Below are 56,418 nucleotides of genomic sequence, written 5' to 3'. Positions count from 1 at the left end.
TGGACGGCTGGGCGAGCGACCTCACCACCGGCAAGCCCGCCGACCAGCAGCCGTGGCAGGACGGCGAGCCGTACACCTCCGTCAACCGCAAGTACCTCCAGCTGAAGGAGCGGCTGCTGCCGTACATGTACACCCTGTCCGCCGAGGCGGCGAAGACGGGCGTGGGCGCGGTGCGGCCGCTGTGGCTGGAGTACCCGGACGACCCGGCCACCCTGGGTCCCGCGGCGAAGTACGAGTTCCTGTCCGGCCGGGACTTCCTCGTCGCGCCGGTGTACGAGGACTCCGACACCCGGGACGGCATCTATCTGCCGAAGGGCACCTGGACCGACTACTGGACCGGGCGCACCTATCGGGGCCCGGTCACGCTCGACGGCTACCACGCCCCGCTGGACACCCTGCCGCTGTTCGTGCGCGAGGGCGCGATCGTCCCCATGTGGCCGAAGGGCACGACCAGTTGGCAGACCCGCGACCGGCACGAACTGGACTGGGACCTGTACCCGGCCGCGCACGGCACCAGCCGCTACACGCTCTACGAGGACGACGGCGTGACCCGGGACTTCGCCCGGGGCGCGGCGGCCACGCAGCGGGTGTCGGTGCGCGCCGGCGCCCGGGGCACGACCGTGACCGTCGGCGCGAGCCGAGGTGACTACGCGGGCAAGGCGGACGCCCGGGCGTACCGGTTCACGGTGCACGGCGGCACGGCGCCCGCGCGGGTCCTGCTCGACGGCCGCCGGCTCCCGGACGGCGCCTGGTCGTACGACCCCGCCACCCGGGTCACGACCGTGGCCACGGCCCGGCTGCCGCTCGACCGCGGCTTCGCGCTGCGCCTGGTGGGCGAGAGGTAGGGAATCCGCGCCGGCCCCCGGAGGGCGGGGCTCCCCACTCGGGGTCCCCGCCCTCCGGGGGCGCCCGTGCGAGGGAGCTCGGGAGGGCGGGGATGCTGCCGGGCCCTTCGTTCGCCGACGCTTCCGGGGCCGGCCGCCGGCCGCTCGGCGGGTGCCGCGGCACGCGGCCCGACCTGCGCGACTGGTGCGAACGGCCGGACGGTCGTAGCGTCGGGGTCACGCGTTCGGACCAAGCACGACCGGCGGGAGCGGCGATGCGCGCATCAGTGGTGGGAACGACGGTCACCCTGGCGGCGGGAGCCCTGCTGACAGCGGCGATGACGACGGCCTCGGCCAGTGGGCCGGACCCCGCGTCGCCGCCGCCGCGCCACTCCGGCACGGCGCGGCCCGTCCTGGTCGACTGCCTGTGGCAGCGCACCGTACGCCCCATCGACTTCATCCTGGCCTGCGGCGACGGCAACAGCCGGCTCACCGGGCTGCGCTGGTCCGACTGGAGCCCGGACGGGGCGACCGCGGTGGGGGTGAACGTGGTCAACGACTGCGAGCCCTATTGCGCGGCCGGCACCTTCCACGCCTACCCGGTGACCGTGCGGCTCGACCGCTCCGAGCCGTGGAAGGAGCACCCGGGCGTCGCGCACTACACCCGGATGAGCCTCACCTACCCCGGTGACCGCCCGGAGGGCTTCCAGCGGGTCATGACCTACCCGCTCTGGGACTGACGGCCCGCCTCCCGGGCGCCCCTCGGGGCGGTCACGGCCGGATGCCGCCCGGTGTGCCTCGTACGGTGCGCCCCGGTGGTCCGCGCGGGCGATCCCGCGGCCCCGGCTCCCGCCACCGGCGGTCCGTCCACCCCCATGTTGGTGTGGCCCCGTACGCCGGCGCCCCGCGCCGCCCGAAAAGAGGTCACATGCCCCGACGCCCCCGTCTGACAGGTGCCGCCACGGCCGCGCTCGCGCTCGGCCTGGTCGCCGCCGCGCCCGCCACCGGGACCGAGCCGCCCGTCGGCGACGCGCGTGTCGTCGCCCGCTTCGACCCGGCCGCCGGACGGACGCCCGAGAACATCGCGCTGGAACCCGACGGCTCCGCCGACCTCGCCTTCGCCCACGCCCGCACGGTCGCCCACGTGGCCCTCGACGGGACCGCCACCACCCGTGCCACGCTGCCGGCCGTGACCGCCCCGGCCACCCCGCTGGTGCGCGGGGCCGTCGTCACCGGCCTCGCCCGCGCCCACGACGGCACGCTGTACGTCAACTACGCCACCGGCACCCGCGCGACCGGCGTCTGGCGCCTCTCCCCCGGCAGCGCCCCGGCGCAGATCGCCGCGCTGCCGCCCGACGGGTTCCCCAACGGCCTGGCCCTCGACGAGCGCCGGGGCGTGCTCTACGCCGCCGACTCGGTGCGCGGCACCGTCTGGCGCGTCCCCGCGTCGGGCGGCCGGGCCACCGCCTGGGCCCGCCGCAGCGAGCTGCGGCCGTCCCGCGCCGGCGGCTACGGCGCCAACGGTCTCAAGATCCACCGCGGCGCCGTGTGGGTGTCGAACACCGACCGGGGGACGCTCCTGCGCGTCCCCGTGCGCGAGAACGGGTCCGCCGGGGCGCCGGAGACCCTGGCGCGCGGGCTCGCCGGCATCGACGACTTCACCTTCCCCGGCGCCGGCCGCACCGCCCTGGCCGCGCTGAACGGCGGCAACCAGGTGGTGCTGGTGCGGCGCGACGGCAGCCACACCGTCGTCCTCACCGAGGCGGACGGGCTGGCCGGCCCGACCTCCGTCGCCGTCCGCGGCCGTACGGTGTACGTGCCCAGCGCCGCCTACCGGACCGGGCGCGGGGCGAACCTGCTGGTGGCCCGGCTGCGGTACCACTTCGGCCGGCTGTAGCCGGGCCGCGCGCCGGTCGGGGCCGGTGCGAGTGCCGGCCCCGACGGGCGCGGCACGTCAGGCGATCTCCACCAGCAGGTCGCCGCCCTCCACCTGCTGGACCCGGGTGATGGCCAGGCGGGAGACGCGGCCCGCCTTCGGGGCGGTGATCGTGGCCTCCATCTTCATCGCCTCGATGGTGGCGACCGTGGCGCCGGCCTCGATCTCGTCGCCCTCGGCGACGGCCAGGGTCACCACGCCGGCGAAAGGCGCCGCCACGTGCCCCGGATCGCCGCGGTCGGCCTTCCGCGTCGCCGGGACGTCGGAGGCGGCGGCCCGGTCGCGGACCTGGATGGGCCGCAGCTGGCCGTTGAGCGTCGACATCACGGTGCGCATACCGCGCTCGTCGGCCTCGCCGATCGCCTGCAGCTCGATCAGCAGCCGGACGCCGGGCTCCAGGTCGACCGCGTACTCCTTGGCCGGGCGCAGGCCGTAGAAGAACGCCTTGCTGTCCAGCACGCTGGTGTCGCCGAAGCTCTGCCGGTGGGTGTCGAACTCCCGGGCCGGGCCGGGGAACAGCAGCCGGTTCAGGGTGGCCCGCCGGTCCTTGGCCAGCCCCTCGCGGTCCTCGGCGGACAGTTCGGGCGCGGGCCTGGGCGCCGCCCGGCCCTGGAGCGCCTTGGTCGCCGACGACCTTGGAGGACGGGGTGACCTTGACCAGGCGGCCGAGGATGCGGTCGGCGGCGGCGTACATCGCCTCGATGTCCTCGAAGCGGTCGCCGAGGCCCAGCGCGACGGCCTGGGTGCGCAGGTTGGACAGCTGGCCGCCGGGAATCTCGTGGTGGTAGACACGGCCGGTCGGCGAGGCGAGGCCCGCCTCGAACGGGGCGTAGATCCTGCGGACGCCCTCCCAGTACGGTTCCAGGTCGCCGACCGCCTGGAGGTCGAGCCCGGTGGGCCGCTCGGAGTGGTCGGTCGCGGCGACGATCGCGGACAGCGACGGCTGCGAGGTGGTCCCGGCCATGGAGGCCACCGCTCCGTCGACCGCGTCCGCGCCCGCCTGGATCGCGGCCAGGTAGGTGGCGAGCTGGCCGCCCGCGGTGTCGTGCGTGTGCAGATGCACCGGCAGGTCGAACTCGCGGCGCAGCGCCGAGACCAGCTTCGCGGCGGCCGGGGCGCGCAGCAGGCCCGCCATGTCCTTGATCGCGAGGATGTGGGCGCCCGCCTCGACGATCTGCTCGGCCAGGCGCAGATAGTAGTCCAGGGTGTACAGCCGCTCCGCAGGATCGCTGAGGTCGGCGGTGTAGCAGAGGGCGACCTCGGCGATCGCGGTGCCCGTCTCCCGTACGGCGTCGATGGCGGGACGCATCTGGCCGACGTCGTTGAGGGCGTCGAAGACGCGGAAGATGTCGATGCCGGTGGCGGCGGCCTCCTGCACGAAGGCGTCGGTGACCTCCGTCGGGTACGGGGTGTAGCCGACGGTGTTGCGGCCGCGCAGCAGCATCTGGAGGCAGATGTTGGGCACCGCCTCGCGCAGCGCGGCCAGCCGTTCCCAGGGGTCCTCGGCGAGGAAGCGCAGCGCCACGTCGTAGGTGGCGCCGCCCCAGCACTCCAGGGAGAGCAGCCGCGGCAGGGTGCGGGCGACGACCGGGGCGACGGCGAGGAGGTCCTTGGTGCGCACCCGGGTGGCGAGCAGGGACTGGTGGGCGTCGCGGAAGGTGGTGTCGGTGACGCCGATGGTCGGCGACGCGCGCAGGTGCCGGGCGAAGCCCTCCGGGCCGAGGTCCACGAGGAGCTGCCGGGACCCGGCGGGCGGCTCCCCGGCGGGCAGCGGCGGCAGCTTGGTCGCCGGGTCGGGCAGCTCGGGCCGCTCGCCGTGCGGCTTGTTGACGGTGACATCGGCGAGGTAGGTGAGCAGCTTGGTGCCGCGGTCGGCGGAGTGCCGGGAGGTCAGCAGGTGCGGGCGCTGCTCGATGAAGGCGGTGGTGACCCGGCCCGCCCGGAAGTCGGGGTCGTCCAGGACCGCCTGGAGGAAGGGGATGTTGGTGGCCACACCGCGGATGCGGAACTCGGCGACCGCGCGCCGGGCCCGGCCGACGGCGGCCTGGAAGTCGCGGCCCCGGCAGGTGAGCTTGACCAGCATCGAGTCGAAGTGCGCGCTGATCTCCGTACCGGCGTGGGTGGTGCCGCCGTCGAGCCGGATGCCGGAGCCGCCCGGGGAGCGGTAGGCGCTGATCCGGCCGGTGTCGGGGCGGAAGCCGTTGGCGGGGTCCTCGGTGGTGATCCGGCACTGGAGGGCGGCGCCGCGCAGGGTGACCGTGTCCTGGGAGAGGCCGAGGTCGGCGAGGGTCTCGCCGGCGGCGATGCGCAGCTGGGCCTGGACCAGGTCGACGTCGGTGACCTCCTCGGTGACGGTGTGCTCGACCTGGATGCGCGGGTTCATCTCGATGAACACGTGGTTGCCGGCGCGGTCGAGCAGGAACTCCACCGTGCCGGCGTTGCGGTAGCCGATCTCGCGGGCGAAGCGGACGGCGTCGGCGCAGATCCGGTCGCGCAGGTCCGGGTCGAGGCCCGGCGCGGGGGCCAGCTCGATGACCTTCTGGTGGCGGCGCTGCAGCGAGCAGTCGCGTTCGAAGAGGTGGATGACGTCGCCCTCGCCGTCGGCGAGGATCTGCACCTCGATGTGGCGGGGCTCGACGACGGCCTTCTCCAGGAAGACGGTCGGGTCGCCGAAGGCGGAGGCGGCCTCGCGGGAGGCCGCCTCGATGGACTCGCGCAGCTGGGCCGGGTCCTCGACGCGGCGCATGCCGCGCCCGCCGCCGCCGGCGACCGCCTTGACGAAGACGGGGAAGCCGATGTCCTCGGCGGCGCGCACGAGTTCGTCCACGTCGGTGGAGGGCGGGCAGGAGCCGAGGACCGGCACGCCGGCCGCGCGGGCGGCGGCGACCGCGCGGGCCTTGTTGCCGGCCAGCTCCAGGGTGGCCGCGTCGGGGCCGACGAAGGTGATGCCCGCCCGTTCGCAGGCGCGGGCCAGTTCGGGGTTCTCGGACAGGAAGCCGTAGCCCGGGTAGACGGCGTCGGCGCCCGCCCGGCGGGCCGCGGCCACGATCTCCTCGACGGAGAGGTAGGCCCGTACCGGGTGCCCGGGCTCCCCGATCTCGTAGGCCTCGTCGGCCTTCAGCCGGTGCAGCGAGTTGCGGTCCTCGTGCGGGAACACGGCGACGGTGCGCGCGCCGAGTTCGTAGCCCGCCCGGAACGCGCGGATCGCGATCTCTCCACGGTTGGCGACCAGCACCTTGCGGAACATCATGGATTCCCTTCAGCTGCCTGTCGGCGACGAACACCCTGGCCTCGGCCCGGCCCGCCGTACTCGCGGGCCACCCTAGGGGCTGCCCGCACGGGCCGATGTGCGAAAACCATCACACCGACGGGGTGGCCGGCGCCACAGGGCCACGCCGCGCGGCCGTCACCGGCAGAGGTGGTCCCGCCGGGCCTGACGGCCCTGTTCTCGTATTGCTATGGCGACCGGACATGTAGCGCTGCGTGACGCTCGGAGCCGGATTCGGTGCGAGGGCCGGCGGTGCAGGCGATTGGCGGTAGGAGCGGCTCCGAGGTCCGCCATCGGACTTTCTGTGCCCGATGGCTCGTCAGGTCAGTGCCGCAGTAAATGCCGTTTTTACTGCGGCGGAGCCCCTACCGTGATCACCGCGACCTGCGGCGGACCATTCCAGCCGCCGGGGCGAGGTGTACGCATTTACTGCGGCTGATCCGGGAGTGGCGGAGCGGCGTAACGATCGAACCAGTGACCGAATTCGGGAGCGGGGGCGCACTTCGGTTGCCGCGCGCTTGGGTCGTACCTCTGTCCGCCCCGCCCGCGTCGTACACCGCGGCGGTCGAGCGATACCTCACTGGCGCGGGCATCGCGACCTGCTGGAAGATGCTCTACGAGGCCGCCGCCCGCGCGGACGAGACGCTGTGCCTGAACGTCGAGGACCTCTACCCGCAGGACAAGCGCGGGAAGATCACCGCCAAGGGCGGGGCGACGGAGTGGATCCACTGGCAGTCCGGCGCCGCCCAGCTCCTGCCCCGCCTCATCGCCCGCCGCACCCGCGGCCCGCTGTTCCTCACCGACCGCAAGGCCCCGGCCCGCACACCGGCGGCGGACGTCTGCCCCGAGACAGGCCGGGCCCGCCTGTCCTACCGCCGGGCCGAGGAGATCTTCGAGGAAGCCACCCGGCTGCTGGCCAACCCCCTCGCCGCGCCCGAGGACGTCGAGGACCTGGATGGCTGGACCCTGCACCGGCTCCGCCACAGCGCCCTGACCCACGACGCCGAGGACGGTACCTCCACCCCGATGCTGCCGGCCCGCTCCCGCCACGCCTCTGTACGGTCCCTGGAGCGGTACGCCCGCCCCGGCGTCGACGCGGTCGCCCGACACGTCGCCGAACGCGACCCCGCAGCCCGCCGCAAGAGTTGAGCCCCCGGAACCTACCGGTGAGTGACTTGCTTTTGGGTGTCCGGGCTGGGACTACTGGTTCGGGTGAGCTGCTTGGCCGCATTCAGAGAGCGTCTTGACCTCTACGTCTTTTTCGGTCGCCCACATGGTGGTTTTGTCTTTGGTGGTGACGCTCACGCTGTTCGGCCATTCCGGTCCTCGCAGTCCTCCCCCTTCGGCGCGGGTCCAAGCTCTTCCGTTGGCGTCCACAAATGCGATCCTCAGCCCGGAGCGCACAATGTTTTCTGGATCCGCGTAGAGCTTCGCAACGGGAACGTCTAGGCGACTGCAAGGCGGGAGGACCCCGGCCGGCTGGGAGAGGCCCGTGGGCAAGGTCGGGTCATCGAAGTATATGGAGGCCCATGCGGGGTCCAGGGAGCGGTTGGCAAGCACGATACGCGTCGGCTGGTTGCCTTCGGTCCACATCGAGATGCGGGAGGCTTGTGCGCGCTCGTCGTTTTCGTTGTTCTCACGTGACTGGGCAAGCTGATCGTCTGCGACCTGAGCAGCCTTGTACGTTCCCCACGCTGTGATCGCAAGGCTTGCCGCAGCTACGACCGCGGCGAGAACCGCGGTGTGCTTGGCCACATCAGACCTGCGATACCCCCTGACAAGCCGCTGGAGCCTGGCGGGTTCTCGGGCGGTCTCTGGACCAGAAGTCGGGGATGAGTCTCCGTGGGTGGGATCTGCACCAGAGAGCTGGGGCAGAGGCGGGCGCGGCCCCACCTGGCGAACCCTTAAACGAGCACGACGCTCAGACACTTGACCTCACAATCTCGTCCTGGCTGCACAGCCTGGTCCACCACTGCATTGAAGACCAGGGCCTGTGCGATGGTGCCTCCATCCACGACGTCGGCTGAGGTAGCCCGTTCACGCCGGAGTAACGGCCGTCTCGCCGCCGGGCGTGCGTGGCCCAGGGACCACTGCGTTCCGGGTGAGGTCCAGGTCGAGGCGGCTGTTCATGTCCAACTCGAACCGGCCGTACGGATTGACATGGGTCCAGAACAGCGGGGACAGGGCCCGCCGGTCGGCGTCGGTGAGGGTGTCGGCCCACTTCTCGTCGGCGAGGATCTGCTGCATCAGCAGCGTGTTGACATGCACGAGGGCGGACTGGAGGAGGTGGAGGGCGAGCATGGACACCTCCTGGGATTCTTTGTCCTGTCCGGCCAGGTCGCCGTCCTTGCCGTAGAAGAGGTCCTTGTTCGCGCTGTTCCAGTTCTCCACCACCTGGAGCCCTTCGTAAATCTCCTGGCGCAGCTCGACATCGGCGAGGTAGTCGCACACGAACGCCGTCCGTACGGCCCGCCCGAGTTCCTCGATCGCCTGGTAGGTGGGGTGCTTGGGGCCGCCGCGGGTGAAGCGGCGCAGGACCTGCTCGGCCTCGGTGGTGCCCAGGCGCAGGGCGGTGGTGTACTTCACGATCTGGTCGTACTGCTGGCGGATCAGATCCCAGTTGATCGTCTTGGTGGACAGCACCGGCGCCGGGTGCGGCCAGGCGTCGTCCTCCCCGGCCGCCGGCCGGTACAGCCGCGCGGAGCCGATGTTCTTCAGCCGGGGCATCAGCTTGAAGTCCAGCATGTGCGCGAAGGCGAACCCGACGATGGAGGCACCGTGGGTGTCGGTGTACTGCCGGTCGACATCCATGTCGGTGCAGTGCCGCAGCACGCCCTCGATCATCGAGGCGACCTCGGAGGCCGAACAGCTCTTGAGCTGGGAGTAGATGCACACCGACTTCCGCTCCACGTGCCAGTAGATCATCACGCCTGGGCCGCGGTAGCGCTGGTGCCACTCGGTCATCAGGTTCGAGGACCAGGCCCCGAACTTGCGGCTGTCGGACGCGCACGCGGTACCGGTGCCCCACCACATCTCGTCCCGGGCGGCGAAGGTGGCGTTGACCAGCTTCACCAGCGCGGCGCGCATGTTGGCCCGGTTGACGAACAGGTGCCGCACCCGCCGCAGCGTCGCCTCGGACTCACCGTGCTTGCCGGTCACCGCGACCCGCTTGATGCCCATGTTCGTACCCAGCCCGAACAGCACGAGCAACAGGCGGCGGCGCAGCACGTCCCTGGACAGGTTCTCGCGGGTGGCGACCGAGGTGAACTCGGCGATGAAGTCGGTGTCGAACTCGGCGTACTTCAGGATGTCCAGCAGGTCGATGGTGCCCCACCGGCGCTCGATCTCCGCTTTGATGGCGACCAGGGACTCCGGCTCGTCCTGCTCGCCGCGCGGGGAGACCCGAATCCACGGCTCTCCGTGCTTCTTGACGATCGCCACCCCGCCCGTCGTGCCCTCCGCCAGGGTCGCCTCGAAGCGGTCCAGCGACGTGCGCAGCCTGCCCTGGAGCGCGGCGATGAACTTCCCGGCGCCCTGCGGCTGGCCGAGCGCGGCGTAGTGCACGTCCCGGTTGTCCTCGAAGTCGGGCGGCATGTCGTCCTCCGGGTTCTTCCAGCGATTCGCGCCCACCACATAGATCTCCCGCCGCCGCAGCGCGTCGCGCAGCGCCACCAGCACGCACAGCTCGTACGGGATCCGCTCGACGCGGCCCTTGTCGTCGACGACCGCCGCCCGCCACTGCTCGGGCACCACGCCGTCCAGCGGCACCGTCTCCGCCGCGTCGAAGAACGCGCCCTCCTTCAGCGGCTGCTCCAGATACCGCTGCAGCAGATCGATCGCGTCCATCACCGGCCGGTAGGCGGTGTTGTTGCACTTCAGCTCCAGCGCACCCAGCAGCGGCGAGAGCATCCGCCGCCAGTGCGCCGAGTACGACGACCGCAGCACAGTGCGCACCCGCGCCTTGTAGCGGGCTTCGTTTGCCGCAGCCTCCGCCGCCAGCGCCTTGAGCGTCTTCTCCCCTCCGACCACCGGGAAGATCACCCGCCGCACGATGCCCGACGGCTCCGACAACGCCGCCTCCGCCACCCGCAGCAGCATCGCCTCCTTGCCGCGGACCTTCTTCAGCTCCGCCCCCAGCTCCTTGTCGACCCGCCGCTCCGCCCGCGTGTTGATCTTCAGCACGAGCTGGATGAACAGGTCCACCAGCGAGTCGGTGATCTCCGTCTGCCGCACATGGCACAGCGTGGCCAGCAGCGTCAGGCGCCGCGGCGGCTTCATCCGCTCCAGGTTCGCCGGGTACTCCTTCGACGCCCGCGCCCGCCAGGCATCGACCAGCTTCTCCGATACGTCCGCGAACAGGTCCGCGGGCAGCTCCAGGCGCCGTACCCGCTCCAGCTTGTTCACCTCGGCCAGCAAGCTTTCCAGACCCGGGCCGCCCGGGTCTGTCTTCAGCTCGGCGAAGTGCGAGTGCCCACCGCCCGCCACCGCGCCGCCGGCACCCACGTCCTGGCCGTCGTCATCGCCTGCGACCAGGTCCTCCAGACGCGAGCGGGTCGCGTGGCTGAGCCGGTCCATTGTGCTGCGGCAAAACCGCTCCTCGAAGTCCTTGACCGCCTTGCCGGCCAACCGCCGCACCTGCCCCGGCGCCGGCGGTTCGATGTGGTCGTTGCGGCACCGCGCCACCACCGCGGCGGCGAGCCGGTCGCGCGACAGCTCCACCGGGCACAGCTCGGTCGCCAGCCACGCCGCCAACCGGTCCTGGTCCTCCTCGGTGTTCGCCCGGAACCCGTACGCCGCCCGGTTCTCCCCCGGTGCCGTTGGATCGCCTTGCCCTGCCAGCCGTAGTCCGCCCACGCGGTCGCGGGGACCTTCACCTGCTGGGCCACGTACTCCACCGCGGTGGCCGGGACCTCCCTGGCCGACTCCGGAAACCGAGCCTCCACCTCGAAGAACTTCAGCAGCAGCGCGAAGCCGAGCCGAGTCGCCCCGGACTTGTTCCGCACCCTCTTCATGTCGTCTTCGAGCAGCGTCCAGATCTCGATCAGGTCCTCCGGCTCCCAGTCCTGCCGCACCCGCCCCGCCCTCCCGTCGACGTCACTCGTTCAGCTCAACGAGCCGCTCCGGCACGGGAAACGACATCCACGATGGTCACGCAGCGCTACATGTCCGGTCGTCGTAGCAATACGAGAACAGGGCCCTGACGTGCGTTCGGGTGCGGGCGCGGCGGGGGCGGACCGTGCGGGTCCGGGGCGGATACGGGGGCGGGGACGGGCGCCGTCGGGGTGGCGGGCCGGGGCCGCCGCGGGCGGCGCGCGGTACGCGCGGCGGCGGGTCCCGGGAACCGCGGGACCGCGGGGCGGCGCGGCCGGGCCCGTACGGCCGTGCGCAGCCGCTCGCCCCGGCCGTGCGGCAGGGCGAGGACGATCGCCGCGGCCACGGCGATCAGGTGCTCGCGGCCCGCCAGGTTGGGCACGGCGACGGACTCCCACACCATCGAGCCGCCGGTCAGTACGAACACCACGGGGGCCCGCCGGACCACCGCGAGATAGGTGAACAGGCCGACCACGGCCGCCGAGGGGCCGGTGTCGAGCACCCGCCCGGCCTCGGGCGGCAGTCCGAGCCCCCACCAGCCGGGGCCCAGGGCGACCATCAGGCGGGCGGTGAGGGTGCCGGCCAGGGTGGTGGTGTAGGCGATCAGCAGGGTCCGGGCCCGGCCCAGGGTCAGTTCGGCGAGGGCGAAGGCCAGGAACAGCTGGGTGATGCCCGCCCACACCGGCAGGTCGAGCGCCGGGACGTACAGCGACACGGGGGTGCGCAGCAGGGACAGCCACAGCGGCAGGTCGGCCTGGACGCCGCCGAGCCGCCGCACCCACACCGCCCCGGCGGGGTGCTGGGCGATGTCGTGGCAGAGGACGACACCGAAGGCGGCGACGAACGCCAGGAGCAGCCCGGACAGTCCGCGCCGCGCGAGCCGCCGTACCGGGTCGACGACGATGCCGTGCCACTCGGCCGCCAGCGCCCGCCCGGCGCGCCGGACCAGGCGTGCGAGCGTGGGCGCGGAGGGGCTCCACCGGATGTGTCCTTCTTCGATCACCGGGGACAGTCCAGCGACCCGCCACACGGGTCGTCAAGTCGCATAAGAGTGGCAAGTCCCACCGTGGGATTCAGGAGCCGGACGCAACCTTCGCCCCCTTTGTTCCGTCCCCGATCCAGGCATCTCGGTGCGAATGACCGCCCGGATCAGGGAACGTAACGGGACCTGTTCTTTTTTGATCACGAACTCTCGTATAGTGACCGCGAGTTCACGACCTGTGCCATGTCTCCCAGCCGCACGAGGACCAGACCGGACCGATGACCGCGCCCACGCACCCCGGCGACCGACCCTCCCTCCGTACGTTCGTCTCCGCTCTCGCCGTGACCGGTGTGCTGTCGGCGCTCGCGGTCTGCGCGGCCGTGGCGGTGGCCCCGGGCTCGGTGCGCACCCCGCTCGCCGGGGGCGGGGCCGTGGCGGCGGTCGTCCTCAGCGCGGCGGTGGCCACGGCCGCGCACGCGCGGCGCTCCGCGCGGGACGCCCGGCAGCGGCTGGAGGGCGTCACCCAGGACATCGGACGGCTGCTCCAGCAGCAGGCCCGCACGACCGAGGAGGCCCGCCAGGAGCAGCAGCGCCTCATCGACGAACTCGCCCGGCAGCGCGCCGAGCTGACGGAGTCCTTCGGCGCCGAGCGGGACCGCCTGGTCGCGGAGGGCACCCGGGAGCTGGACCGCGTCCGGCAGGAGAACGCCCGGTTGGCGGGCGAGCTGGAGCAGGCCCGGCGGGAGCGGTCGGCCGCGATCTCCGCGACCTCCAACGCCGCCGGCCGGATGCAGGCCCTGGCCACGGCCACGCTCGCCGACCTGCGCGCGATGGAGGAGCGGCACACCGACGAGGACGTGCTGACCGATCTGCTCCACCTCGACCACCGCACCGCCCAGGCCGGCCGGCTCGCGGACTCCATCGCCGTGCTCACCGGGGCGCGTTCGGGGCGCCGGTGGGCGCGGCCGATCGGGATGGAGTCCATCCTGCGCGGTGCGATGGGCCGGATCGCCGGGTACCGGCGGGTGCGGGTGCACTCGACGAGCGAGGTCGCCGTCGCGGGGCACGCCGCCGAGGGCGTGATGCACGCGCTCGCCGAACTCCTCGACAACGCCGCGAACTTCTCGCCGCCCACGGCCGAGGTCCACGTGTACGTGGAGGAGGTGCCGGCCGGGGTCATCGTCTCGGTGGAGGACAGCGGGCTGGTGATGGGCGACGTGCAGCTGCGCCGCGCCGAGCGCGCGGTCGCCGGGGACGTCTCCGAGCTGGGCGGTCTGACCGGTACCCGGCTCGGGCTCGCCGTGGTCGGGCGGCTCGCCCGCAAGCACGGGCTCAAGGTGTCGTTCCGGCCCTCCGCGCGCGGCGGCACGGGCGTGCTGCTGCTCGTCCCGCAGTCCATCCTGACCGGTCCGGCCCCGGCCGGGCCGGCCGCCGCGGCCCCGCCCGCGCGGGGCGCGACGCCCGTGCGCGGCACAACGTCCGCGCCGGCCGCCGTGGAGGCCGCCCCGGCCCACGAGTCCGCCGCGTCGCCGGAACCGGGCCCGGCCGGGCTGCCCAAGCGGCGCCGGGGCCGTACGCTCGCCGAGGCCGAGCGTGCCCGGTCCGCGTACGGCACCGAGCCGCGTACCGCGCCGACCGCCGACGAGGGCAAGGCCCGCGCGGCCCGCTTCAGCAGCTTCCGCCAGGCCGTCCGCCCGTCGGTGCCCACGGGCTCGCGGCCCGGCGCCACGGCCGGCCCACCGGAGAGCGAGGCCCCGGCCGGCTCCTTCGACCCGCCCGGTTCCGTCGACGCGGCGGGCACGTCCGGCCCGGTCGGCACCTCCGGCGCGTCCCACGCGCCGGTGCCGGACGACCGCGCCGCCGTGCCCCCGGTATCCGCCGCGCCCGGCGACCGCGCCGCCGGGTCTCCGCCGGCCGACGCGCCGGCCGGCCGCTCCCCGTACGGCGCCGGCGAGCACGGCTCCCCCGAGTCATCCCACCCGCACCCGCACGCGCACCCGGAAGGCGACACCACTTCATGACCGGCCCGACCACCGCCGACGACAAGCTCACCTGGCTCCTGGAGGGCCTGCTGGAGAGGACCCCGGGCGCCCGGCACGCCCTCGTGCTGTCCCGGGACGGGCTGAAGCTGTGCCGGACACCGGAGCTGAGCGTCGACCAGGCCGACCAGCTCGCCGCGATCGCCGCCGGCATCCAGTCGCTGTCGCACGGCGCGTCCGTGGAGTTCGGCGACGGCAGCGGCGGGGTGCGCTCGGCGATGACCGAGTTCTACGGCGGTGTGCTGTTCATCGTGGAGGCGGGCGCCGGCGCCCATCTGGCCGTGATCACCACCGAGGACGCGGACGCCGGGGTCGTCGGGCACAACATGAGCGAGCTGGTGGAGCAGCTCGGCGCGTACCTGACCGCTCTGCCCCGTACGTCATGAGCGGACCCGGCAGGAACCGCCCGGGCCGCGACGACGCTCCCGACCGGCTGTACACCATCACCCAGGGCCGCAGCCGGTCCGACGCCGACAACCCCTTCGACCTGGTCACCCTCGTGGTCGCCGAGTCGGAGCCGACGGCCGGCATGCAGTCGGAGCACGTGGCGATCCTGAAGCTGGCCCAGTCCCCCACCTCGGTGGTGGAGATCGCCGCCGAGCTGCGGCTGCCCGTGGGCATCACCAAGGTCCTGCTGGCCGATCTGCTGGCGGCGGGCCGGGTCAGCGCCCGGCATCCGCGCCGCCCGGCCATCACCGATCCCGACATCCTGGAGCAGGTGCTCGTTGGACTTCGCAACCTCTGACATGGGGGTCCCCCCGCTCGAGCGGAGCCGAGAGCGGGGGAGCACCCCGTTGGGTGCCTCCGCCGACCAAGGCTTCAAGATCGTGGTCGTGGGCGGCTTCGGCGTCGGCAAGACCACGCTGGTCCGTTCGGTCAGCGAGATCCGTCCCCTCAACACCGAGGAGACGATGACCCAGGCCGGCGCGGCGATCGACGACATCGCCCAGGTCCGCGGCAAGTCCGCGACCACCGTGGCCTTCGACTTCGGCCGGATCACCCTGGACGCGCGCAATGTGCTGTACCTGTTCGGCGCGCCGGGCCAGGAGCGGTTCTGGTTCCTGTGGGACCGGTTGTTCACCGGCACGCTCGGCGCGGTCGTGCTGGTCGACACCCGGCGGATCGACGACTCCTGGTACGCCATCGACCGGCTGGAGCACCACGGCACGCCGTTCATCGTGGCCTGCAACGACTTCGGCGGCCCGGTGCGTGCCGGGGCGGACGTCCGCGAGGCCCTCGACCTCGATCCGCAGGTGCCGCTGGTCGACTGCGACGCCCGCTCCCGGGAGTCGGGCAAACAGGTGCTGATCACGCTGGTGCAGCACGTGAAGAACCGGTACGCCGACCCGTCCGCGCGGGCGGGCCTGCCCCGACAGGAGTTCGTGTGACCACCCCCGACGCCGTCCCGCTCAGCGGTCCCCGGTTCCAGACCGAACCCGCCCGCCTGTACCGGGAGATGCGGCGCGACCACGGCGCCGTGGTGCCGGTGCTGCTCGACGGTGACATCCCCGCCTGGCTGGTGCTCGGCTACCGCGAGCTGCATCAGGTCACCGGCGATCCCGTGCTGTTCAGCCGGGACTCGGACCTGTGGAACCAGTGGGAGAACATCCCCGCGGACTGGCCGCTGCTGCCGATGATCGGACGCAAGCAGCCGTCGATCCTCTACACCGTCGGCGAACGGCACCGGCAGCGCGCGGCGATGGTGAGCAACGCGCTGGAGGCGGTCGACGCGTTCGAACTGCGCGGGCACGCCGAGCGGTTCGCGGACGAGCTGATCGACGCGCTGTGCTCCGCGGGCGAGGCCGATCTGATCGCGCAGTACGCGATGCTGCTGCCGGTGCGGGTCCTGGCCCGGCTGTACGGCTTCCCGGACGAGGACGGCCCCGGGCTCGTCACCGCCCTGAACGACATGATCGACGGCCGGGAGCGGGCGCTGGCCGGGCAGGCGCATCTCGCCGGTTCCATGGCCCGGCTGGTCGCGGACCGGAGGAAGGAGCCCGCGGACGACGTGGTCTCCCGGATGCTCGCCGACGACAGCGGGTTCAGTGACGAGGAGATCGTGCAGGACCTGATGGTCATGCTGGCGGCCGGGCACCAGCCCACCGCCGACTGGATCGGCAACTCGCTGCGGCTGATGCTGACCGACGACCGGTTCGCCGCCTCCCTGTTCGGCGGGCGCAACAGCGTCGCCGAGGCGATGAACGAGGTGCTGTGGGAGGACACGCCCACGCAGAACGTGGCGGGCCGCTGGGCCGCCCGCGACACCCGCCTCGGCGGCCGGGCCGTCCGGGCCGGCGACCTGCTGCTGCTGGGTCTGCAGGGCGCCAACTCCGATCCTCAGGTGCGCACCGACGCCTCGGTGCTGACCGGCGGCAACAACGCCCACTTCTCCTTCGGCCACGGCGAGCACCGCTGCCCCTTCCCCGCGCAGGAGGTCGCCGAGGTGATCGCGCGGACCGGCATCGAGGTGGTGCTGGACCGGCTGCCGGACATCGACCTGGCGGTGCCCGCCGACTCCCTCGCCCGCCGGCCCTCGCCCTGGCTGAGAGGACTGACCAGACTCCCCGTCCGGTTCACCCCCCTGCCGGCCCGCTGATCCCGCGTCGCCCCGGCCGGAGCGTCGTACGGCCGGAGGTCCGGGTTCCTCCCCGGACCGGCGCCGTACCCGCGCACTTCCGACCCCTGACCTGGGAGGCACGTCACGATGACGACCGGCACCGCAGCATCCCGCATCGCCCTGGACCCCTTCGTCACCGACCTGGACGCCGAGAGCGCGGCGCTGCGCGCGGCCGGCCCGCTCGCCGCGGTCGAGCTGCCGGGCGGCGTCCCGGTGTGGGCCGTCACCCACCACGCCGAGGCCAGGGCGCTGCTGACCGATCCGCGCCTGGTGAAGGACATCCATGTGTGGGGGGCCTGGCAGCGCGGCGAGATACCCTCCGACTGGCCCCTGATCGGCCTGGCCAACCCGGGCCGTTCCATGCTCACGGCGGACGGCGCCGACCACCGCCGGCTGCGCACCCTGGTCGCGCAGGCGCTCACCCCGCGCCGGGTGGAGCGGATGCGGGAGCGGATCGAGAAGCTCACCCAGGATCTGCTGGACGCGCTGCCCGCGGACGGCGGGACCGTCGACCTGAAGTCGGCCTTCGCCTATCCGCTGCCCATGTACGTCATCGCCGACCTGATGGGCATCGAGGAGGCGCGGCTGCCCCGGCTGAAGGTGCTGTTCGAGAAGTTCTTCTCCACGCAGACCCCGCCACAGGAGGTCGTGGCGACCCTCACCGAGCTGGCGGGAATCATGGCCGAGACGGTGGCGGCGAAGCGGGCCGAGCCCGGCGACGATCTGACCAGCGCGCTGATCCTCGCGGCGGAGGACGGCGACCGGCTCACGGACGAGGAGATCGTCTCCACGCTCCAGCTGATGGTGGCGGCGGGCCACGAGACGACGATCTCGCTGATCGTCAACGCCGTCGTCAACCTCTCCACCCACCCCGAGCAGCGCGCCCTGGTGCTGTCCGGGCAGGCCGACTGGCCGGCGGTGATCGAGGAGACGCTGCGCTACTCCACGCCCACCTCGCACGTCCTGATCCGGTTCGCCACCGAGGACGTGCCGGTCGGCGACAAGGTGATCCCGGCCGGGGACGCGCTGATCGTGTCGTACGGCGCGATCGGCCGCGACGAGCACGCGCACGGCCCGACCGCCGGCCGGTTCGACATCACCCGCGAGACGCGCAACCGGCACATCTCCTTCGGTCACGGCCCGCACGTGTGTCCCGGCGCCGCACTGTCCCGGCTGGAGGCGGGGGTCGCCCTGCCGGCGCTGTACGCCCGTTTCCCCGGACTGGACCTGGCGGTACCGGCGAGCGAACTGCGCAACAAGCCGGTGGTCACCCAGAACGACCTCTTCGAACTGCCTGTACGACTCAACCCCTAACGCACCGGCGCAGCGCCCTCGGCGCACGGCAGTGGTGCCGTGCACCGAGGGCGTCAACTTCGCGCTCGTCGATTCAGCCTGGGAAAGGGTGAGCGGCACGGGAGCGGGCGGGAGTTTTCGGCCGCGGCTGAGCTGGCGATCGGTGCCGGGCATACGTGGGGGGCTGGAGTGACTCGGTTCCGTCGGCGACGGAAGACCGGGTGAAAGGGGCATCGGCGCAACGGAGTTGAAACCCGCCTTAGCAGGTTGGCGAGAGCCGTGCGGCCGTCTCTTCCCGAGGTCACGCGAATGCGCTGCCCTGACTGGCGTACGGGCGTCGCCACCGGCGCATTCGGGGCCGGTCGGGGGCGCACTCCGGCAACGCCGACGCAAGGGGAAGACCCATGACCACACCTCCCGCCCCTCCGCTCCGGGTCGCGCTCGTCAACGGCGGCTTCGAACAGCCTCCGGTCGCCGACATGGCGATCCTGCCGGACGCCTCGCAGACGCAGGCGCCCACACGGGTCCCGGGCTGGCGCACCACCGCGTCCGACCACATGATCGAGCTGTGGCGGTCGGGCTTCAACGGCGTGCCCTCGGCCGAGGGCTCCCAGTTCGCCGAGCTGAACGCCAACGAGGTCTCCACGCTCTACCAGGACCTGCCGACCACGCCCGGGTCCACGCTGTACTGGCGGCTCTACCACCGCGGCCGGCTGGGGCAGGACACCATGGCCCTGGACATCGGCGCGCCGGGCTCGCCGGTGGAACAGCGGCGCTTCACCGACGGCACCACCGCCTGGGGTTTCTACACCGGCACCTACACCGTCCCGGCGGGACAGACGACGACGCGCTTCTCCTTCCGGTCCGTCTCCGCGGCCGGCGGCAACCGCAGCGTCGGCAACTTCCTCGACGGCATCTTCTTCGGCACCGCTCCCTTCGTGGAGCTGACCAAGTCCGCCATCCCCGTCGGGCCGCTGGAGGTGGGCGATGTGATCACCTACCGCCTGACCGCGAAGAACGAGGGCGGGGGCGCGGCGGAGAACCTCGTGCTGACCGACGACATCCCCGAGGGCACGACGTACGTTCCCGGATCCCTGCGCATCGTCGACGGCCCCAACGCGGGGGCGAAGACCGACGCGCAGGGCGACGACGAGGCGTACTTCGACGAGGACACCAACACGGTCGTCTTCCACCTGGGCAACGGCGCGTCCGCCGGGCAGGGCGGCAGCCTGCCCAGCACCGAGACCGTACCGGCGGGCACCACGGTGGAGTACCGGGTGGTCATCGACCGGTCCGCCGGCGGCACGCGGCTGAGCAACACCGCCACCGCCACCTACGAGAACCGGCTCGGCGGCACCCCGCAGCCGCTGACCGCCACGTCGAACGAGCAGGTCACCGAGGTCCTTCCCGCCGCCGACCTGGCCGTCACGAAGTCGGCCGACGCGACGACGGTGACCGTCGGCCAGACGGTGACGTACCGCATCACCGTCCGCAACACCGGCCCGAACGAGGCCACCGGCGTCGTCGTCACCGACGACCTGCCGTACGGCCTCGCCTTCCTGTCCGCCGACAGCGCCTCCGGCACGTACGACCCGGCCACCGGCGAATGGGCGGTCGGCGACGTGCCCGACGGCGGCACGGCGGCCCTCGTCCTGCGGGCCAAGGCCACGGTGGCCGGTCCGCTCACCAACGCCGCCTCGGTGACCGGCAACGAGACGGAACCGGACACCTCCGACAACACCGACTCCGTCACCCTCTGCGTCGAGCCTGCCCCGTCCTGCTGCGACCCGTGCGCGGCGCGCGCCTAGCGACCGCCGCCGTCCGAACCACCCCGCGAAGGCCCCGGGACCGTGTCCGCACGGCACCGGGGCCTTCGCGGTCACTCCCCTCCGCAGGCCCTGGCGTCGGTGCCGTGCGGCTCGCTCCGCGGCGGGGTGCGCGGGGCGATCACCGCGTGCCGCGGAACGGCATGGAACGAGAGGGCACTCACTCAATGTGCCCACGGGAGGCGTTCGTTCAGGAAGACGTGCGCGGCCGAGGATCCCGGATGCCCTTCAGGTGACGCGCCGCCGCACGGATGGCCTCGGTGTACGGCGTGTCCGCGGCACGCGTCCGCGGGTCGAGGTCCTCGAAGGGCACCAAGGCGTCGTGCGCGCTGTCGATCGTCTGCATCCAGGCGGACCACGCGTCGTGGACGTCCTCGTCGCGGACCTGCTCCCCCTTGGCTCTCAGCAGCACGGCGTAGAGCCGGAACAGGTCGTCGCAGTCCTCGGGAGGTGTGGCGTCCGGGGGCAGGCAGGACCGGATCAGTCCGGCGAGCGGATCAAGGTAGGTCACAGGGACAGTGTGCCTGCCAGCAGGGCCAGATGCGCCAGTGCGAACACCAGCGGGACGATGCGCTCGGAGGTGCCCAGCTCGGCGTACCGCTTCAGCCGCCCGGCGGCCGGATCGCCCTTCAGGACGTCCCACTCGTCGGTGAAGATCCTGACCGGCAGGCGCCCTTCGAGGTGGTTGATGACCGTGAACTTGGCCGCGTTGAGGTGCCGGTAGCTGCGGAGCTGCATCCACCAGGCCGAGGACAGGGTGACGCCGCCCATGGCCATGACCAGGGACACCCACCACGGTGACTCCGCGAGCTCGGGCATCCCGAACCCGACCAGGCTGACCAGTGCGGTCTGCACGGAGAGGAAGAAGGCGTTGGCCGTCCCCCGGCGCGCGGACACCCGGTCGGCCATCTCCACCGCGAGCTTGTACAGCTCGAGCACGTCCCGCTCTTCACCCCGCTCTTCACCCCGCTCGGCGGACACCGCCGCCGGTTCCGCCCCGCGGACCCCTCGCGGACGAGGGTCCAGGCCGGCGAGCCCGCCGAGTCCGCTCTCTCCGGCACGATCGGCTTCCATCAGGCTCCCGCGAACTGGCGACGGTCCACTGCGCGCATCGTAGGCCCGGGGCGGGTACGCCGTCAGCCGTTCCCCGCACACCCACGGTCTCCCCGCCGATGGCCGACCCCCGACGCTCCGCCGGCCACGGGGGCCGGCCCGTCGGCGACGGCGCCCCCTGCACATACACAAGCCTTCCGGTCCTCGGGCACACGGCGGGGCGGGTGGTACAGCAGCAGCTTGCTACCTGCGAGTTTCACGCTTGGCGGCGCGGGCCATCAGAGCGTGTACGGCACGCTGTGGGTCCTGGCCGCCGTGGATGATGTCGGCCACGGTCTGCGTGATGGGCATCTCGACGCCGTGCCGTTCGGCCAGGGCTTGGACGGCCTTGCACGAGGCGACGCCCTCTGCGGTCTGGATGGTGACGGCACGTGCCTGTTCGACGGTCAGCCCCCGGCCCAGGTGGGCGCCGAAAGAGTGGTTCCGGGACAGCGCGGATGAACAGGTGGCGATGAGGTCGCCCATACCGGCCAGTCCGGCGAGGGTGAGCGGGTCCGCGCCCATGGCGGTACCGAGTCGCGTGGCTTCGGCGAGTCCGCGGGTGATCAGGGCGGCCTTGGTGTTGTCGCCGAGCCCCATGCCGACGGTGACGCCGACGGCCAGGGCGATGACGTTTTTGATGGCGCCGCCGAGTTCACAGCCGATGACGTCGGTGTTGGTGTACGGCCGGAAGTACGCCGTGTGGCAGGCCGTCTGGACACACGCTGCGGTGTCCTCGTCGGCGCAGGCAACGACGCTCGCGGCCGGTTTGCGGGCAACGATCTCGGCGGCGAGGTTGGGCCCGGACACCACAGCGATCCGGTCGGGGCCCGCGCCGGCCGTCTCCGCGATGACCTCGCTCATCAGCCTTCCGGTGCCCAGTTCCACGCCCTTCATCAACGACACGAACACGGTGTGGGGATGCCACTGCCCCGCCCAGCGGCGGAGGAGGGCTCGGGCGCTCTGGGCGGATACGGCGAGGATGGCGAGGTCGGCGCCGCGAGCCGCCTCTGCCGGGTCGGTCGTCGCCCGGACGTTCTCCGGCAGCTCGGCCTGGGGCAGGTAATCGGGGTTGGTGCGGGTGGCGTTGATGGCGTCCACCAGCTCCGCCCGGCGCGCCCACAGCCTGACCTCGCACCCGGCATCGGCGAGGACAAGGGAGAACGCGGTCCCCCAGGACCCGGCTCCGTAGACGGCGACACGACGAGCCATGCGATGCATCTCCTGTTCAGTTCTGAGGTCGCCTCAATGTAACGACCAGCGCCTGGCGCTGATGGAGCTTTGGCCCTCGCGTGTGGGCCTCGGTCAGCATGCTCTCGGCCTGAGCGTCGCCGAGCCGCGCACGCAGCTCCGCCTCGTGCTGCCCCCACAGCGCGTAGAGACGCTGCCACTGCAGGCCCTCAAGCTCCGTCGGCAGCAGCGGGGCGGGGCAGGCGACACACTCGGGCTTCTTGTCGATGGCCTTTGCGGTCCGCTCGTGCAGAAGACGGCGGCCGTGGCCGACATAGCAGGTCTGACGCTGCCGGCACGCCGTGCAGACGGTGAAGTGCGTGTGCCAGTCCGCCCAGGTGATGTACCAAGAGAGCCGGGCCGAGTAGCACTGCCGGCAGGCCACGCGGGGAAGAGCAGCGGAAGGGGCCAGTTCCACGGCGGTGGCGTCCGCCGGGCTGTTGCACCAGACACACGCCTCGCCGGCCACGGCCGTCGTGGGCAGGCGCCGGGGGACCTCGTACCAGGAGACGCACTCGTGCATGTCGTAGAGCACCTCTGGAATCTGCACGGTCATCGTGGCAGCTCCAGGACCAGCGTTCGGAGAGCGTCCATGACCGGGCAGGGCTTCAGGTCGTAGACGCACTCTCGGCACGGACCGGGGTGGTCGAAGTACGCACAAACCGCGGCCCGCAGGATGCACTGGTGGCAGCCGCGGAGGAACAGCGTGAAGCCGCCCTGGGCCGGGCGCTCCCCGAGGTCCACAGAGGTGGCGATGGACAGTTGCTCGTCGCACCAAGTGCATTCGGCTCCGCGTGCCTTGGCGTCGGAAAGGCCGTCCAGGGGCGGCAGGGGGAGCAGCGGGCGGAGATCGGCGGGGATGCGGGACAGGGTCCTGGTCGGCGAAGTGGTCATGCCGGACCCCCATCGGTAGCAACCTTCAGGTCGGCCCACACGTGCTTTTCCCAGGGCAATCGGGTGCAGCCCCAGCCCTTGGTAACTGCGTCCACCGCCGTCAGCCCGCGCCCGGTGGTATCGAGCGGCCCGGCGGTTCGCATGTCGGGCCAGAGGTCCGGCGACTTGTCGATGACGATGAGTCGCACGGCGTCCGGCGTCATCCGGCGCACGACGATGCGGACGCTCGGGGTCTCGGTGTGGATGACGGCGTTGGTCACCAGCTCGGTGACGACGATCGCGGCATCGTCCAGCACGCCGAGCAGGCCCCAGTCCTTGAGGACGTCGACCACGAAGTGCCGCGCTTCCGGCACGGCACACGTACTGCCGGGGCAGTACGCGGACCTGCGGCGGCTGCCTGCCCTCCACGGCCATCACCGCCATTGCCGGATCTGTGCTGCCTCGGCGGGCAGGCGCTCGTCCCTGGGCTCCGCGGTGACCGCGCCGCGGTCCTGGATGATCATGCCGTGACGGTCCACGGTGTAGACGGGCATCGTCATCCCGCTTCCCCGCCCGCTGGGCTGGGGCCGGACGGTACCGTTCGTCATGTCGACGCTCCTCAGTGGCGTTGGCCGCGCCCGGGGCCGTGTCAGCGGTCGCCGGGCTTCGTGTTCCGGCAGCCGGGCACAGCACGGCCGCTTTCGCGGCGCACCTGCGCGGCACAAAGAAGAGACTGGACCGGTGGACCGATCCAGTCAAGTCACCGGGAGGAGCTACTACCCCATCGGGTACCTGTCGGTCTCCTCGTAGACGTGCGACGGCGTGACGCCTTCCTCACAGACCAGCGGGCGATGTTCCTGGTCATAGGCCGTGTGCAGCACTACGGCCACAGCCGCTGGCTGCTTCACCTCAAGGAGGTGGGCTTCCTCGTTGCTGGCCAGCCGGACCGTAGTGGTGTCGACGCCTTCGGCGGGTGAACGGCCGGTTTCCCGGCGTACGTAGTGTGTGGTGCCCTCGGCGATGGGCCCGGGCAATGCCAGACGGGGCGCCGCGTCGGCGATGTCAGGCGGGAACCAGGCGGTGACCACAGTTCCGGGCGAGCCGTCGTCGAGCAGCACCAGCCTCATGCGCCGCAGCGCCGCTTCACCTGGCGCCAAGCCGAGGGCGTCAGCGACGTGCGGCGGTGGCACAAGCCGATCCGGCATGCCCAGCCGACGGTACGGAGCGCCGCCTGCGACGCGACTCGAACCCGCGCGACGGCCGCCGGCTGGTCGCGCGACCGGCGTCTCCACGACCGTGAAACCGGCGCCCTGCCGCGCCACGACCAGACCGTCGGCCCGCAGTACCTCATACGCCTTGACCACGGTCGCCCTGGATACCTGCCACTGTTCGGCCAGGTCACGGCCAGAAGGCAGCAACTCACCCGGACCGAACTCACCGGCCGCGATCCGGGTCCGGAGGTCGTCGGCGATCTGCTCGTACTTCAGCAACGGCATGGGCGTCTTTCCGATCACTGGACTGGTCCACCTTTCGAGAACCAGAATGCCCTCATGACACTTCCTGAGCTAGCGCCGGAAATCGTGAGGTTCTACACCGAGACCATTGATGAGGCGGACCGACTGACCGCGACAGCGGACGGCAGGCTGGAGATGGTGCGCACCCAGGAACTGCTACGCCGCCACCTTCCCTCGCCACCGGCCCGGATCCTCGACGTCGGCGGCGGCCCGGGCGCCCACGCACGCTGGCTCGTCGAGGACGGCTACTCGCTGCACCTCGTCGACCCGATCCAGCGCCACATCGAGCAGGCCAAGAGCACAGGTGCCACGGTCGAGCTGGGCGACGCCCGCCAGCTCACCGCCGACGATGCGTCGTACGACGTCGTCCTGCTCCTCGGCCCCCTGTACCACCTCATCGATGGCGAGGAACGACGTCAGGCGCTCGCCGAGGCGCGCCGAGTAGTCAAGCCGGGTGGCCTGCTCGCAGCAGCCGGCATCAACCGGTACGCCAGCCTCTTCGAGCACGCCGCCTTCGCGCACCTCCACAAGGAGGCGATCCGAGCGAGCATCGGCAGCATCCTGGACGCCCAGATCCACGACGGGAAGAAGGCGTTCACCGCCGCGTACTTCCACAGCGGGGAGCAGCTGCGCGGCGAAGTGGCCTCGGCCGGATTCGACGACGTCGAGGTCTACGGGATCGAGGGACCGGCCTGGTCGATGCTGGCGGCGGCCGAACGGAACACTGGTGACGACTTCCGCGACACGCCCCTGTTCGAGTCCGCTCTCACGGCCGCGCGCATGGCGGAGCCCTATCCGGAGCTGCTGGCCGCAAGCTCCCACCTGCTGGCAGTCGGCCGCCGCCCGGCATGACGAAGCGCCCCCGCCTCCCGAAGGCGGTGGGGGCTGCGCAGAGTTCAGGCGTACTGACGGCGGCGCGGGTCGAGGCCGAGCGCCTGCGGCGTATCTGGTGAGTCGCTGTCGCCGGGCTGTGGTGCGGCGTCCTTCCGGCAGACCAGAGCATCTGACTCGTCCGGGGATGACGGGAGGGCGTTTCCCCGGCGAGCTCCCGCAGTCCCACCCCTGGAGCCCGCGTTCGGAAGGGTGGCGCCGCTACCCCGGGGACGGGGGACTTGGGGAGGCGGGACGAGATCTACAGGCGGCGTTGCCGCCATTTGGCGGTCTTGCCCTGGGTACGCTACCGCGCCCACCCCGGGGCGGGCCCCTCGCCACCCGCATGCCGGAGCCCGCCTTGACTTCGAGTGCGCTTCAGCTCGTAGCGTCGCCGGAGAGACGACAACCCGGTGTGCGAAAGGAACCTCATGGACAAGCGCAGTCTGGGAGATCTTCGGGTTTCGGCCCTCGGGCTCGGGTGTATGGGAATGTCCGCCTTCTACGGCTCCGCCGACCGGGCGGAGGGTATCGCGACCATCCGGCGGGCCCTGGATCTCGGTATCGACTTCCTCGACACCGCGCAGATGTACGGCCCGCTCACCAACGAGTCGCTGGTCGGCGAGGCGGTCAAGGGGCACCGGGACGAGTATGTGATCGCCACGAAGTTCAATTACCGGATGGACGGCGCGGTGCCCGGCGATCTGAGCACGATCGGGCCGCAGGACGGCTCGGCCGAGCATGTCCGCAGCTCGGTGGACGGCTCGCTGCAGCGCCTGGGCACCGACCACATCGACCTGTACTACCAGCACCGCGTCGACCCGAACGTGCCCATCGAGGAGACGGTCGGCGCGCTCGGGGAGCTGGTCGCCGCCGGCAAGGTGCGCCACATCGGGCTGAGCGAGGCGAGCGCGGAGACCATCCGGCGCGCCCACGCCGTGCACCCGGTCACCGCCGTGCAGAGCGAGTACTCGCTCTGGTCGCGGGACGTGGAGGCCGAGGTGCTGCCCGCGTGCCGGGAACTGGGCATCGGTTTCGTGCCGTACTCGCCGCTCGGCCGGGGCTTCCTCGCGGGCCGCTTCTCCTCGCCGGACGAGCTGGACCGGGACGACTACCGCCGTACGAATCCGCGCTTCACGGACGCCAACCTGTCGGCGAACCTCCGGCTCGCGGAGAAGGTCAAGGAGATCGCCGCCGAGAAGGACGTGACCCCGGCCCAGCTGGCCATCGCCTGGGTGCTGGCCCGGGGCGAGGACCTGGTGCCGATCCCGGGCACCAAGCGCCGTGGCTACCTGGAGCAGAACGCCGCCGCGGTCGGCATCGAGCTGACCGGGGAGGACCTGGCCCGCATCGACGCCGAGCTGCCCGAGGTGGCGGGCGAGCGGTACGACGAGGCGGGGATGCGCGCCATCAACCTGTAGGCGGTCGGCCTGCGAGGAGACGGCGGCCGGGCAGGGCGGGGCCCGGTCGCCCGGACGGTGCGCGCCGGACGTACGCGCCGTCGCCCGCCCCTGACCGCCGCCGTCCTCAGCGGGTGCCCTGGCCAGCGCGCGGGCGGTGAGACGTGGGGCCTGTGAGGAACTCCACCCCGGTGCCGACGGGGCTGCTCGGAGGGGGTTTCGCCGGCTCCGCGGGCCCGGGCCGCGGGCGTCGTGGTGACGACTCGGCCGTCCCGTCTGCCACCATGGTCGGCGCCCTGACCAGGCGGCCCGGCCGTGCGACGCAGCCGGCCCGACGGGCCCCGCCGGTCTCTCTTTCACCCTTGGTTGTCGAGTACCCCGCCGTGCCCTCTGCCTCCGCCGTGTCCACGCCCGCCCACGCCCCTGCCTCGCGTTCGCCGTGGCGGTCCCTGCGCCACCGGAGCATGCGCTGGTGGTCGGCGGCCAATTTCGTCTCCAACGCCGGTACGTGGATGCAGCTCACCGTGCAGAACCTGCTCGTGCTGCACATCACGGGCTCGGCCGCGGCGACCGGTCTGTCGATGTCCGTCCAGGCGGCGCCCGCGCTGCTGGTGAGCCTGCTCGGCGGCGCGGTGGTGGACCGCTGGCCCCGGAGGCTGACGGTCGCCGTCAGCCAGGCGCTGCTCGGCGCGGTCGCCTTCACCACCGCGCTGCTCGTGGCGCTGGACCGGATCGACATGACGGCGCTGCTGGTGCTGGCCGCCGTGACCGGCGTCATCGCCACCGTCGACGGGCCGGCCTGCGCGCTGCTCGGCAACGATCTCGTGCCCGTGCCGGACGTGCCGTCGGCGATCGGGGTGGGCGCGCTGGTGCACAGCGCGGGCCGGCTGGCCGGCACCGCCCTGGCCGGGGTGGCCGTCGGCTTCCTCGGCACGGCCTCGGCGTACGCCGCCAACGGGCTGTCGTTCCTGTGCGTGGCCTCGGTGGTGCCGTTCCTGCGGCCGGCGCCCGGGGCCGCCGGGGAAGCGGGGGCCGGGCCGCGGGCGGTACCGGCGGACGCCGCGATGAACGTGCGGGAGGGGCTGGCCTTCTTCGTGCGCAGGCCCCGGCTGGTCGCCCTCGCCGGCATCACCGGGCTCAGCTCCGTCTTCGGCCGCAACTACGGTCTGACCCTCGCCGTCCTCGTCACCGGGCCGCTCGCGGGCGGTGCCGGGGCGTTCGGCACGGTCTCCACCGTGCTGGCCGTGGGCGGCATCGTCGGCGCGGTCCTCGGCGCCCGGCTGCGCAGGCCGTCCGTGCGCACCGTGGGCCTGCTCGCGGCGGCGGGCGCCCTGCTCCAGGTGGTGGCCGGTCTGTCGCCGTCGCTGGCGGTGCTGCTGGTGCTGGTGCTGCCGATGGCGGTCGTGGAGTCCGTCTCCGACACCGCCGGTACGGCCGTGCTCCAGACCGACCCGCCGCCGCATCTGCGCGGCCGGGTGCTCGGGGTGTGGAGCAGCGTCGGCACGGTGTGGAGCCTCGGCGGTCCGCCGCTGCTGGGCCTGCTCATGGAGTGGGCCGGGGCGCGCGGCGCCCTGGTGGCGGGCGGGCTGCTGATCGCCGGGTCGATCGGCGCGGGGCTGCTGGTGCGCCGCCGCGGCGGCCCGGTACCGGTGCCGGTGGCCGCCCGGGACGGCGACCTGACCGGCCGCGAGGCCCTGGGCACGGCCGCCTGACAGGTCCCGCCGGGGGGCACGACGCCGTGCGCCGCCTGACGGGTCCTGCCGGGGTCACTCCGCCGTGCCGGGAAGCGCCCGGCCACAAGGCCGCCGCCGGGCCGCCGCCCGGGAGCGGGCCGCCGCATCGGGCACGTGCTCGGGATCAGGCCGCCGTACCGGGCAGGTGGTACACGTGGAAGGCCTGTCCGATCACCGGCTGGGCGACATTGCGCACGCGGATGCCGCCGGTGGTCATGCCGTGCTCGGTGCCCGCGTGGGCATGGCCGTGCACGGCGAGGTCGGCGCCCGCGGTGTCGATCGCCTCGGCGAGCAGATAGCTGCCGAGGAACGGGTAGATCTCCGGCGGCTCCCCGGCCAGGGTGTCCGGCACCGGCGAGAAGTGGGTCAGCGCGATGCGTACGTCGCAGTCCTGCTCCTCCAGCTCCTTCAGGGCGCTGTGCAGGCCGTCGGCGCACCGGCGGGTGTAGCGGACGAACTCCTTCATCAGCGGTTCGCCGAACTCACCGGCGCAGCGGCCGACGAAGCCGCCGCCGAAGCCCTTGGTCCCGGCGACCCCGATCCGGGCGCCGTCGGCGGTGACGACGGCGGCCTCTCCTTCGAGGACGTGGGCGCCGGCGTCCCGGAGGATCGCGGTGACCTCCTCGGGCCGTTCGTCGTGGTGGTCGTGGTTGCCGAGTACGGCGACGACGGGCACCCCGAGGTCCTTGATCTCGCGGGCGACGACCGCCGCCTCCTCCGGTGTGCCGTGCCGGGTGAGGTCGCCGGCGAGCAGCAGCACGTCGGCGCACCCGGGCAGGGTCTCGAAGGAGGAGCGCAGCGTGCCCTGGCTCTCGGGGCCCATGTGTATGTCCCCGACGGCCGCGACGCGGATCATGTCAGGTCCTCTCCGTGGTCGGGCGAGGCCGTCCCGGCGATGAGCAGGTCGCTGTGGACCGGGTGCCCCGCCAGTTCCTCGCGGGCCATGCGCAGGATGTCGTCGCGGCACTGGGTGGACGGCACGGTGCCGGTGAGCAGGACGACGTCGCCGCGCAGTTCGAGTCGTACGCCGAGTTCGCCGAGCTGCCCGGAGGCGAGGTGTTCGGCGAGGTGGGCGACGCGGTAGTCGAGGTTCCCGGCCGCCGGCGGGGGCGGCGGGCTCGTGTCGGTCATGGCTGCCCCTCCTGGGCGTCGATCACGTTCAGCCGTTCGAGGAGGAAGAGGAAGGCGGCGGGCATGGGCTCGGCGCCGCAGGCCGTGCGGACCGCGTCCCAGTCGACCTTCTCGCGGACGGCGCGGGCCACCGGCAGGACCGAGCCGAAGTCGCAGTAGTGCTCGGAGAAGGCACTGATCAGGCTCTGGATCAGGTCGGTCGGGCTGAGCACGGGCATGAGCACCGAGTCGACCGGCAGGACGTGGGCCCGGTCGAGCATCTCCCGGGTGACGGGCTGGTGGGCCAGGAAGAAGATGATGTCGACGTTCTGCCCGTGGCAGGTGGTCTTGATCAGCCAGTCCTCCGGCGGGACCCGTACCTCGAGTCCGGCCTCCCGCAGGGTGGCGGCCACCGCGTCGGCGTCGTCGGGCAGGATGGCGAAGTCGGCGTCGTGCTGGAGGTAGCGGCTGCCGCCGTGGGCGTAGACGGCCACGCTTCCGGCGAGCGCGAAGGGGTGTCCCGCGCGCTTGAGGAGGGCGCCGATCTGCTTGGCGGCCTCCAGGATCGCCTGGCTGCGGTCCTGCGGCAGCTCCGCCGACTCCGGGCCGGACGGGGCCGGCGGCTCGATCGTCTCCGGGCCGGAGGCGGGATCGGCCTCCGCGGCCCCGGAAACGGAAGCCGACCGCGGCGCGGGCGGTTCGGGGGCGGACCCGGGTCGCGGCTTCGTCGGATCGGCGACGGAAGCGGGCCCCGGCGCGGCCGGATCCGAGGCGGAGGCGGGTCGCGGCTCGGCCGGCCCGGAAGCGTACGCGGAGCGCGACGCGATCGGGTCGGAGGCGTACGTCGGCCGTGGCCCGGCCGGATCGGAGGCGTACGCGGGCCGCGGCTCGGCCGGGCCCGGAGCGGACGCGGGTCGTGGCCCGGTGGGTGTGGGCGCGCGGCCCGGATCGTCGGGGGCGAGGCGGAGTTCGGTGAGCTCCGGTCGCCGCGGGTACGCGGTGTCCTCCCCGTCGTGCGTCATGACCTCTCCATTCGGCACCCTCGCACCCGGACCGCCTGATCGGCCCGGGGGTCGTACGGGTACCCGGGGCGCCGCCCGCGACACGGCGCCCGGGCAGGGTTCACTCCTCCACGACGAGCGCCGGGGTGCCGGCGGTGAGGACCTCCCCGCGGAAGAAGGCCGGATCACGGCGCCGCATCACCAGCATGATCACCGCGCCGAGGAGCAGCAGGCCGACCCCGATGACGAAGACGGAGCCGATGCCGAGGACGGCGGAGCCGCTGCCGTAGGCCGGGTCCCACATGTCGTAGAGCGTCTTGCCGAACACGGCGGTGAGCAGCAGCCCGCCGAGGACCGGGAAGACGCCCTTGAAGAGGGTGTCGCGGGTGGAGCGGGTGAGTTCGCGGCGGAAGAACCAGGCGCAGGCGAACGCGGTGAGCGCGTAGTAGAAGCAGATCATCAGGCCGAGGGCGTAGATGGTGTCGACCAGGACGTGCTCGCTGAGCAGCGACATCACCGCGTAGAAGACGCCGGTGGCGACGCCGGCGGTGACGGTGGCCCGGCCGGGGGTGCGGAACCGCTCGTGGACGCGGGCGTAGGAGGCGGGCAGGGCCTGGTACGTCGACATGGCGAGGACCGTGCGGGCGACCGGGATGAAGGTGGTCTGGAGGCTGGCGGCGGCCGAGGCGAGGACGGCGGCGAAGAGCAGGATGCCGCAGAGGTGGCCCATGACGGGGCCGGCCAGGGCGGCGAAGACGTTGTCGGAGGTCTCCGGGTTGGCGAGGCCCAGGCCGTGGGTGCCGGAGCCGACGGCCATCTGGGCGGCGACACCGGTGACGAGGTAGGAGCCGACCAGGACGACCATGGCGATCAGGGCGGCCCGGCCCGGGGTCTTCTCGCTGCCGACGGTCTCCTCGTTGGCGGTCAGGCAGGTGTCCCAGCCCCAGTACATGAAGATCGACAGGGACAGTCCGGCGCTGAAGGAGGCGAAGGAGTCCACCGCGAAGGGGTTGAGCCAGGACCAGGAGAAGGCGGCGTGCCCGGGGAAGGCGCCGGTGCGGGCCTTGTGCAGGGCGAGGACGACGAAGAGGGCGAGCACCACGAGCTGGAGTCCCACCAGCGCGTACTGCACGCCCTTCGTCGTGGTCATGCCCCGGTAGCTGATCGCGGTGGCGGCGGCGATCAGGGCCAGACAGGTGGCGATGTGCACGGCCTTGTTCCCGTCGAGGCCGAAGACCGCGTCGCTGCCGGTGACCTCCCCGGCGAGCAGCCAGAAGTAGGTGGTGGCGACACCGGCGAGGTTGGACAGCACGATCACGGTGGCGATGACCAGGCCCCAGCCGCACATCCAGCCGACGTGCGGGCCGAACGCCTTGACCGTCCAGGTGAAGGAGGTGCCGCAGTCGGGCACGGCCTTGTTCAGCTCCCGGTAGGCGAAGGCGACCAGCAGCATCGGCAGGAACCCGGCGAGGAAGACGGCCGGCATCCGCAGACCGACCTCGCCCGCGGTGGAGCCGAGCGTGGAGGTGAGGCAGTAGACCGGGGCCACGGTGGACAGGCCGATGACCGCGCTGCCCAGCAGGCCGATGGAATTGCCGCCGAGGCCCTTGCCCCGTACTCCGTCGCCAGGTGCCGTGTCAGGGGCGTCCGGCGTCATTGCCGTCTGTGTCATGACACAGGACGCTAAATGCTGCGATTTCGGTTGAGGGTGGAGCAGAACACCCACAGAGACCCTTTGTTTCGCAGGCCGAATCGACAAACCAACCGGTATTTGAACGGAGAATGACGCTATCCGATCCGCTTGATGAAGGCAACGTGATCACCGTCCGGTATTCGGGAATCGAAGAGCCACCCGGAATGTCCGATTCCAAATCTACCGGTGTGACGTGCGTCGCTTCCGCCCCGGGCGCACGCTGGAAGGCATGGCACCCCGGCCCGGACGCGCACGACCGCGGCAGCCGTGGCAGTCGGCCCGCGCGCTGCCGGCGCTCCCCGTCGCGCTCATCGTGGCGATCACCGTGGTGGACGTGCGGGCCCCCCACGACGTCCATCTCGGACCGGCCCTGGTGATCGCCCCCGCGCTCACCCCCTCCTTCGCCGGCCCCCGCACCACCGCGGGCGTCGGCGCCCTCGCGATGGCCGCGCAGCTCCTCATCGGCGTCACCCACGGCGGGATCGGCACCACGAACCACATCGTGCAGATCATCACCCTCGCCGTGCTCGTGGTGCTCACGGTCGTCTACAGCGCCCTGCGCGAGCGCCGGCAGGCCCAGCTGGCCCGGGTCCGCACGGTCGCCGAGGCCGCGCAGCACGTCCTGATGTGGCCGCTGCCCGAGCGGATCGGCACGCTGCGGATCGCCTCCCTGTACCTGGCCGCCGAGGACGAGGCCCAGATCGGCGGCGACCTGTACGCGGCGACGTCGTGCGACGGCGCCGTACGGGTGCTGATCGGCGACGTCAGGGGCAAGGGGCTGCCCGCCATCGGGGAGGCGGCGCTGCTGCTCGGCGCCTTCCGGGAGAGCGCGCACCGGCGCATTCCGCTGACGGACGTGGCCGCCACCCTGGACCAGAGCATCACCCGCTACGCCGCCGAGCTGGACCCCCCGGAGGAGGAGGGCGAGCGGTTCGCCACCGCGCTGCTCGTGGAGATCCCGGACCGCGCACCGGTGACCCGGATGACCAGCTGCGGACATCTCCCGCCGCTGCTGCTGGGCCCCGGCCGCGTCGTCACGGCCCCGGACCTGCACCCCTCGCCGCCCCTCGGGGTGCAGTACGGCGTCGGGCACACGCTGGACGTGTTCTCCTTCGCGCCGGGCGACACCCTGCTGCTCTACACCGACGGGGTCGTGGAGGCCCGGGACGAACACGGCCGCTTCTATCCGCTCGCCGACCGGGTCGCGCGGTGGACCGGGGACGGTCCCGAGGCGCTGATGCACCACCTGCGGCGCGATCTGCTCGCCCACGCCGGCGGCCGGCTCGGCGACGACGCCGCGCTCATCGCCCTGCACCGCGCCCCCGCCGAGCGCCGCCGCCACCACGGGTGAGCCGCCGCTGCGGGGCCACGGGCGGGGCGTTCACCCGTCCGTGCCCCGTCCGTGCGGCGATGTTCAGCCCGGAGGGTGGCCCGGGGCTCCACCGCGTTGCGAGAATCTGCGGCGCCCGGCGGCGGACTCCCCCGCCCGCCCGGACCCGAGTGAGGTTCCCGATGCCCGTACGAACCCTGCCCCCGCGACGCCTGTTCGCGCCGCTGCTCGCCGGTCTGGCCCTGCTGCCCGCGCTGCTGTCCCCCGGGGCCGCGCGCGCGGCGCCGGGGGGAGGCGCGCCGGCCCGCTTCGATCTCCAGGCCCATCGCGGCGGCCTCGGCATGACCACCGAGGAGTCGCTGGAGGGCTTCGGCAAGGCACTGCGGCTCGGGGTGTCCACGCTGGAGCTGGACACACAGGTCACCCGGGACCTGAAGGTGGTCGTCAACCACGACCGGCAGATCAGCGGCGTCAAGTGCCGGGACACCGGCCCGGTCACGCCCGGTGACCCGATGTACCCCTATGTCGGCAAGTACATCAAGGACCTGACGCTCGGCCAGGTCAAGACCCTGGACTGCGGCTACCGGCAACTGCCCGGCTTCCCCGAGCAGGAGGTCGTGAAGGGTTTCCGGATGGTGGAGCTGAGGGACGTCCTGGACCTGGTCGAGCGTTATCGCGCACGGGGCGTGAAGCTGAACATCGAGACCAAGGTGGAGGCGGGGGCGCCCGAGCAGACCACGCCGCGCGAGGTGTTCGTCCGCCGGGTGTACCAGGAGATCCACCGTTCGGGCGTCGAGCGGCAGGTCACCATCCAGTCGTTCGACTGGGGCGCGCTGAGGGCGATGCACCGGCTCGCGCCGGCCTGGCCGCTGGTGGCGCTGACGAATCACGACTTCCTCCAGGTCGGCCGGCCCGGCGCGTCCCCGTGGCTCGGCGGGATCGACGCCGACGACTACGGCGGGGACTTCGTCCGGGCGGCGGCGACCCTGCCCGGCGTCACGACGCTCTCCCCCAACTACGGCTTCCCGCAGAGCGGCAAGGTCGGCGACCCGGGGTTCCGGTTCTACTCCGACGCGGCGATGGTCGCCGAGGCGCACGCCCGGGGGCTGAAGGTGGTGCCGTGGACCTGTGACGACCCGGCGACCGTGGAGGCGCTGATGGACCTGGGCGTCGACGGCGTCATCACCGACTACCCGGACCGGGTACGGCGGATCATGGCCGGCCGGGGCATGCGGCTGCCCCGCCCCTACCACCCGCACGGCCACGCCTGACCGTCCCGGGGCGCGGGCGTGGGCCCCGCCCCGAATGGGGCGGGGCGGGGCCCACGTCCGGGTCAGCGGACCGGCTTGAGGCCGGTGATCTTCCGGGTCTTCAGGTCGGACTGGACGTCGATCCGGCTGACCTGGGGGTGCGGACCCTCGCTCCAGGTGAGCGTGACCCTGCTGGTGGCGTGGCCGGCGCCGGAACCGGTGGCGGCCACCTTCCACTTCACCGGCACGTTCTGCGCGAACAGGATGCCGTCGGCGTGCTCGCGCTGCTCGTAGGCGGCGACCGCCTTGCGGGCCCCGGCGGAGAGGTAGAAGCCGCGCAGGGCCTTGGCGCTCGCCGCGGCCGTGGGGTCGTCGGTGGCCCAGACGGCGTCGATGTAGGCGCCGTAGAAGTCGGCCACGTGCTGGGTGACGTCCCGCGGGTCGCCCTGGGCGGAGGAGGCCGCGGCGGTGGCGCGGGGGGCGTGGCTCGTGGTGCCGCCCGCGAGGGCCGGGGTGACGGCGGCCAGGGTGAGGCCGGCGGCGAGGGCCGTGGCGGTGAGGAGGGTCTTGCGGCTGCGGTCGGACATGTGTCTCATTCCCCCGGAATCTTCGTGACCGGGTCCATCCCGGCTGTCCATGGTCCTCAAGACCGCTTTCCGGGCCCTCCGGTTCCGTGTTCCGGGGGTGGTTTCCTCCGGTCGCGCGCGGGGCGGTCGCTTCCGGTCGTTCCGGGGGCTGTCTTCCGGTCGCCGCGGGTACGGCGACCGCCCGGCCCGCCGCATGGCCCGTCGTACGCGCCGTACGAGGAGGGGCGGGGCCGGGGTCCGGGAGGTGGGTCGGACCCCGGCCCCGGGTCTGTCACGGCTTGCGGGCCACCGCGCCGTACATGGCGACGTCCTCGTCCCGGATGCCCGGCTCGCCGGTGCCGTCGGGGTGCCACTTGTGCACCTGGACGATGCCGGGTCCGAGCAGGTCCAGGCCGTCGAAGAACTCGTGTGCCTCGGCCAGGGTGCGCAGCCGCATCGGCATGTCGCGGGCCGCGTACTCGCGGGCGACCCGGCCCACCTCCTCGGGGGCGAAGTCGGCGGTGCCGATGGACATGGCGAGGTGACTGCCGGAGGGCAGCGGCTCCAGCAGCCGGCGCACCACTCCGACCGCGTCGTCCGCGTCCAGCATGAAGTGCACGATGGCGATGACGGTGAGGGCGACGGGCCGGTCCGGATCCAGCGTCTCGCGCAGCTCGGGGGCGCCCAGGATGGCCGCCGGGTCGCGGAAGTCGGCCTCCAGGTACGCGGTCCGGCCCTCGGGGGCGCTGGCCAGCAGGCCCCGGGAGAGCGTGAGCACGATCGGGTCGTTGTCGACGTAGACGACCCGCGACTCGGGGGCCACGGCCTGGGCGATCTCGTGCAGGTTGGGGGAGGTCGGGATGCCGGTGCCGATGTCCAGGAACTGCCGTATGCCCGCCTCCTCTGCGAGCCGGCGCACCACGCGGTTCATGAAGTCGCGGTTGGCGCGCATGTGCACCGGGAGCGCGGGCCACTCCCGCACCATCGCCTCGCCCGCCTCCTTGTCGGCGGGGTAGTAGTCCTTGCCGCCGAGTATGTAGTCGTAGATGCGGGCGGAGTGGGCGTTCCCGGTGTCGATCCGGTCGGCCGGCCATCCGTTCTCGGGCAACGCCGTGTCTCCCATTCGGGTCGGGTCGGGCCCTCGCGTCGACGTGCGGGGGCGGGTGCGCGGGGTGGTGCGAGAAGGCGGATGCGGTCGGCGGCTCACCACTCCTCGCGCAGCGCGGCGAGCAGGGTCTCGGTCTTGCGGGCGGACGGCGCCTGGGCGCTCAGCCGGTCCAGGGCCTCCCGGTAGACCACCACCTCGTCGGGCTTGTCCAGGTACTCGGCCCTGGCCAGTCCGCTGAGGTAGGCGATGTCGGGCAGTTCGCGGGCCCGGAACCGGAAGAGGTGGAAGGCGCCGGCCCACAGCGCGGGGTGCGGTCCGTTGGCGAACGGCATGACCTGCACGGTGACATGGGGCAGCCGGCCCACCTCGATGAGGTGGTCGATCTGCGCGCGCATCACCTCCGCGCCGCCGACCGGCCGGCGCAGCACGGTCTCGTCCATCACCACCCACAGCCGCGGCGGTTCCGCTCCGGTCAGCAGTTGCTGGCGGCGGGTGCGCAGCGCGACCCGGCGTTCGGTGACGTCGGCGGGCGCGTGCGGGTAGGACGCGGTGAGCAGGGCGCGGGCGTAGTCCTCGGTCTGCAGCAGGCCGTGCACGAACTGGTTCTCGTAGCCGCGCAGTTGCAGGGCCGCCTGCTCCAGGCTGAGGTAGGCGGGCAGCCAGGGGGGCACGACGTCGCGGTAGGTGTGCCACCAGCCGCGCTTGTTGGCCTCGCGTACGGACTGCAGGAAGGTGTCGATCTCCTCCTGGTCCACGACGCCGTAGACCCGGAGGAGTTTCTCGGCGTCCGGGAGCCGCAGCCGGGCCACCTTGGCGGCCTCCATGCGGCGGATCGTGGAATGGCTGACCCCGATGGCCGCGCCCGCCTCGGCATAGCCGAGCCCGGCCCGGGTGCGCAGTTCCTCCAGGCGTCTGCCGAGGATCATGCGCAGCACGGAGGGGGCGCCGCCCCACGTGGTCTCCACGGTCACGCCCACCCCCTCGTCAGCTCCCGGTCGTCCGCGCAGGCGGATCGCTCCGGCCCATTCGATCACGTTCCGCCGGATGCAGCATGCACTTCGCCACTTGCAAATTTCAACTTGCCGGTTGCGGGCCGTGGTTGGCAGGTGCCAGAGTGGACCCGCTGCCCGCCCGGCCCCCGGGGCGGACGGCACGTCGGGCTCGGCGGGCGAACAGGCCGCCGCCAGGGCCTTCGGGCGGGTGGCGGAGGCATCCGCCACCCGCTCGGCCGACCCGCCTGCCGCGGCCCCGCGCACGGGGCCGGACGGAAGACGCGCGGCGACGGCTCCGTCCCGTACCCCGACGGCTCCCCCGCCCGGCCACCGGCCACCCACCGCAGCGGACCGCTCCCGCGCGGCGGGGGCCGTGACGCCGCCGGGCGGGGCGAGCGGCACGCCCCGGCGCGCGGGCACGACGGTGGCCGCGCACCGTCCCGCCGGGGCTCCGGTGGCTCCGGTGGCTCCGGGTCGCGGGTGCCACGGCGCGCGTACCGGACCGGACCTCCGCGGCCGGACGGTCCGCGCACCGGCTGCCGGCGTTCCGGCCCGCGCCCCCGCTCCACCCGGAGGCGAGCGTTCCGGTCGACTCCCCGGGCCCGCGGCCCCGGCCGGCTCGCCTCCGGGGCCTTCGCCGCCCCGCCCCCGGGACCGCCTCCCCTACGGCGTCCGGGCCGGCCGGGGAGCGAGGGCGGGCGGCACCGGTCGTGCCCGACCGCCGGAGCGGACATATGCTGCGAAGTGCCGCACCGAAGGGAGTGCTCATGGCCGACACGCCCACCGACCCCGCCGCCGCACCGCCCCCGCAGGATCCGCCCGGCTCCCCCGCCGGCGAGCTGACGCTGCGCCCGCTCGGCTTCGAGCACCTGGCCGCCGTACTCGACCTCGGCCACCGGGTCTACGACACCGACGCGATGCCCTACACCGGCTGGTCGCTGTCGGCCGTCGCCGGGCACCTGGACGCGCCGGACCCGGCCTGCTTCGTGCTGCTCGACGGGGACCGGGTCGCCGGGTTCGTGCTCGGTTCGCTGTCCTTCGAGCAGCGCGCCGACTGGGGCTACCTGGAGTGGATCGCCGTCGACCCCGGCTACCAGGGGCGCGGGGCGGCCTCCCGGCTGGTGCGGGAGTGCTGCGCGCGGCTGGCCGAGGCCGGCGCGGTGTGCGTGGTCACGGACGTGGAGCGGCGCAACACCGCCTCCGCCGAGCTGATGCGCCGCAACGACTTCGTGGAGGAGACCGGCGTCAGCCTGTTCGTCCGGCAGCTCGCCGACGCCCCCGGGTCCGGCCCGGGCCGGGCCCGGGGCGGCACCGGGCCGCGCCGCCACCTCACCCGCGCGGCGGCCGAACGGATCCGCTGACCCCGGCCGGGCCGCCGTCGGCCGTCCGGCGCCGGGCGGTGCGGTGGTGGTCCGGCCAGCGCACGTCGTAGGCCCAGCCGAGGCACTCGAACCAGCGGATCAGCCGGGCGCCGGCGTCGAGCTGGCCGGTGAGCACGCCGTGCCGGGCGCTGGTGGGGTCGGCGTGGTGCAGGTTGTGCCAGGACTCGCCGAAGGACAGCGGGGCCAGCCACCACACGTTGCCCGAGCGGTCCCGGCTGCGGAAGGGGCGGGAACCGGTCGCGTGGCAGATGGAGTTGATGGACCAGGTGACGTGGTGGACGAGGCAGATCCGGACCGGCCCGGCCCAGAACAGCGCGGTGAGTGCGCCCTGCCAGGACCGGGTCAGCGCCCCGCCGAGCAGGGCGGGCAGGGCGAGGGAGGCGAGCACCAGCGGGCCGAAGCGGCGGGAGATCAGCATCAGGGCGCGGTCGCGGACGAGGTCGGGCGCGTAGGTGCGGGGCGGGGCGTGCGCGGTCTCGAACAGCCAGCCCAGGTGGGCGTAGCGCATGCCCTTGGCGAGGGCGCGGGGTGAGCGGCCGTACCGCCAGGGCGAGTGCGGGTCGCCGTCCCGGTCGGAGTACCGGTGGTGTTTGCGGTGGTCGGCCACCCAGGTGATCAGCGGGCCCTGCACGGCGAGACTGCCGGCCAGCGCCAGCGCGATCCGCAGCGGCCGGCGGGCCTTGAACGAGCCGTGGGTGAAGTGCCGGTGGAAGCCGACGGTGATGCCGAGCCCGCTGACCAGGTAGAAGGCGACGGCGAGCGCGAGGTCGACGGGGCTGAGCCCGTGCCGCCAGGCCAGCGGCACGGCGGCGAGCAGCGCGAGGAACGGCACGGCGACGAAGACGCCGATCATCAGTTGCCCGCCGGTGGGTCAGGGCCGGCCGCCGGCCGCCGGCGGGGCGGTGTCGGAGATCTCCGCGGACATGACGGTCCTTTCTCGGCCCGGGCGCGCTAGTCGACGGCGGTGAAGGCGAGGACGGCGTTCTGGCCGCCGAAGCCGAAGGAGTTGCTGACGGCGGCCCGGGTCCGGTGCGGGCGGGGCACCTTGGTGACGATGTCCAGGTCCATCGCCGGATCGAGGGTGTCCAGGTTGGCGGTGGGCGGGATCAGCTGGTGGCGCAGGGTGAGCACGGTGCAGGCCGCCTCGATGGCCCCGGCGCCGCCGATGGCGTGCCCGATGGTGCCCTTGACCGCGGTGACCGGCGGGGGGCGGCGGCGGAAGACGCGGTGCAGCGCGTTGTGTTCGGCGGCGTCTCCCTGAGGGGTGGCGGTGCCGTGCGCGTTGACGTGGTCGATGTCCTCGGGGGCCAGGCCGGCGTCGGCGAGGGCGGCGTCCAGGGCGCGGGCGGCGCCGTCGCCGTCGGGGCGCGGGGCGGTGAAGTGGTGGGCGTCGCAGGAGGCGCCGAACCCGGCGAGCAGCGCCTCGGGCCGTACGCCCCGGGCCCGGGCGTCCTCGGTGCGTTCCAGGACGAGGACGGCGGCGCCCTCGCCGAGGACGAAGCCGTCGCGGTCCCGGTCGAAGGGGCGGGAGGCGGCGTCGGGGTTGTGCGCGCGACGGGACAGGGCGCGCATCTGCGCGAAGCAGGCGGCGGTCATCCGCAGCCGGGCCGACTCGCTGCCGCCGGCCAGGACCAGGTCGCAGCGGCCGGACAGCAGCCAGTCCCGGGCCAGGCCGAGCGCGCTGGTACCGGAGGCGCAGGCGGTGCTGACCACCATGTTGGGGCCGAGCGCGCCGAGGTCCAGGGCGATCTCGGCGGCGGCCATGTTGGGCACGCTGCGGGGCAGCGCGAGCGGGGAGACGCGCTCGGGGACGGCGTCGGCGAGCCGGTCGAACTCGGCCTGCCAGCCCTGCATCGACCCGGTGCCGACGCCCATCACCACGCCGACGCGGGCGCCGTCCCAGCCGGCCGGGGCGAGGCCCGCGTCGGCGACGGCCTCGCGGGCGGCGAGCAGCGCGAAGGTGGTGAACCGGTCGAGCCGGCGGGCCAGCCGGTGCCCGAGCAGGCCGGGCGGGTCCAGGCCGGGGACCTGGCAGGAGAAGGCCACGGGCAGTCCGGCCAGGGCGGGGTCGGGGGCGGCGGTGGACTGCCCGGCGCACAGCCCCGCCCAGGCCGCGTCCCGGCCGATGCCCGCCGGGGTGATCAGACCGAGTCCGGTGACGGCGACGGGGGCCCGGGGCGGGCCTGCTTTCACCTGGTGCATGAGCCGTGATTATGCGGACCGGGCGGGCCGGTTCCGCGCCGCGACGGCTCGGCCGGCGCGGGATGGCACCCGCTACCACCCGGATGCGCGAACGCCCGCCCCGCTTTCCCACCGGGCCCCGGACGATCCGCCGCGCGCACCCCGTCCGCGTCGGGCCGTCACCCGCCGGAGTCAGCCGCCCGCGCCCGCGCCACCCGCCTCCTGTGCCAGGGCCCGGACCGCGTGCGACCAGGCCTCGGCGAGGGCGGTCTCCAGGGTGTCCAGGGGATGGTCGCAGGTGTCCAGGCGCACGGCGGGGCCGATGTGGACGTGGACGTGTGGGCGGCGCAGGGGCGCGGTGGCCCAGCCGGCGAGTTGCTTGGCGCGGCTGCCGGAGGAGACGCGGCGGGCGCCCGCGTGCCCGACCGGGACCACCGGCGCGCCGGTGGACAGGGCGAGCCGGACCACCCCGGACTTCAGCCGGCCGGGCGGGCGGTCGTGGGAGGCGCGGTAGCGGGGCAGGCCGCCCTCGGGGTAGACGAGCACGTCCCGTCCGGCGGCCAGGGCGTCGGCGGCGTGCCGGAGGGCGTCCGGGGCGCGGCGGCTGCCCCGGTGCACGGGTACGTGACCCTCCCGGGTGAGGGCACGGCCCAGCAGCGGCACCCGCCACAGCCCGGCCGTGGCCAGTACGGCGGGACGCAGGCCGAGCCGGTGCAGGGTGCCGACGAGCAGGACCGGGTCGAAGAACGAGGTGTGGTTGGCGGCGAGGACGCATCCGGTGCCGTGCGGTCCCGGGAGGTGGCCGGTTCCGGTCACGCTCGTGTCGCTGAAGACGGGCACCAGGGCCCCGGCCCATGCCGTCAGCATCGGGCCCTCCTCTCCGCCGCGCCCCCCGGGTGCCCATCGTCACCCGTGCGCCGCCCGCCCGCACACCCCCTGCCCCGAATGCCCGTCCGGCGTGCGGTGGCCCCGGGCCGGTGGCTGAATGACCGGCATGGACTTTCTCGCCGCCTACGACGCGATCCCGCAGGACGACGTCCCGCGGCGGGTGGCCCTGCTGCGGCGGGCCATGACGACCGGCAGGGGGGCCCTGTTCGCCGAGCTGCGCACGCACCGGCCGGTGTTCCGCACGCCCGTCGGGGTGTTCGTCACCCGGCACCCCGATGTGCTGGAGGTGCTGTCGGCACCGGAGACGTTCACCGTGGGAGTGTTCGGCCCGGCGCTGGAGGAGGTGCTCGGCGGGCCGTTCGTCCTCGCCCGGGACGGCGCGGACGTGCACTGGCGGGAGCGCGGGTACGGGCAGCTGATGCTCGCCGCCGAGGACGCGCCGCGGGTCCGGGAACTCACCGCGCGGATCGCCGACGAGGTGCTGGACGAGGCGACCGGCCGGGGCGCGGACACCTTCGACCTCGTCCAGGACTACGCCCGGCTGGCCGCCGCCCGGGTCGCCGTCGCCTATCTCGGCTTCACCGGTGTCGAGGAGGAGACGCTGCACTCCTGCACGCGCCGGATGCAGTGGGCGTTCGCCGTCAACCCCGACCGGGATCCGGGGGTCCACGCGGAGGGCGTGGCCGCCGGCCGGGAACTGCACGACCGGGTCGCCGAGGTGATCGCCCGCCGCCGGGCCGCGCCGCCCGGCGACGGACCGGACGACGTGCTGGGGCGGATGCTGGACACCCGGCTGCCCGCCGGGTACGGCTTCGACGACGAGCGGGTCAACGCCAACCTGGTCGGCTACCTGACGGGCTATCAGCAGAATGCCACCCAGTGCACGGCCACCGCGCTCAAGGAACTCGCCGTGCGCCCCGATGTGCTGGCGCAGGCGGAGCGGGCGGCGGGCGAGAGCGACCCGTCCCGCTTCGACGCGTACGTGTGGGAGGCGCTGCGCTTCCATCCGTTCGTGCCGGTCACGCCCCGGCTGTGCGTGCGCGACCACCTGCTGGCCGCGGGCACCGGGCGGCGGACGTCCATCCCGGCCGGGAGCGTGGTGCTGGCCTGCTTCGCGTCGGCGATGTTCGACGAGGACGTGCTCGACGCGCCGGACGAGTTCCGGCCCGGCCGCCCGCCCGGGCACAACCTCGTCCTCGGCTACGGCGCCCACGACTGCGTCGGCCGGTACGCGGCCCGGGTCATCGTGCCGGAGCTGGTGCGGCGGGTGCTGCTGCGCCCCGGCGTGCGTCCGCTGCCGGGCGCCGAACGGGCCCTGGACTACGCGGGCACCCCGTTCCCGCAGCACTACACCGTGAGGTCCGGCCGCGGCGCCGTGGCCGCGCCCTGACCCCGGGATCCGACCGATCCGCGAACCGACCGGAGGACCGATGACCGTCACCTCCCGCCCGCCCGCGCCGGGAACGCCGCCCTGGACCGGGGCCAGGGACCGGTCCAGGGACGGGCTGCGCAACCGCTTCGAGACCCATCTGCTGACCCACTACGGCCCGGCCTGGGACACGGTCCAGCGCAGCCGGTGGCTGCACCGCAGGCTCAATTCCACGCTGACCGACCTGGCCGTGCTGAAGGCGCCGGTGCGCCCCAACCCGCTGAGCACGAAGGTCCCGTACACCTCCTGGGACTCGCTGACCGACCGGACCTGGGTGGGCCGGCAGCTGCCGCCGGTGACCACCGTGCGGAGGGGCCTGCCCGCCCCGGAGCGGGTGGCCGAGCTGTTCCGCCGCGAGGGCGAGGGCCGCTCGTGCTCCCGGTCCACCGCGCTGCTGCCGGCGTTCGCGCAGTGGTTCACCGACGGGTTCCTGCGCGGCCACGCGGCCACCGGCGATCCGCGCCGCACCGACTCGCCGCACACCCTGGACATGTGCCAGCTCTACGGCGACCGGCCGGAGGTCACCGCCTGCCTGCGCGCCTTCCGCGGCGGCCGGCTGAAGAGCCGGGTCGTCGACGGCGGCGAGTTCCCGCCCGCGCTGTGCGAGGGCGGGCGGATCAGGGAGGAGTTCCGGGCGATCCGGCCGGTGCGGTTCGACGAGGTGCCCGAGGAGTTCGTGGACACGCTGTTCGCGTGGGGCGGGGAGCGCGCGCACGCCCACATCGGGCCGATGGCGCTGAACGTCCTGTTCCTGCGCGAGCACAACCGGGTCGCCGGCATCCTCGCCGCCGCGCACCCGGACTGGGACGACGAACGGGTCTTCCAGACCACCCGCAACACGCTGATCGTGCTGATGATCCGGGTGATGCTGGAGGAGTACATCAACCACATCACGCCGTACCACTTCGGTTTCGTCCTCGATCCGGTGCGTACCGACCGGGGGGTGTGGCACCGGGAGAACCGGGCGACGATCGAGTTCAGCCTCGTCTACCGCTGGCACAGTCTGATCCCGTCCACGTACGCCATCGCCGGCCGGCCGGTGCCGCTCGCGCACACCATCGCCAACGGACAGCTCGTCCTGGACCGGGGCCTCGGCCCGCTGTTCCAGGACCTGTCCCGGCAACCGGCCGGCCTGTCCGGGCTGTTCAACACCGACCCGCTGCTGCTGCCCATCGAGGAGCGCAGCGTCGCCGTCGGCCGGGAGCTGCGGCTGGCCTCGTACAACGACTACCGGGCCTACTACGGCTTCCCCCGGGTCACCGACCCGGGGCAGATCTCCGGCGACCCGCGCGTCCGGCAGGCGCTGCTGGAGGTGTACGGCGACGTGGACGCGATCGACCTGCACGTCGGGCTGTTCGCGGAGGAGCCGGAGCCCGGGGCGATCTTCGGGCGGCTGCTGGAACGGATCATCTCCGTCGACGCGTTCTCCGAGGCGCTGAACAACCCCCTGCTGGCGCCCCGCCTGTTCGGGCCCGCCACCTTCTCCCCCGAGGGCTGGGAGATCATCCGGCACACCCACGGCTTCTCCGACCTGGTCCACCGCAACCTGCCCGAGGACAAGGGGCGTTACGTCGTCTCGCTCGGCCGCAGCGCGGCAACGGCCCGGACCGCGCTCGACTAGGGGCCGCCGGCCGGGGGTGCTCAGTCCCCGGCTCGCGCGTGGGTGCGCAACGCCTCGGCGGCGGCGCGCAGGTGTCCCGCGGCCGTGGCACAGGCGGCGGCCTGCCGTTCCAGGGTGGGGCGGCTCCACTCCGGGGCCGCCGGACAGCCGGCGAGCGTGTCCGCGGTGGCGCGCAGCCGCCGGGCGTACTCCTCCATCAGCTCGGCGTCCGACCGCAACGCCTCGGCGCGGTCGAGGAGTCCGGCGTCGTACGACGTGGCTCCGGGGGACTCGGTCACCATGGCGGACTCCCGTGGGGGTGGGCGGCGTCAGCGCGGCAGGACGGCGCCGGCGCTGCGGTGGAGCATGAACTGGGGACAGGTCAGGACCAGCCGGGGGCGGGCCGTGGCGATGCCGAGCCGGCGCAGGGGCCCGGCGAGGGGTTCGGGCGCGCCGGTGTCCAGCCGCAGCCGGATGCCGCCGCCGCTGTGCAGCCGCAGTCCGCCGTGGGCCCGGACCAGGGTGCGCACGGTGCTCTCGCCCCGGCGGCCGTAGAGGATCCAGTCGGCCTCGGGGCAGCGCGTGCCGCGCCCGAGGCGGCCCTCGACGGCGAGGCCGAGCTCGGGAGCGCGGACGGCGAGGTCGCGGCCCGTCAGTCTGGCCTCGGCATGCGCCCGGACCGCGGGCTGGCCCCAGATCTCCCGGGCGACGGTCCGGGCCTCCTCGCTGGTGACGGCGAGGGAGAGGACGTATCGGCCGGTGCGTCTGAGGTCGACCCGGCGCAGCAGGTCGAGGACGACGTCGTAGGGGCGGGGCCGCCACAGGTCGTCCACCAGCACGGAGAGGGCGAGCTCGGTGTACGGGCCGATGGTGGTGCAGCGGTGCTCGTACAGCGACAGCACCGCCAGCGCGTGCCGGCCGAGCCGGCTCGGGGTCATCCAGGTGACGCCGGGCAGCAGCGTGCGGGCGGTGTCGGCGTCGACGGGGAAGCACAGGTGGGCGGCGGAGGAGTCGTAGTAGCGCACGGGCACGTCGACCGGGCCGGCCGTGGTGGGCACCGAGGTGGTGGGCAGGGTGAGGAAGGGGTAGCCCTCGGGCGGGTTGGCGCGGTCCTTGAGCTGGTAGGCCTGGGTGCGCACGACGGGGCCGCGGTAGGGGGTGAGGGCCTCGTCGACGCGCTCGCGGGCCTCGGGGACGACGGTCCGCAGGTGCTCGATGTACTCGTGGAGCATGTGGCAGAGCGGGAACTCGTGGCCGGGCCCGGTGTAGTCGACCTCGTACCAGTTCGGGTGCGGGTCGAACGCGGAGCCCGCGCCGCGCCCGTCGAGGACGGGCACGATGTCGTGCTGGTTGGTGATGCTGGCGACCCAGGTGCGCGGGTCGGCGGGCTTCTTGTTGTCGACCGGGGAGCCGACCGCGACGACGTGGGTGACACGGTAGGTGCGGCAGAACTCCTCGCTCTGGGCGAGGTTCATCACGGCGATCCCGCCCTCGCTGTGCCCGATCAGCGCGAGGTCGGCGCCGCGCGGGATGCCGTAGTCCCGCAGGGCGAGCAGGATGGCGCGGGTGTACGGCGAGTCGGGCATGAACAGGTTGCGCCAGGCGCCGACGAAGTCCTGCGGGGAGTCGGTGCGGGGGCGGCCGGGGGCCATGCCGGGCGCCTGGAGGACGTAGCGGACGACGCCGTCCGGGCCGCGCACGTTCTGCAGCAGGATCCGCCCGTCGGTGGAGAGCATCTCGATGTTGCGCAGGAAGCCGAGGAAGGAGCCCTTGCCGGCGATGACCTGCCGCTCCTGGTCGGTGAGGTCGACGGGCTCGGCGGCGCCCTCGCCCCGGTCCAGGTCCGCGAGGTGGGCGGCGCTGACGCCGTGCAGCGGGTCGGCGGACAGCTCGCGGCCGGTGGCCAGCGCCCAGCCGGTCTCGTCGTTCTTCGGGTCCTCGTCCAGCAGGGCGCGGATCGCGAGGAGTTCGGCCATCAGCGGGGCCAGCCCGGACAGCGCGCGCTGCGCCCCCTGGTCGCGGAACAGGGCGCGCAGGGCCCGTACGGCCGCCAGGTCCTTGTCGGCGGTGACGGCCTCGGTCAGCCGGCGCATCCCGGGGTCGCGCTCGAACTCGGGGTGGTCGACCAGGACGGCGGCGATCCGCAGCCGCAGCGAGGTGACCGCGACCAGTGCGGCGAGGCTCTCCCGGCCGAGGACCTCGCCGGCGGCGCCGAGGACGTGGCCGACGCCCTTCGGCGCGGTGATCGCCGAGCCGCCGAGGCCCTGTCTGCTGGTCAGGGCGCGCAGCAGCGCCCACCGGGCGGCCAGGCCGGTGCGGGGGCGGCGGCGCGCGGAGGCGGCCGGGGCGGGGCCGAACAGCGCGGTGCTGGTGCGCTCGGACACCGCGCGGATGCCCTCGGCGACGTCCACCACGTCCCGCGCGCACCCCCGCAGCAGGTCCCTGGCCTCCCGGCCGTCCGGTACGGGCCGTCCGGGCGCGGTGCCGTCCGCTCGCATCCGACGCTCCCTCGGCTAGACGACATGGGGAGGTGCCGGGGCCGGACCGACGGGCACGGCCCCGCTCCCATGGTCGGCCAGCGGGACCGCGCCCGCACCTTCATCCATCCAGGTAGAGGATGTCCGCGGGGATCGCGCCGCGCGCCGAGCCTGGGCACCGGGGGCCCGGGACCGGCGCATAATCGCCGCCCATGACCCCCTGCACCGCACCGCACCGCCTCGCGGGAGGCGCGCCGTGACCGTGACCCCCGGCCGCCCGGACGGCCCGCGCGCCCCGCTTCCCGACACCGTCCCGGTCGGCCTGCCGCTGCGCACCGGCTATCTGCTCACCCTCGTGGTGGGCCCGCTGGCCGTGCTGGCGCTGGCGCTGCCCGTCGCCCTGACCGGCGGCTGGGGGCCGCGCTGGTACGACGCGGTCCTCGGCGCCGGGATGTACGCGCTGTCCATCATGGGCATCACCGCCGGCTACCACCGGCACTTCACCCATCTGTCGTTCAAGGCTCAACGGCCGCTGCGGATCGCCCTCGGGATCGCGGGCGGCCTCGCCATGGAGGGCCCGGTGACGATGTGGGTGGCCGAGCACCGGCGCCACCACCAGTACGCGGACCGGGCGGGCGACCCCCACTCGCCGTGGACGTACGGCACCACCCGGCGGGCGCTGCTGAAGGGACTGTGGCACGCCCAGGTCGGCTGGTTCTCCTCCTCGCCGGTCCGCTCCCACTACCCGCGCTACGCCCCGGACCTGCTCGCCGACCCGGACGTGCGCCGGCTGGACCGCTGCTATCCGCTGACCATCGCCGTCTCGCTGGCGCTGCCGCCGGCGCTGGTCCTGGCGGTCACCCAGGACGGGCGGTCCGCGCTGGTCACGCTGTTCTGGGCGAGCCTGGTGCGGTACGCCGTCGTGCACCATGTCACCTGGTCGGTCAACTCCGTGGCGCACGCCTTCGGTCCGCGCCACTACAGCACCCGGGACCAGTCCCGGGACGTGCCCTGGGTGGCCCTGCTGACCTTCGGCGAGGGCTGGCACAACCTCCACCACGCCGACCCCGGCAGCGCCCGGCACGGCGGGCTGCGCGGCCAGCCGGACCTCACGGCGTGGCTGATCGCCCGGTTCGAGCGGTGGGGCTGGGCGTACGACGTGCGCTGGCCGGACGAACGGCGGATCACCGCCCGGCTGCGCGCGGAGACGGCCGGGCGCCGGGTGCCGCACCGTCAACTGTCCGCGAAGTGACGGGAGAACGGCGACGAGTCGACGGCGAACAAGCCGTTGAAGGGCTGGTTCAGCTCGAAGACCAGCAGCACGGTGAAGGTGATGAGCGCGGTCAGGCCCATCACCATCACCACATGCGTGGCGCTGCGCCGTACGCCGAACATGAACATGAAGGCCACGGTCAGCACGCCGCCGACGATCAGCCCGAACCACAGCACGGGTGACAGGGACTCGCCGACGTCCGCCTCGCGGCCGCGCCGGGCGTCGTCCAGGGCGCTGAGCTGGGCCAGGGTCTCCTGGAGCGTGGCCTGCTGGGCGAGCGTGGCGCCGGCCGGGACCTGGCCGGCCGCCCTCAGGTCGTCCAGCAGGTCCCAGCCGCGCCGGTCCGGCGGCTGCCCGGCGGCCATGAGGGGCCACTCCTCGGACACGACGTGGTGGGCGTACGCGTCCACGGCGTCCCTGGCGCGTTCGTCCGCCGGCGCCGGCAGCCCGGCGGAGAGCAGCCGGATCTGGTGGGCGGCGCTCGCCTCCGCCTGCACGTGCTCCTCCGCGGCGGACCGCGCCTCCCACACGGCCACCATGGACAGACCGAGCACGAGGGCGTAGAGCACGCTGACCATCATGGCGATGTACTCGGCGACGTCCTCCCGGGGTTCCTCGTCCGGGGCCGGGGGCCAGAAGCGGTGCTTGATCACCACGATGCCCGCGGCGACCGCGGCGATCCCCAGAACGATGGCGAAGGTCTCGATCACCGGCGCGGTCTCCAGTCGTCTCGATGTGCTCGGTCTGGGAACGGGGGCGGGGGCAGGGGAGCGGGGGCAGGGTCTGGGGCAGGGGCGCGGCTACTTGCCGATGCGGCGGGAGCCGAGCAGCGCGGCGGCGAGGGCGGCGGGGATGAGCAGCAGGAACAGCACGGCGAGCAGACCGAGCCCGGTCGGCCGCCCGTCGGGCCGGATGAACCGGGACATGATGGACGGGGCGCGGGGTGAGGCGGAGGGGGTGCGGGGGGCCGCGGTGGGGGGCCGGGTCGGCGGGTGGGGCCGGGGGCTGGCCGGGGTCGTGGGAGTGGTGGACTGACCGCCGGTGGTGTGACCTCCCGTTGCCTGGCCCCCGGTGGTATGACCGCCGGTCGCCTGGCCGCCGACCGCTTCCCCTCCGGTCGCCTGGCCTCCGACTGCTGCTTCGCCTCCGGTCGCCTGGCCGCCGGCTCCTTCCCCTCCGGTCGCCTGGCCTCCGACTGCTGCTTCGCCTCCGGTCGCCTGGCCGCCGGCTCCTTCCCCTCCGGTCGCCTGGCCTCCCGTCGCCTCACCGCCGGTAGCCTGGCCGCCGGTTGCCTCGCCTCCGGTGCTCCGGCCCTGGCCTGCGGTGGCGCCGCCTTGACCGGCCGCGGCCCCGCCTTGACCGGCCGTCGTGCCGGCGGCCGCTCCCGCCGTGCCTCCGTCGGCCGCCGCTCCGGCGCCACCGGCAGCGGTCCCGCCGCCACCGGCCGCCGCCGCGCCCGCGCCTCCCGCCGCCGCAGCCCCACCAGCCGCCGCAGCCCCACCGGCAGCAGCGGCCCCGCCCGCCACCGCTGCTCCCGCGCCGGCCGCCGCACCGGCCCCGCCGGCCGCCGCCGCCCCTCCCGCACCCGCCGCAACGCCCGCTCCTGCGACCGCGCCGGCAGCCACCCCCGCACCGGTTGCCGCACCAGCACCAGCACCAGCGGCGGCTGCCCCGGCGGCGGCACCCCCACCTGCCGCAGCGCCCACTCCCGCGCCGGCACCCGCCGCCGCCCCCACACCAGCGACCGCGCCGCCCCCGGCGCCCGCTCCCCCGGCACCGGCACCGGCACCGGCCGCCGCGCCCGCACCGGCCGCCGCCCCGACTCCTGCGCCCGCCGCCGGTCCACCTCCTGCGCCCGCCGCCGCACCGGCACCAGCCACCGCCCCCACCCCCGCGGCTCCGCCGGCTCCCGCTCCCGCACCGCCGGCCCCGGCCCCGGCGACCGCGCCGGGGGCGCCCGCACCGGGCGCGGGTACGCCCACGCCCGGGGCGGGGGCGCCCGGCAGCGGCAGTGGTGGGGGTGGCGGGAAGACCACTCCGGGCGGGATCGGCAGCACCGGGGGTGCGGGCGGCGGCACAGGGGCGGGCGGCAGCACCGGGGGCGCGGGTGGCGGCACGGGAACGGGCGGCGGTGGGGGTGGAGCGGGGAGAGGCGGGGGCGGAGGCGGTACGGGGACGAGGGTCGGGGGCGGAGGCGGTACGGGGACGGGAGTCGGCGTCGGCGGTTCGACGGGTGGAGGCGGAGGGGGTGGAGGAGGTGGAGGAGGCGGAGGGGGCGGGTACAGGGTGAATCCGCCGGATCCCCAGGCCTTGAGCTCCGGTGGCCACTCGGGGCAGCCGTCGGGCCGGAGCGTGGCGAGGTGGTCGCTTCCCTTGACGTGTCCCTCGCTGAGGTACTCCCCCGGAGGCCGCTCGACGATCGCCACGCACCGCGCCGTGACGCCCGGTTCCAGGCTCGGGACGGTGTCGTCGCCCGTCGCGCAGACGATGGCGGGCGGCTGGAGGACCGGATCGGTGAGCCGCAGGTCGTACACCGTGCGGTTGCCGGTGTTGGTGACATCGTAGAAAACGGTGGCCCGGCCGAGGAGCAGGGCGCCGTCGGGGATCTCGCCGCCGGTCGTCACGGTCTCGGTCAGCGACAGCCGTCCGCCGACGCCCGTGTATCCGGAGCGGGCCGCCGCCCGGGACTCGTAGCCGAGGGAGGGGACGCTGCCGACGGCGGTGACGTCCGCGATCCAGGTGCCCTCGCGCGCGGTGGACCACGCGGTGCAGGTCGCCGAGGCGAGGCCGCGGAGCATGGGCAGGTGATCGCCGCCGCCGGGACAGCGGATGACGGCGCCGGGCAGGCCGGGGTCGCTCACCCGGACGTCGTAGAGGTCGGCGCCGGTGCGGTTGATCAGGCGGTACGTCTTCACGAGCGGGCGTCCGACGCGGATGCCGGGCCGGGTCGCCGCCGTGCCCGGACGGGTGTTGACGGTGACTTCCAGAGCGAGTCCGTGGGTGCCCGCGCCGTCGGCGACGGCCCGGTCCACCGCTCCGGCCGACACGGCCATGATGAGCGGCAGCACCGCGGGGAGACGGGTCCCGACGGCCCGTCCGCACCCCCCTAGGACTCCCATGAACACATAAATAGGATTAACAGGGCGGCAAGGGGAGCGGGCTTCGACCCACGCCGGTCATCGGACGTAATCGTATGAAGATCACCCCGGTGGCTGCGTGACGGACGCCGGGCCGTCGTTCACGCTCCGGGCATCAGGCCGGCCGCGACCGTCGCGCCGAGTTCCCAGCACGCCTCGGTGTCCGCCTTGCCCGGCTCGCCGGTGACGGTCACCGGGTCGGCCGCCCGGCGCCAGCCGAGGCCCGTGGTGACGGCCTCGACGGCACGGACGGCGCCGGTGACGTCGTTGCCGCCATGGACGTAGTAACCGAAGGGACGGCCCCTGGTCTCGTCCAGGCAGGGGTAGTAGACCTGGTCGAAGAAGTGCTTGAGCGCCCCCGACATGTAGCCGAGGTTGGCGGGCGTGCCGAGCAGGTACCCGTCGGCTTCCAGCACGTCGGAGGCGGTGGCCGACAGGGCCGCCCGGCGGACGACGCGGACGCCCTCGATCTCCGGTGTCGTGGCGCCCGACACGGCGGCTTCGAACAGCGCCTGGCAGTTCGGTGACGGGGTGTGATGGACGATCAGAAAGATAGGCACACCCGGCACCCTGCCGTGCGTCCGCCGTCGGCGCAAACGGCGGGTGGCGCCGGGCGGCGCGAGGAGCGCGCCGCCGGCCGGCGAGAGGAGACGCGATGACCGAGGAGAACCAACCGGCGCCGGACGCCGCCCACCGGACGCCGGCCGCCGTGATGTTCGACGCGCTGGGCCTGGACTACGAGCGGGCGTACGCCGGTTCCCCTGCGCGCCGGGCGTCGCTGGACTGGCTGCTGGAGCGGCTGGCGCCGGGCAGCAGGGTGCTGGACGTGGGCAGCGGGACGGGACGGCCGACCGCGCAGGTGCTGGCCGGGGCCGGGCACCGGGTGCTGGGCCTCGACGTCTCGCCGGTCATGGTGGAGCTGGCCGCCCGGCAGGTGCCCGGGGCCGGGTTCCGGCTCGCCGACATCCGTGACACGCCGCTCGCGGAAGCCTCCTTCGACGCCGTGTGCGCCTACTTCTCGCTGCTCCAGATGTCGCGCGCCGAACAGGCGGCCGTCATCGCGAAGCTGGCGCACGCGGTACGGCCCGGCGGCCTCGTCGCGCTGGCCACCGTCCCCCTCGACGTGGAGGACGCCGACGGCCTCTTCATGGGACAGCCGGCGCGGCTGACCAGCTTCGGCGCGCGGGCGTTCGGCGACCTCGTGACCGGGGCCGGCCTGACGGTGCTGGCCGAGGAGTGCTCGCAGTTCACCCCGGACCTCCCCGGGGCCGTGCCCGAACCGCAGTTGTTCGTGCACGCGCGACGCCCCGCGGACGGGTGAGCCGTATCCCGTTCGGCATGGCCGGTGCCCTCGGCTACAGTTGCGGCTCCGCATCGAACGGGAGACAACAGTGCAGGTCAGGGTGGGTACGGTGGGCGGCCGCGTGGCCGTCGCGGCGGCGGTCGCGGTGATGCTCGGCGGCTGCGCGGGGACGGCCGACGACGGGAAGGGGTCCGCGAGCGCGTCGGCGAGCGCCGAGGGCGCGGCGGCCGGGGGGGCGAAGGCCACGGCGGCGGCCCGCGGCGGCACCCTCGGCCCGGCCGGTTCGGCCTGCGAACTGCCCGTCAGCTTCGACATCGCCAAGGGCTGGAAGCCGAAGTCCGTCGACGCGGAGAAGGAGTTGGCCAAGGCATCGAAGGACGGGGACGGCGGCCTGGCCGGCGAACTCGCCGCGGCCCTGCTCCGGCAGGGTCCGGTCGTCGCGGCCTGCGAGATCGACGCCAAGCCCGCCGGGAACATCGGCTTCCTGCGCGTGTGGAAGGGCAAGCCCCAGGACGCCGACGCGGGCGGCGTGCTGCGCGCGTTCCTCGCCGCCGAGAAGGACGTCGGCAAGGCGAAGTACCACTCCTTCAAGACCGGCGGCGGTGTCGCCGCCGTGGAGGTGGAGTACCTGAAGACCAACAAGCTCATGGAGGAGACCAAGAAGGAGAGCGCCTTCGCCGTCGGCACGCCCGAGGGCCCGGTCGTCCTGCACCTCGGCGGCATGGACACCGAGGAGCACGAGGAGATGCGGCCCGCGTACGACCTCGCCAAGCAGACGCTCAAGCTCTCCTGAGGGCCGCCGCCCGGCCCCGCTCAGCCCCCGGCCGTGGCGCGGCCGAGGTAGGTGAGGGGGCCGGCGTCCGGTACCGGTATCGGGTGGAAGCCGACCCGGTCGTAGAACGCCCGGGCGGCGGTGTTGGCGGTGACCATGCCCAGGTGCACCGCCTGGACGCCCTGTCCGCGCAGGGCGTCCAGGAAGGTGTGCAGCAGGCGGCGGCCGTGCCCTCGTCCCTGCCAGCGCGGCAGCAGGTCGATGTGCAGGTGGGCGGGGTAGCCGGCGAGTTCGGGCACCAGCATCCGCTCCGGGTGGTGCAGCAGCCGGATCATCTCCTCGGTGGGCGTGCGGGGCGGCCCCGCGGGCTCGGGGTAGCGGCCGGCCAGCCGGGGTATCCAGGTCTGCCGGAAGTCCTTGACGAAGCGTTCGGTGTCCGCGGTGCCGAGGATGTATCCCACGGCCCGGCCCGTGCCGTCGTCCAGGACGAAGGCGAGGTCCGGGTCGAAGCGGCAGTAGGGATCGGCGAAGAGGGACGGCATGAGATCCGGGTCCGGGTAGATCGCCCGGGAGTCGCCGCCGAGGTGCGCGGTGCGGACGCAGACGTCGGCGACGGCGTCGCGGTCGGCCGGGCGGAAGGGCCGGATCACGGGGGCCTGGTCCTGGTCGGGAAGTGACATGGCGTCATACTGATCGTTTGGGAGCGCTCCCACAAGCATAAGCCGGCCCTGGGTCAGACATAAGAGTGGCTTATGAGGTCATAGACTGGACCCCCGTACCAGGTTAGGGCTGCCTTAGTTTAGGCTTCCTGATCAAGTCGCCCGTTCGCGTTCGAAGGGAACCTGATCATGCCGCGCCCCCTGCGGGTAGCCATCGTCGGAGCCGGCCCCGCCGGGATCTACGCCGCCGACGCCCTGCTCAAGTCCGAGGTGGCCGCCGACCCCGGTGTGTCCATCGACCTCTTCGAGCGGATGCCCGCCCCGTTCGGCCTGATCCGGTACGGCGTCGCGCCCGACCACCCGCGCATCAAGGGCATCGTCACCGCCCTGCACCAGGTGCTCGACAAGCCGCAGATCCGCCTGTTCGGCAACGTCGACTACCCGACGGACCTCAACCTGGACGACCTCCGCGCCTTCTACGACGCGGTGATCTTCTCCACCGGCGCGATGGCCGACCGCGCGCTGTCCATACCCGGCATCGACCTGGACGGCTCCTACGGCGCCGCCGACTTCGTGTCCTGGTACGACGGTCACCCGGACGTGCCGCGCACCTGGCCGCTGGAGGCCGAGAAGGTCGCCGTGCTCGGCGTCGGCAACGTCGCGCTGGACGTGGCCCGCATCCTGGCCAAGACCGCCGACGAGCTGCTGCCGACCGAGATCCCGCCGAACGTCTACGACGGTCTGAAGGCCAACAAGGCTGTCGAGATCCACGTCTTCGGCCGCCGTGGCCCGGCCCAGGCGAAGTTCAGCCCGATGGAGCTGCGCGAGCTGGACCATTCCCCGAACATCGAGGTCATCGTCGACCCCGAGGACATCGATTACGACGAGGGCTCGATCGAGACCCGGCGCGGCAACAAGCAGGCCGACATGGTCGCCAAGACGCTGGAGAACTGGGCGATCCGGGACGTCGGCAACCGCCCGCACAAGCTCTACCTGCACTTCTTCGAGTCCCCGGCGGAGATCCTCGGCGAGGACGGCAAGGTCGTCGGGCTGCGCACCGAGCGCACCGCCCTGGACGGCACCGGCAACGTCAAGGGCACCGGCGCCTTCAAGGACTGGGACGTCACGGCGGTCTACCGCGCCGTCGGCTACCTCTCCGAGAAGCTGCCCAAGCTGCCCTGGGACGACGACTCCGGGACCGTGCCGGACGAGGGCGGCCGGGTCGTCGAGGACGGCGGCACCCCTCTGCAGTCGACCTACGTCACCGGCTGGATCCGGCGCGGCCCGGTCGGTCTCATCGGCCACACCAAGGGCGACGCCAACGAGACCGTGGCCAACCTGCTGGACGACTACGCGAACGGTCGGCTGCACACCCCCTCCGCGCCCGAGCCGCAGGCCGTGGACGCCTTCCTCGCCGAGCGGAACGTCCGCTTCACCACCTGGGAGGGCTGGTACAAGCTGGACGCCGCCGAGCGCGCCCTGGGCGAGCCGCAGGGCCGCGACCGGGTGAAGATCGTCGAGCGTGAGGACATGCTCCGGGAGAGCGGGGCATAGGGTCGCCGGTCTCAGCGACGGGGCGGGGGGGGGGGGGGGGGGGGGGGGGGGGGGGGGGGGGGGGGGGGGGGGTGGTGGGGGGGGGGGGGAGAATGGAGAGAGAGGCGAGGGGGGGGGAGGAGGAG

49 protein-coding genes and 3 pseudogenes (1 of these 52 running past the window's edge) are annotated in these 56,418 nt (G+C 73.6%); 23 read left to right on the top strand and 29 right to left on the bottom strand.

The window, feature by feature from the left end; all coding sequences use genetic code 11:
* From ACZ4W9_RS19380 to ACZ4W9_RS19370, 3 genes are all read left to right on the top strand, one after another.
* Positions 1-845: the 3' end of a glycoside hydrolase family 31 protein gene (locus tag ACZ4W9_RS19380; protein ID WP_467937296.1), read on the top strand. 1,327 nt of this gene lie to the left of the window's left edge; the window shows 845 of its 2,172 coding nt (coding positions 1,328-2,172); its start codon lies beyond the left edge, outside the window; the stop codon is at positions 843-845.
* 254 nt (positions 846-1,099) lie between these two features.
* Positions 1,100-1,564: a hypothetical protein gene (locus ACZ4W9_RS19375; protein ID WP_467937229.1), complete on the top strand. Its 465-nt coding sequence runs from the start codon at positions 1,100-1,102 to the stop codon at positions 1,562-1,564.
* 188 nt (positions 1,565-1,752) lie between these two features.
* Positions 1,753-2,721, top strand: coding sequence for an SMP-30/gluconolactonase/LRE family protein (locus ACZ4W9_RS19370; protein ID WP_467937227.1), 969 nt, complete (start codon positions 1,753-1,755; stop codon positions 2,719-2,721).
* A gap of 57 nt (positions 2,722-2,778) precedes the next feature.
* Here the strand turns inward: ACZ4W9_RS19370 and ACZ4W9_RS19365 are convergent.
* Positions 2,779-6,007: pseudogene (locus tag ACZ4W9_RS19365) on the bottom strand (pyruvate carboxylase).
* A 495-nt stretch (positions 6,008-6,502) separates the two neighbouring features.
* Between ACZ4W9_RS19365 and ACZ4W9_RS19360 the strand changes: the two are divergent.
* Positions 6,503-7,177 (top strand): site-specific integrase, encoded by a 675-nt coding sequence (locus ACZ4W9_RS19360; RefSeq protein WP_467937226.1) that lies wholly within the window; start codon positions 6,503-6,505, stop codon positions 7,175-7,177.
* Positions 7,178-7,228: 51 nt separating this feature from the next.
* Here ACZ4W9_RS19360 and ACZ4W9_RS19355 read toward each other — a convergent pair whose 3' ends face one another.
* The 4 genes and pseudogenes from ACZ4W9_RS19355 to ACZ4W9_RS19340 all read right to left on the bottom strand — a co-directional run bounded on the left by ACZ4W9_RS19355 (position 7,229) and on the right by ACZ4W9_RS19340 (position 12,122).
* Complete coding sequence (locus ACZ4W9_RS19355; RefSeq protein WP_467937224.1) at positions 7,229-7,783, bottom strand: hypothetical protein; 555 nt, start codon at positions 7,781-7,783, stop codon at positions 7,229-7,231.
* A gap of 282 nt (positions 7,784-8,065) precedes the next feature.
* A complete protein-coding gene (locus ACZ4W9_RS19350; RefSeq protein ID WP_467937222.1) occupies positions 8,066-10,882 on the bottom strand; it encodes a Tn3 family transposase in 2,817 nt (938 codons plus the stop codon).
* Positions 10,883-10,893: 11 nt separating this feature from the next.
* Positions 10,894-11,100 (bottom strand): annotated as a pseudogene (locus ACZ4W9_RS19345) (DUF4158 domain-containing protein); the annotation flags it as partial.
* 86 nt (positions 11,101-11,186) lie between these two features.
* Positions 11,187-12,122: a hypothetical protein gene (locus tag ACZ4W9_RS19340; protein ID WP_467937220.1), complete on the bottom strand. Its 936-nt coding sequence runs from the start codon at positions 12,120-12,122 to the stop codon at positions 11,187-11,189.
* 257 nt (positions 12,123-12,379) lie between these two features.
* On the opposite strand from ACZ4W9_RS19340, the gene ACZ4W9_RS19335 reads away from it, so the two are divergent.
* The 7 genes from ACZ4W9_RS19335 (at position 12,380) to ACZ4W9_RS19305 (ending at position 19,858) form a co-directional block, all read left to right on the top strand.
* Complete coding sequence (locus tag ACZ4W9_RS19335; protein WP_467937218.1) at positions 12,380-14,122, top strand: ATP-binding protein; 1,743 nt, start codon at positions 12,380-12,382, stop codon at positions 14,120-14,122.
* Complete coding sequence (locus tag ACZ4W9_RS19330; protein ID WP_318199853.1) at positions 14,119-14,526, top strand: roadblock/LC7 domain-containing protein; 408 nt, start codon at positions 14,119-14,121, stop codon at positions 14,524-14,526. Before ACZ4W9_RS19335 ends, ACZ4W9_RS19330 begins: the two co-directional genes overlap by 4 nt.
* Positions 14,523-14,885, top strand: a complete 363-nt coding sequence (locus tag ACZ4W9_RS19325; RefSeq protein WP_467937215.1) for a DUF742 domain-containing protein — start codon at positions 14,523-14,525, stop codon at positions 14,883-14,885. The genes ACZ4W9_RS19330 and ACZ4W9_RS19325 overlap by 4 nt, the downstream gene beginning before the upstream one ends.
* Positions 14,866-15,528 (top strand): GTP-binding protein, encoded by a 663-nt coding sequence (locus tag ACZ4W9_RS19320; RefSeq protein WP_467937212.1) that lies wholly within the window; start codon positions 14,866-14,868, stop codon positions 15,526-15,528. Before ACZ4W9_RS19325 ends, ACZ4W9_RS19320 begins: the two co-directional genes overlap by 20 nt.
* Positions 15,525-16,736 (top strand): cytochrome P450, encoded by a 1,212-nt coding sequence (locus ACZ4W9_RS19315; protein ID WP_467937210.1) that lies wholly within the window; start codon positions 15,525-15,527, stop codon positions 16,734-16,736. The genes ACZ4W9_RS19320 and ACZ4W9_RS19315 overlap by 4 nt, the downstream gene beginning before the upstream one ends.
* Positions 16,737-16,844: 108 nt before the next feature.
* Entirely contained in the window at positions 16,845-18,071 is a 1,227-nt protein-coding gene (locus ACZ4W9_RS19310; protein ID WP_467937208.1) for a cytochrome P450 family protein, read from the top strand.
* 383 nt (positions 18,072-18,454) lie between these two features.
* Positions 18,455-19,858, top strand: a complete 1,404-nt coding sequence (locus ACZ4W9_RS19305) for a DUF7507 domain-containing protein (RefSeq protein ID WP_467937206.1) — start codon at positions 18,455-18,457, stop codon at positions 19,856-19,858.
* A gap of 208 nt (positions 19,859-20,066) precedes the next feature.
* Here the strand turns inward: ACZ4W9_RS19305 and ACZ4W9_RS19300 are convergent, their stop codons facing one another.
* The 8 genes from ACZ4W9_RS19300 to ACZ4W9_RS19265 form a co-directional block, all read right to left on the bottom strand.
* A complete protein-coding gene (locus tag ACZ4W9_RS19300) occupies positions 20,067-20,387 on the bottom strand; it encodes a DUF7701 domain-containing protein (protein WP_467937204.1) in 321 nt (106 codons plus the stop codon).
* Complete coding sequence (locus tag ACZ4W9_RS19295; protein WP_467937202.1) at positions 20,384-20,950, bottom strand: RipA family octameric membrane protein; 567 nt, start codon at positions 20,948-20,950, stop codon at positions 20,384-20,386. The genes ACZ4W9_RS19300 and ACZ4W9_RS19295 overlap by 4 nt, the downstream gene beginning before the upstream one ends.
* A gap of 222 nt (positions 20,951-21,172) precedes the next feature.
* Complete coding sequence (locus tag ACZ4W9_RS19290) at positions 21,173-22,180, bottom strand: NAD(P)H-dependent glycerol-3-phosphate dehydrogenase (protein WP_467937200.1); 1,008 nt, start codon at positions 22,178-22,180, stop codon at positions 21,173-21,175.
* Positions 22,181-22,196: 16 nt separating this feature from the next.
* Positions 22,197-22,754: a hypothetical protein gene (locus tag ACZ4W9_RS19285; protein WP_467937198.1), complete on the bottom strand. Its 558-nt coding sequence runs from the start codon at positions 22,752-22,754 to the stop codon at positions 22,197-22,199.
* A complete protein-coding gene (locus ACZ4W9_RS19280) occupies positions 22,751-23,092 on the bottom strand; it encodes a hypothetical protein (protein ID WP_467937196.1) in 342 nt (113 codons plus the stop codon). Before ACZ4W9_RS19280 ends, ACZ4W9_RS19285 begins: the two co-directional genes overlap by 4 nt.
* On the bottom strand, positions 23,089-23,445 hold the full coding sequence (locus ACZ4W9_RS19275; RefSeq protein ID WP_467937194.1) for an ATP-binding protein: 357 nt from the start codon (positions 23,443-23,445) through the stop codon (positions 23,089-23,091). Before ACZ4W9_RS19275 ends, ACZ4W9_RS19280 begins: the two co-directional genes overlap by 4 nt.
* Before the next feature lie 60 nt (positions 23,446-23,505).
* Positions 23,506-23,679, bottom strand: a complete 174-nt coding sequence (locus tag ACZ4W9_RS19270) for a hypothetical protein (RefSeq protein ID WP_467937192.1) — start codon at positions 23,677-23,679, stop codon at positions 23,506-23,508.
* 168 nt (positions 23,680-23,847) lie between these two features.
* Positions 23,848-24,567 carry a GntR family transcriptional regulator gene (locus ACZ4W9_RS19265; RefSeq protein WP_467937293.1) on the bottom strand — a complete coding sequence of 240 codons (720 nt, stop codon included), beginning with the start codon at positions 24,565-24,567 and terminating at the stop codon, positions 23,848-23,850.
* Positions 24,568-24,621: 54 nt separating this feature from the next.
* Here ACZ4W9_RS19265 and ACZ4W9_RS19260 point away from each other — a divergent pair, with 54 nt between their 5' ends.
* The 3 genes from ACZ4W9_RS19260 (at position 24,622) to ACZ4W9_RS19250 (ending at position 28,567) form a co-directional block, all read left to right on the top strand.
* Entirely contained in the window at positions 24,622-25,437 is an 816-nt protein-coding gene (locus tag ACZ4W9_RS19260) for a class I SAM-dependent methyltransferase (RefSeq protein WP_467937190.1), read from the top strand.
* Positions 25,438-25,886: 449 nt separating this feature from the next.
* Positions 25,887-26,876 (top strand): aldo/keto reductase, encoded by a 990-nt coding sequence (locus ACZ4W9_RS19255; RefSeq protein WP_467937188.1) that lies wholly within the window; start codon positions 25,887-25,889, stop codon positions 26,874-26,876.
* Positions 26,877-27,319: 443 nt separating this feature from the next.
* Positions 27,320-28,567, top strand: coding sequence for an MFS transporter (locus ACZ4W9_RS19250; RefSeq protein ID WP_467937291.1), 1,248 nt, complete (start codon positions 27,320-27,322; stop codon positions 28,565-28,567).
* 145 nt (positions 28,568-28,712) lie between these two features.
* Here ACZ4W9_RS19250 and ACZ4W9_RS19245 read toward each other — a convergent pair whose 3' ends face one another.
* From ACZ4W9_RS19245 to ACZ4W9_RS19230, 4 genes are all read right to left on the bottom strand, one after another.
* Entirely contained in the window at positions 28,713-29,444 is a 732-nt protein-coding gene (locus tag ACZ4W9_RS19245) for a metallophosphoesterase family protein (RefSeq protein ID WP_467937186.1), read from the bottom strand.
* A complete protein-coding gene (locus ACZ4W9_RS19240; RefSeq protein ID WP_467937184.1) occupies positions 29,441-29,719 on the bottom strand; it encodes a BON domain-containing protein in 279 nt (92 codons plus the stop codon). The genes ACZ4W9_RS19245 and ACZ4W9_RS19240 overlap by 4 nt, the downstream gene beginning before the upstream one ends.
* Positions 29,716-30,327 (bottom strand): nucleotidyltransferase family protein, encoded by a 612-nt coding sequence (locus ACZ4W9_RS19235; RefSeq protein ID WP_467937289.1) that lies wholly within the window; start codon positions 30,325-30,327, stop codon positions 29,716-29,718. The genes ACZ4W9_RS19240 and ACZ4W9_RS19235 overlap by 4 nt, the downstream gene beginning before the upstream one ends.
* A gap of 493 nt (positions 30,328-30,820) precedes the next feature.
* Complete coding sequence (locus ACZ4W9_RS19230; RefSeq protein ID WP_467937182.1) at positions 30,821-32,371, bottom strand: APC family permease; 1,551 nt, start codon at positions 32,369-32,371, stop codon at positions 30,821-30,823.
* Positions 32,372-32,621: 250 nt separating this feature from the next.
* Here ACZ4W9_RS19230 and ACZ4W9_RS19225 point away from each other — a divergent pair, with 250 nt between their 5' ends.
* Together ACZ4W9_RS19225 and ACZ4W9_RS19220 are read left to right on the top strand one after the other, a co-directional pair.
* Positions 32,622-33,743: a PP2C family protein-serine/threonine phosphatase gene (locus ACZ4W9_RS19225; protein WP_467937180.1), complete on the top strand. Its 1,122-nt coding sequence runs from the start codon at positions 32,622-32,624 to the stop codon at positions 33,741-33,743.
* A 161-nt stretch (positions 33,744-33,904) separates the two neighbouring features.
* Entirely contained in the window at positions 33,905-34,993 is a 1,089-nt protein-coding gene (locus ACZ4W9_RS19220) for a glycerophosphodiester phosphodiesterase family protein (protein ID WP_467937179.1), read from the top strand.
* Positions 34,994-35,055: 62 nt separating this feature from the next.
* On the opposite strand, the gene ACZ4W9_RS19215 is transcribed toward ACZ4W9_RS19220, so the two are convergent.
* The 3 genes from ACZ4W9_RS19215 to ACZ4W9_RS19205 all read right to left on the bottom strand — a co-directional run bounded on the left by ACZ4W9_RS19215 (position 35,056) and on the right by ACZ4W9_RS19205 (position 37,617).
* Positions 35,056-35,559, bottom strand: a complete 504-nt coding sequence (locus tag ACZ4W9_RS19215) for a hypothetical protein (RefSeq protein ID WP_467937177.1) — start codon at positions 35,557-35,559, stop codon at positions 35,056-35,058.
* Between the two features lie 271 nt (positions 35,560-35,830).
* A complete protein-coding gene (locus ACZ4W9_RS19210; RefSeq protein WP_467937175.1) occupies positions 35,831-36,646 on the bottom strand; it encodes an SAM-dependent methyltransferase in 816 nt (271 codons plus the stop codon).
* A 95-nt stretch (positions 36,647-36,741) separates the two neighbouring features.
* Positions 36,742-37,617, bottom strand: coding sequence for a helix-turn-helix domain-containing protein (locus ACZ4W9_RS19205; RefSeq protein WP_467937173.1), 876 nt, complete (start codon positions 37,615-37,617; stop codon positions 36,742-36,744).
* A gap of 788 nt (positions 37,618-38,405) precedes the next feature.
* Here ACZ4W9_RS19205 and ACZ4W9_RS19200 point away from each other — a divergent pair.
* The gene (locus tag ACZ4W9_RS19200) at positions 38,406-38,999 is read left to right on the top strand and encodes a GNAT family N-acetyltransferase (RefSeq protein ID WP_467937171.1); all 594 of its coding nucleotides are present in this window, start codon (positions 38,406-38,408) and stop codon (positions 38,997-38,999) included.
* Here the strand turns inward: ACZ4W9_RS19200 and ACZ4W9_RS19195 are convergent.
* The 3 genes and pseudogenes from ACZ4W9_RS19195 to ACZ4W9_RS19185 all read right to left on the bottom strand — a co-directional run.
* Positions 38,968-39,879, bottom strand: a pseudogene (locus tag ACZ4W9_RS19195) (acyl-CoA desaturase); the annotation flags it as partial. The gene ACZ4W9_RS19200 and the pseudogene ACZ4W9_RS19195 sit on opposite strands and share 32 nt — an antisense overlap.
* Before the next feature lie 92 nt (positions 39,880-39,971).
* Positions 39,972-41,222 carry a beta-ketoacyl-[acyl-carrier-protein] synthase family protein gene (locus ACZ4W9_RS19190; protein ID WP_467937169.1) on the bottom strand — a complete coding sequence of 417 codons (1,251 nt, stop codon included), beginning with the start codon at positions 41,220-41,222 and terminating at the stop codon, positions 39,972-39,974.
* Between the two features lie 171 nt (positions 41,223-41,393).
* Positions 41,394-42,068: a lysophospholipid acyltransferase family protein gene (locus tag ACZ4W9_RS19185; RefSeq protein WP_467937164.1), complete on the bottom strand. Its 675-nt coding sequence runs from the start codon at positions 42,066-42,068 to the stop codon at positions 41,394-41,396.
* Positions 42,069-42,195: 127 nt separating this feature from the next.
* Here ACZ4W9_RS19185 and ACZ4W9_RS19180 point away from each other — a divergent pair, with 127 nt between their 5' ends.
* A complete protein-coding gene (locus ACZ4W9_RS19180; protein ID WP_467937161.1) occupies positions 42,196-43,479 on the top strand; it encodes a cytochrome P450 in 1,284 nt (427 codons plus the stop codon).
* Positions 43,480-43,519: 40 nt separating this feature from the next.
* A complete protein-coding gene (locus ACZ4W9_RS19175; protein WP_467937159.1) occupies positions 43,520-45,139 on the top strand; it encodes a peroxidase family protein in 1,620 nt (539 codons plus the stop codon).
* Between the two features lie 20 nt (positions 45,140-45,159).
* Here ACZ4W9_RS19175 and ACZ4W9_RS19170 read toward each other — a convergent pair whose 3' ends face one another.
* Complete coding sequence (locus tag ACZ4W9_RS19170; protein ID WP_467937157.1) at positions 45,160-45,420, bottom strand: hypothetical protein; 261 nt, start codon at positions 45,418-45,420, stop codon at positions 45,160-45,162.
* A 27-nt stretch (positions 45,421-45,447) separates the two neighbouring features.
* Positions 45,448-47,616, bottom strand: coding sequence for an acetoacetate decarboxylase family protein (locus tag ACZ4W9_RS19165; protein WP_467937155.1), 2,169 nt, complete (start codon positions 47,614-47,616; stop codon positions 45,448-45,450).
* Between the two features lie 235 nt (positions 47,617-47,851).
* Between ACZ4W9_RS19165 and ACZ4W9_RS19160 the strand changes: the two genes are divergently transcribed.
* Positions 47,852-48,847 carry an acyl-CoA desaturase gene (locus ACZ4W9_RS19160; protein WP_467937153.1) on the top strand — a complete coding sequence of 332 codons (996 nt, stop codon included), beginning with the start codon at positions 47,852-47,854 and terminating at the stop codon, positions 48,845-48,847.
* Here ACZ4W9_RS19160 and ACZ4W9_RS19155 read toward each other — a convergent pair.
* The 3 genes from ACZ4W9_RS19155 to ACZ4W9_RS19145 all read right to left on the bottom strand — a co-directional run bounded on the left by ACZ4W9_RS19155 (position 48,829) and on the right by ACZ4W9_RS19145 (position 52,565).
* Positions 48,829-49,578: a bestrophin-like domain gene (locus tag ACZ4W9_RS19155; RefSeq protein ID WP_467937151.1), complete on the bottom strand. Its 750-nt coding sequence runs from the start codon at positions 49,576-49,578 to the stop codon at positions 48,829-48,831. The genes ACZ4W9_RS19160 and ACZ4W9_RS19155 overlap by 19 nt on opposite strands.
* A gap of 90 nt (positions 49,579-49,668) precedes the next feature.
* Positions 49,669-49,794, bottom strand: a complete 126-nt coding sequence (locus ACZ4W9_RS19150; RefSeq protein ID WP_467937149.1) for a hypothetical protein — start codon at positions 49,792-49,794, stop codon at positions 49,669-49,671.
* A gap of 2,312 nt (positions 49,795-52,106) precedes the next feature.
* Complete coding sequence (locus tag ACZ4W9_RS19145; RefSeq protein WP_467937147.1) at positions 52,107-52,565, bottom strand: flavodoxin family protein; 459 nt, start codon at positions 52,563-52,565, stop codon at positions 52,107-52,109.
* Positions 52,566-52,660: 95 nt separating this feature from the next.
* Here ACZ4W9_RS19145 and ACZ4W9_RS19140 point away from each other — a divergent pair, with 95 nt between their 5' ends.
* Together ACZ4W9_RS19140 and ACZ4W9_RS19135 are read left to right on the top strand one after the other, a co-directional pair.
* Positions 52,661-53,326, top strand: coding sequence for a class I SAM-dependent methyltransferase (locus tag ACZ4W9_RS19140; RefSeq protein ID WP_467937145.1), 666 nt, complete (start codon positions 52,661-52,663; stop codon positions 53,324-53,326).
* A gap of 70 nt (positions 53,327-53,396) precedes the next feature.
* Positions 53,397-54,101, top strand: a complete 705-nt coding sequence (locus tag ACZ4W9_RS19135) for a lipoprotein (protein ID WP_467937143.1) — start codon at positions 53,397-53,399, stop codon at positions 54,099-54,101.
* A gap of 20 nt (positions 54,102-54,121) precedes the next feature.
* On the opposite strand, the gene ACZ4W9_RS19130 is transcribed toward ACZ4W9_RS19135, so the two are convergent.
* Complete coding sequence (locus tag ACZ4W9_RS19130; RefSeq protein WP_467937140.1) at positions 54,122-54,760, bottom strand: GNAT family N-acetyltransferase; 639 nt, start codon at positions 54,758-54,760, stop codon at positions 54,122-54,124.
* A 168-nt stretch (positions 54,761-54,928) separates the two neighbouring features.
* Here ACZ4W9_RS19130 and ACZ4W9_RS19125 point away from each other — a divergent pair, with 168 nt between their 5' ends.
* Positions 54,929-56,293 carry an FAD-dependent oxidoreductase gene (locus ACZ4W9_RS19125; RefSeq protein ID WP_467937138.1) on the top strand — a complete coding sequence of 455 codons (1,365 nt, stop codon included), beginning with the start codon at positions 54,929-54,931 and terminating at the stop codon, positions 56,291-56,293.
* The last annotated feature ends 125 nt before the right edge of the window (positions 56,294-56,418 follow it).

Source organism: Streptomyces sp. NPDC029296 (assembly GCF_055569255.1).
This window is presented reverse-complemented; position numbering and strand designations above follow the sequence as displayed.

Bases quoted from the DNA above. Each gene is read 5' to 3' on its own strand.
- ACZ4W9_RS19375 (WP_467937229.1), top strand. From the start codon at position 1,100: ATGCGCGCATCAGTGGTGGGAACGACGGTCACCCTGGCGGCGGGAGCC.
- ACZ4W9_RS19370 (WP_467937227.1), top strand. From the start codon at position 1,753: ATGCCCCGACGCCCCCGTCTGACAGGTGCCGCCACGGCCGCGCTCGCG.
- ACZ4W9_RS19335 (WP_467937218.1), top strand. From the start codon at position 12,380: ATGACCGCGCCCACGCACCCCGGCGACCGACCCTCCCTCCGTACGTTC.
- ACZ4W9_RS19330 (WP_318199853.1), top strand. From the start codon at position 14,119: ATGACCGGCCCGACCACCGCCGACGACAAGCTCACCTGGCTCCTGGAG.
- ACZ4W9_RS19325 (WP_467937215.1), top strand. From the start codon at position 14,523: ATGAGCGGACCCGGCAGGAACCGCCCGGGCCGCGACGACGCTCCCGAC.
- ACZ4W9_RS19310 (WP_467937208.1), top strand. From the start codon at position 16,845: ATGACGACCGGCACCGCAGCATCCCGCATCGCCCTGGACCCCTTCGTC.
- ACZ4W9_RS19305 (WP_467937206.1), top strand. From the start codon at position 18,455: ATGACCACACCTCCCGCCCCTCCGCTCCGGGTCGCGCTCGTCAACGGC.
- ACZ4W9_RS19295 (WP_467937202.1), bottom strand. From the start codon at position 20,950: ATGGAAGCCGATCGTGCCGGAGAGAGCGGACTCGGCGGGCTCGCCGGC.
- ACZ4W9_RS19290 (WP_467937200.1), bottom strand. From the start codon at position 22,180: ATGGCTCGTCGTGTCGCCGTCTACGGAGCCGGGTCCTGGGGGACCGCG.
- ACZ4W9_RS19285 (WP_467937198.1), bottom strand. From the start codon at position 22,754: ATGACCGTGCAGATTCCAGAGGTGCTCTACGACATGCACGAGTGCGTC.
- ACZ4W9_RS19280 (WP_467937196.1), bottom strand. From the start codon at position 23,092: ATGACCACTTCGCCGACCAGGACCCTGTCCCGCATCCCCGCCGATCTC.
- ACZ4W9_RS19270 (WP_467937192.1), bottom strand. From the start codon at position 23,679: ATGACGAACGGTACCGTCCGGCCCCAGCCCAGCGGGCGGGGAAGCGGG.
- ACZ4W9_RS19265 (WP_467937293.1), bottom strand. From the start codon at position 24,567: ATGCCGTTGCTGAAGTACGAGCAGATCGCCGACGACCTCCGGACCCGG.
- ACZ4W9_RS19260 (WP_467937190.1), top strand. From the start codon at position 24,622: ATGACACTTCCTGAGCTAGCGCCGGAAATCGTGAGGTTCTACACCGAG.
- ACZ4W9_RS19255 (WP_467937188.1), top strand. From the start codon at position 25,887: ATGGACAAGCGCAGTCTGGGAGATCTTCGGGTTTCGGCCCTCGGGCTC.
- ACZ4W9_RS19250 (WP_467937291.1), top strand. From the start codon at position 27,320: ATGCGCTGGTGGTCGGCGGCCAATTTCGTCTCCAACGCCGGTACGTGG.
- ACZ4W9_RS19245 (WP_467937186.1), bottom strand. From the start codon at position 29,444: ATGATCCGCGTCGCGGCCGTCGGGGACATACACATGGGCCCCGAGAGC.
- ACZ4W9_RS19240 (WP_467937184.1), bottom strand. From the start codon at position 29,719: ATGACCGACACGAGCCCGCCGCCCCCGCCGGCGGCCGGGAACCTCGAC.
- ACZ4W9_RS19230 (WP_467937182.1), bottom strand. From the start codon at position 32,371: ATGACACAGACGGCAATGACGCCGGACGCCCCTGACACGGCACCTGGC.
- ACZ4W9_RS19225 (WP_467937180.1), top strand. From the start codon at position 32,622: ATGGCACCCCGGCCCGGACGCGCACGACCGCGGCAGCCGTGGCAGTCG.
- ACZ4W9_RS19220 (WP_467937179.1), top strand. From the start codon at position 33,905: ATGCCCGTACGAACCCTGCCCCCGCGACGCCTGTTCGCGCCGCTGCTC.
- ACZ4W9_RS19215 (WP_467937177.1), bottom strand. From the start codon at position 35,559: ATGTCCGACCGCAGCCGCAAGACCCTCCTCACCGCCACGGCCCTCGCC.
- ACZ4W9_RS19200 (WP_467937171.1), top strand. From the start codon at position 38,406: ATGGCCGACACGCCCACCGACCCCGCCGCCGCACCGCCCCCGCAGGAT.
- ACZ4W9_RS19190 (WP_467937169.1), bottom strand. From the start codon at position 41,222: ATGCACCAGGTGAAAGCAGGCCCGCCCCGGGCCCCCGTCGCCGTCACC.
- ACZ4W9_RS19185 (WP_467937164.1), bottom strand. From the start codon at position 42,068: ATGCTGACGGCATGGGCCGGGGCCCTGGTGCCCGTCTTCAGCGACACG.
- ACZ4W9_RS19180 (WP_467937161.1), top strand. From the start codon at position 42,196: ATGGACTTTCTCGCCGCCTACGACGCGATCCCGCAGGACGACGTCCCG.
- ACZ4W9_RS19175 (WP_467937159.1), top strand. From the start codon at position 43,520: ATGACCGTCACCTCCCGCCCGCCCGCGCCGGGAACGCCGCCCTGGACC.
- ACZ4W9_RS19170 (WP_467937157.1), bottom strand. From the start codon at position 45,420: ATGGTGACCGAGTCCCCCGGAGCCACGTCGTACGACGCCGGACTCCTC.
- ACZ4W9_RS19165 (WP_467937155.1), bottom strand. From the start codon at position 47,616: ATGCGAGCGGACGGCACCGCGCCCGGACGGCCCGTACCGGACGGCCGG.
- ACZ4W9_RS19150 (WP_467937149.1), bottom strand. From the start codon at position 49,794: ATGTCCCGGTTCATCCGGCCCGACGGGCGGCCGACCGGGCTCGGTCTG.
- ACZ4W9_RS19140 (WP_467937145.1), top strand. From the start codon at position 52,661: ATGACCGAGGAGAACCAACCGGCGCCGGACGCCGCCCACCGGACGCCG.
- ACZ4W9_RS19130 (WP_467937140.1), bottom strand. From the start codon at position 54,760: ATGTCACTTCCCGACCAGGACCAGGCCCCCGTGATCCGGCCCTTCCGC.
- ACZ4W9_RS19125 (WP_467937138.1), top strand. From the start codon at position 54,929: ATGCCGCGCCCCCTGCGGGTAGCCATCGTCGGAGCCGGCCCCGCCGGG.